This window comes from Corynebacterium sp. LK26 (assembly GCF_014335085.1).
Classification (GTDB): domain Bacteria; phylum Actinomycetota; class Actinomycetes; order Mycobacteriales; family Mycobacteriaceae; genus Corynebacterium; species Corynebacterium jeikeium_D.
In genome coordinates this window covers 56,677-114,347 of the sequence record NZ_PDHB01000016.1, presented here as the reverse complement: position 1 = coordinate 114,347, position 57,671 = coordinate 56,677, and the positions used below count along the sequence as shown (strand labels likewise).

The 57,671-nt window shown below is 58.0% G+C and carries 54 protein-coding genes, 1 tRNA gene and 1 other RNA gene (2 of these 56 only partly in view); 24 read left to right on the top strand and 32 right to left on the bottom strand.

Translation table 11 applies throughout. The features are described from left to right. From ppk2 to ftsE, 3 genes are all read right to left on the bottom strand, one after another. A protein-coding gene (ppk2, locus tag CRD13_RS08855) for a polyphosphate kinase 2 (protein ID WP_049172194.1) crosses the window boundary here: on the bottom strand, positions 1–812 show its 5' portion. It extends 94 nt beyond the left edge of the window; the window shows 812 of its 906 coding nt (coding positions 1–812); it begins with the start codon at positions 810–812; its stop codon lies off the left edge, out of view. An 83-nt stretch (positions 813–895) separates the two neighbouring features. Continuing rightward, positions 896–1,798, bottom strand: a complete 903-nt coding sequence (ftsX, locus tag CRD13_RS08850; RefSeq protein ID WP_016423232.1) for a permease-like cell division protein FtsX — start codon at positions 1,796–1,798, stop codon at positions 896–898. 48 nt (positions 1,799–1,846) lie between these two features. Further along, positions 1,847–2,536, bottom strand: a complete 690-nt coding sequence (gene ftsE / locus CRD13_RS08845) for a cell division ATP-binding protein FtsE (protein WP_016423233.1) — start codon at positions 2,534–2,536, stop codon at positions 1,847–1,849. Positions 2,537–2,957: 421 nt separating this feature from the next. On the opposite strand from ftsE, the gene CRD13_RS08840 reads away from it, so the two are divergent. Continuing rightward, entirely contained in the window at positions 2,958–4,340 is a 1,383-nt protein-coding gene (locus CRD13_RS08840; protein ID WP_224783740.1) for an HNH endonuclease signature motif containing protein, read from the top strand. On the opposite strand, the gene prfB is transcribed toward CRD13_RS08840, so the two are convergent. Then, complete coding sequence (prfB, locus tag CRD13_RS08835) at positions 4,337–5,455, bottom strand: peptide chain release factor 2 (RefSeq protein ID WP_049189559.1); 1,119 nt, start codon at positions 5,453–5,455, stop codon at positions 4,337–4,339. The genes CRD13_RS08840 and prfB overlap by 4 nt on opposite strands. Positions 5,456–5,502: 47 nt before the next feature. On the opposite strand from prfB, the gene CRD13_RS08830 reads away from it, so the two are divergent. Continuing rightward, complete coding sequence (locus tag CRD13_RS08830; RefSeq protein ID WP_187401530.1) at positions 5,503–6,363, top strand: inositol monophosphatase; 861 nt, start codon at positions 5,503–5,505, stop codon at positions 6,361–6,363. A 10-nt stretch (positions 6,364–6,373) separates the two neighbouring features. Then, positions 6,374–7,174 carry a histidinol-phosphatase gene (hisN, locus tag CRD13_RS08825; protein WP_187401529.1) on the top strand — a complete coding sequence of 267 codons (801 nt, stop codon included), beginning with the start codon at positions 6,374–6,376 and terminating at the stop codon, positions 7,172–7,174. 42 nt (positions 7,175–7,216) lie between these two features. Here the strand turns inward: hisN and CRD13_RS08820 are convergent, their stop codons facing one another. Beyond that, positions 7,217–7,555, bottom strand: a complete 339-nt coding sequence (locus CRD13_RS08820) for a helix-turn-helix transcriptional regulator (RefSeq protein ID WP_187401528.1) — start codon at positions 7,553–7,555, stop codon at positions 7,217–7,219. Between the two features lie 70 nt (positions 7,556–7,625). On the opposite strand from CRD13_RS08820, the gene arsB reads away from it, so the two are divergent. Both arsB and CRD13_RS08810 read left to right on the top strand, forming a co-directional pair. After that, the gene (gene arsB, locus CRD13_RS08815; protein WP_076773203.1) at positions 7,626–8,693 is read left to right on the top strand and encodes an ACR3 family arsenite efflux transporter; all 1,068 of its coding nucleotides are present in this window, start codon (positions 7,626–7,628) and stop codon (positions 8,691–8,693) included. 15 nt (positions 8,694–8,708) lie between these two features. Next, a complete protein-coding gene (locus CRD13_RS08810; RefSeq protein WP_187401527.1) occupies positions 8,709–9,137 on the top strand; it encodes a low molecular weight phosphatase family protein in 429 nt (142 codons plus the stop codon). On the opposite strand, the gene CRD13_RS08805 is transcribed toward CRD13_RS08810, so the two are convergent. Further along, entirely contained in the window at positions 9,134–9,640 is a 507-nt protein-coding gene (locus CRD13_RS08805; protein WP_049172180.1) for a hypothetical protein, read from the bottom strand. The two genes, CRD13_RS08810 and CRD13_RS08805, sit on opposite strands and share 4 nt — an antisense overlap. Positions 9,641–9,851: 211 nt before the next feature. On the opposite strand from CRD13_RS08805, the gene CRD13_RS08800 reads away from it, so the two are divergent. The 3 genes from CRD13_RS08800 (at position 9,852) to CRD13_RS08790 (ending at position 13,387) form a co-directional block, all read left to right on the top strand. Continuing rightward, on the top strand, positions 9,852–10,808 hold the full coding sequence (locus CRD13_RS08800) for a DUF418 domain-containing protein (protein ID WP_070652796.1): 957 nt from the start codon (positions 9,852–9,854) through the stop codon (positions 10,806–10,808). A 2-nt stretch (positions 10,809–10,810) separates the two neighbouring features. Then, a complete protein-coding gene (locus CRD13_RS08795) occupies positions 10,811–11,821 on the top strand; it encodes a trypsin-like serine protease (RefSeq protein WP_187401526.1) in 1,011 nt (336 codons plus the stop codon). A gap of 231 nt (positions 11,822–12,052) precedes the next feature. Further along, positions 12,053–13,387 (top strand): sodium/glutamate symporter, encoded by a 1,335-nt coding sequence (locus CRD13_RS08790; protein ID WP_053087273.1) that lies wholly within the window; start codon positions 12,053–12,055, stop codon positions 13,385–13,387. A 575-nt stretch (positions 13,388–13,962) separates the two neighbouring features. Here CRD13_RS08790 and CRD13_RS08785 read toward each other — a convergent pair. Continuing rightward, positions 13,963–14,493 carry a tyrosine-type recombinase/integrase gene (locus CRD13_RS08785; RefSeq protein WP_049156218.1) on the bottom strand — a complete coding sequence of 177 codons (531 nt, stop codon included), beginning with the start codon at positions 14,491–14,493 and terminating at the stop codon, positions 13,963–13,965. Positions 14,494–14,695: 202 nt separating this feature from the next. On the opposite strand from CRD13_RS08785, the gene mobC reads away from it, so the two are divergent. Genes mobC through CRD13_RS08770 form a run of 3 tightly spaced genes read left to right on the top strand, consistent with a single transcriptional unit; the run spans position 14,696 to position 17,163 of the window. Next, positions 14,696–15,058 (top strand): plasmid mobilization relaxosome protein MobC, encoded by a 363-nt coding sequence (mobC, locus tag CRD13_RS08780; protein ID WP_070549414.1) that lies wholly within the window; start codon positions 14,696–14,698, stop codon positions 15,056–15,058. Continuing rightward, the gene (locus CRD13_RS08775; RefSeq protein ID WP_070549416.1) at positions 15,039–16,649 is read left to right on the top strand and encodes a relaxase/mobilization nuclease domain-containing protein; all 1,611 of its coding nucleotides are present in this window, start codon (positions 15,039–15,041) and stop codon (positions 16,647–16,649) included. The genes mobC and CRD13_RS08775 overlap by 20 nt, the downstream gene beginning before the upstream one ends. Then, positions 16,627–17,163: a hypothetical protein gene (locus CRD13_RS08770; RefSeq protein ID WP_224783739.1), complete on the top strand. Its 537-nt coding sequence runs from the start codon at positions 16,627–16,629 to the stop codon at positions 17,161–17,163. The genes CRD13_RS08775 and CRD13_RS08770 overlap by 23 nt, the downstream gene beginning before the upstream one ends. A gap of 169 nt (positions 17,164–17,332) precedes the next feature. Here the strand turns inward: CRD13_RS08770 and CRD13_RS08765 are convergent, their stop codons facing one another. After that, positions 17,333–18,892 carry a SulP family inorganic anion transporter gene (locus CRD13_RS08765; RefSeq protein ID WP_187401525.1) on the bottom strand — a complete coding sequence of 520 codons (1,560 nt, stop codon included), beginning with the start codon at positions 18,890–18,892 and terminating at the stop codon, positions 17,333–17,335. Positions 18,893–19,061: 169 nt separating this feature from the next. On the opposite strand from CRD13_RS08765, the gene CRD13_RS08760 reads away from it, so the two are divergent. Further along, a complete protein-coding gene (locus CRD13_RS08760; RefSeq protein ID WP_034664654.1) occupies positions 19,062–19,466 on the top strand; it encodes a MerR family transcriptional regulator in 405 nt (134 codons plus the stop codon). A 335-nt stretch (positions 19,467–19,801) separates the two neighbouring features. Here CRD13_RS08760 and CRD13_RS08755 read toward each other — a convergent pair. Both CRD13_RS08755 and CRD13_RS08750 read right to left on the bottom strand, forming a co-directional pair. Next, positions 19,802–19,875, bottom strand: a tRNA-Met gene (locus CRD13_RS08755). A gap of 200 nt (positions 19,876–20,075) precedes the next feature. Next, positions 20,076–23,063 (bottom strand): UPF0182 family protein, encoded by a 2,988-nt coding sequence (locus CRD13_RS08750; RefSeq protein WP_049180921.1) that lies wholly within the window; start codon positions 23,061–23,063, stop codon positions 20,076–20,078. A gap of 151 nt (positions 23,064–23,214) precedes the next feature. On the opposite strand from CRD13_RS08750, the gene CRD13_RS08745 reads away from it, so the two are divergent. Both CRD13_RS08745 and CRD13_RS08740 read left to right on the top strand, forming a co-directional pair. Continuing rightward, complete coding sequence (locus tag CRD13_RS08745; protein ID WP_049180920.1) at positions 23,215–23,796, top strand: PPA1309 family protein; 582 nt, start codon at positions 23,215–23,217, stop codon at positions 23,794–23,796. A 267-nt stretch (positions 23,797–24,063) separates the two neighbouring features. Beyond that, positions 24,064–24,903, top strand: coding sequence for a GDSL-type esterase/lipase family protein (locus tag CRD13_RS08740; protein ID WP_038626297.1), 840 nt, complete (start codon positions 24,064–24,066; stop codon positions 24,901–24,903). A gap of 373 nt (positions 24,904–25,276) precedes the next feature. Here CRD13_RS08740 and ssrA read toward each other — a convergent pair. Further along, positions 25,277–25,661, bottom strand: a transfer-messenger RNA (tmRNA) gene (gene ssrA / locus CRD13_RS08735). A 359-nt stretch (positions 25,662–26,020) separates the two neighbouring features. Between ssrA and CRD13_RS08730 the strand changes: the two genes are divergently transcribed. Continuing rightward, entirely contained in the window at positions 26,021–26,416 is a 396-nt protein-coding gene (locus tag CRD13_RS08730; protein ID WP_160313711.1) for a DUF3887 domain-containing protein, read from the top strand. Positions 26,417–26,444: 28 nt separating this feature from the next. Here CRD13_RS08730 and smpB read toward each other — a convergent pair whose 3' ends face one another. Beyond that, positions 26,445–26,948, bottom strand: a complete 504-nt coding sequence (gene smpB / locus CRD13_RS08725) for an SsrA-binding protein SmpB (RefSeq protein ID WP_038626299.1) — start codon at positions 26,946–26,948, stop codon at positions 26,445–26,447. A 178-nt stretch (positions 26,949–27,126) separates the two neighbouring features. Here smpB and CRD13_RS08720 point away from each other — a divergent pair, with 178 nt between their 5' ends. From CRD13_RS08720 to CRD13_RS08710, 3 genes are all read left to right on the top strand, one after another. Beyond that, positions 27,127–28,770 (top strand): AbgT family transporter, encoded by a 1,644-nt coding sequence (locus tag CRD13_RS08720; RefSeq protein WP_080985600.1) that lies wholly within the window; start codon positions 27,127–27,129, stop codon positions 28,768–28,770. Between the two features lie 163 nt (positions 28,771–28,933). Next, positions 28,934–29,701 carry a S9 family peptidase gene (locus CRD13_RS08715; RefSeq protein ID WP_049193066.1) on the top strand — a complete coding sequence of 256 codons (768 nt, stop codon included), beginning with the start codon at positions 28,934–28,936 and terminating at the stop codon, positions 29,699–29,701. 20 nt (positions 29,702–29,721) lie between these two features. Continuing rightward, positions 29,722–30,702 (top strand): cation diffusion facilitator family transporter, encoded by a 981-nt coding sequence (locus CRD13_RS08710; protein ID WP_070429940.1) that lies wholly within the window; start codon positions 29,722–29,724, stop codon positions 30,700–30,702. 29 nt (positions 30,703–30,731) lie between these two features. Here the strand turns inward: CRD13_RS08710 and CRD13_RS08705 are convergent, their stop codons facing one another. From CRD13_RS08705 to metG, 6 genes are all read right to left on the bottom strand, one after another. Continuing rightward, positions 30,732–32,561 carry an ABC-F family ATP-binding cassette domain-containing protein gene (locus CRD13_RS08705; RefSeq protein WP_048759872.1) on the bottom strand — a complete coding sequence of 610 codons (1,830 nt, stop codon included), beginning with the start codon at positions 32,559–32,561 and terminating at the stop codon, positions 30,732–30,734. Further along, positions 32,545–33,060, bottom strand: coding sequence for an NUDIX hydrolase (locus CRD13_RS08700; protein ID WP_070429942.1), 516 nt, complete (start codon positions 33,058–33,060; stop codon positions 32,545–32,547). The genes CRD13_RS08705 and CRD13_RS08700 overlap by 17 nt, the downstream gene beginning before the upstream one ends. 33 nt (positions 33,061–33,093) lie before the next feature. Beyond that, positions 33,094–33,999 carry a 16S rRNA (adenine(1518)-N(6)/adenine(1519)-N(6))-dimethyltransferase RsmA gene (gene rsmA, locus CRD13_RS08695; RefSeq protein ID WP_070595362.1) on the bottom strand — a complete coding sequence of 302 codons (906 nt, stop codon included), beginning with the start codon at positions 33,997–33,999 and terminating at the stop codon, positions 33,094–33,096. A gap of 65 nt (positions 34,000–34,064) precedes the next feature. Continuing rightward, positions 34,065–35,204, bottom strand: a complete 1,140-nt coding sequence (locus tag CRD13_RS11100) for a resuscitation-promoting factor (protein WP_070595360.1) — start codon at positions 35,202–35,204, stop codon at positions 34,065–34,067. 177 nt (positions 35,205–35,381) lie between these two features. After that, positions 35,382–36,206, bottom strand: coding sequence for a TatD family hydrolase (locus CRD13_RS08685; RefSeq protein ID WP_070437545.1), 825 nt, complete (start codon positions 36,204–36,206; stop codon positions 35,382–35,384). Between the two features lie 15 nt (positions 36,207–36,221). Next, positions 36,222–38,048, bottom strand: coding sequence for a methionine--tRNA ligase (gene metG / locus CRD13_RS08680; RefSeq protein ID WP_187401524.1), 1,827 nt, complete (start codon positions 38,046–38,048; stop codon positions 36,222–36,224). Between the two features lie 126 nt (positions 38,049–38,174). Here metG and CRD13_RS08675 point away from each other — a divergent pair, with 126 nt between their 5' ends. Further along, entirely contained in the window at positions 38,175–39,440 is a 1,266-nt protein-coding gene (locus tag CRD13_RS08675) for an aminodeoxychorismate synthase component I (RefSeq protein ID WP_187401523.1), read from the top strand. Here CRD13_RS08675 and CRD13_RS08670 read toward each other — a convergent pair. Both CRD13_RS08670 and rsmI read right to left on the bottom strand, forming a co-directional pair. Next, a complete protein-coding gene (locus tag CRD13_RS08670; protein WP_083327241.1) occupies positions 39,437–41,113 on the bottom strand; it encodes a BCCT family transporter in 1,677 nt (558 codons plus the stop codon). The genes CRD13_RS08675 and CRD13_RS08670 overlap by 4 nt on opposite strands. Positions 41,114–41,273: 160 nt before the next feature. After that, the gene (rsmI, locus tag CRD13_RS08665) at positions 41,274–42,185 is read right to left on the bottom strand and encodes a 16S rRNA (cytidine(1402)-2'-O)-methyltransferase (RefSeq protein ID WP_255467827.1); all 912 of its coding nucleotides are present in this window, start codon (positions 42,183–42,185) and stop codon (positions 41,274–41,276) included. Between the two features lie 85 nt (positions 42,186–42,270). On the opposite strand from rsmI, the gene CRD13_RS08660 reads away from it, so the two are divergent. Then, on the top strand, positions 42,271–43,767 hold the full coding sequence (locus CRD13_RS08660) for a dolichyl-phosphate-mannose--protein mannosyltransferase (RefSeq protein WP_255467835.1): 1,497 nt from the start codon (positions 42,271–42,273) through the stop codon (positions 43,765–43,767). Here CRD13_RS08660 and CRD13_RS08655 read toward each other — a convergent pair. The 6 genes from CRD13_RS08655 to CRD13_RS08630 all read right to left on the bottom strand — a co-directional run bounded on the left by CRD13_RS08655 (position 43,764) and on the right by CRD13_RS08630 (position 49,686). Then, positions 43,764–44,546, bottom strand: coding sequence for a zf-HC2 domain-containing protein (locus CRD13_RS08655; RefSeq protein WP_016423261.1), 783 nt, complete (start codon positions 44,544–44,546; stop codon positions 43,764–43,766). The two genes, CRD13_RS08660 and CRD13_RS08655, sit on opposite strands and share 4 nt — an antisense overlap. A 66-nt stretch (positions 44,547–44,612) precedes the next feature. Continuing rightward, on the bottom strand, positions 44,613–45,017 hold the full coding sequence (locus tag CRD13_RS08650; protein ID WP_038629133.1) for a DoxX family protein: 405 nt from the start codon (positions 45,015–45,017) through the stop codon (positions 44,613–44,615). Positions 45,018–45,253: 236 nt separating this feature from the next. Further along, positions 45,254–46,525 (bottom strand): gephyrin-like molybdotransferase receptor GlpR, encoded by a 1,272-nt coding sequence (glpR, locus tag CRD13_RS08645; protein WP_016423263.1) that lies wholly within the window; start codon positions 46,523–46,525, stop codon positions 45,254–45,256. Positions 46,526–46,698: 173 nt separating this feature from the next. Then, on the bottom strand, positions 46,699–47,331 hold the full coding sequence (locus CRD13_RS08640; RefSeq protein ID WP_048733595.1) for a GNAT family N-acetyltransferase: 633 nt from the start codon (positions 47,329–47,331) through the stop codon (positions 46,699–46,701). Positions 47,332–47,361: 30 nt separating this feature from the next. Further along, positions 47,362–48,633 (bottom strand): gephyrin-like molybdotransferase Glp, encoded by a 1,272-nt coding sequence (gene glp / locus CRD13_RS08635; protein WP_005511382.1) that lies wholly within the window; start codon positions 48,631–48,633, stop codon positions 47,362–47,364. A gap of 78 nt (positions 48,634–48,711) precedes the next feature. After that, positions 48,712–49,686 carry a UTP--glucose-1-phosphate uridylyltransferase gene (locus tag CRD13_RS08630; RefSeq protein WP_016423265.1) on the bottom strand — a complete coding sequence of 325 codons (975 nt, stop codon included), beginning with the start codon at positions 49,684–49,686 and terminating at the stop codon, positions 48,712–48,714. 132 nt (positions 49,687–49,818) lie between these two features. On the opposite strand from CRD13_RS08630, the gene CRD13_RS08625 reads away from it, so the two are divergent. From CRD13_RS08625 to mscL, 3 genes are all read left to right on the top strand, one after another. Next, on the top strand, positions 49,819–50,493 hold the full coding sequence (locus CRD13_RS08625) for a 5-formyltetrahydrofolate cyclo-ligase (RefSeq protein ID WP_049171297.1): 675 nt from the start codon (positions 49,819–49,821) through the stop codon (positions 50,491–50,493). Between the two features lie 105 nt (positions 50,494–50,598). Beyond that, positions 50,599–51,144 carry an SAF domain-containing protein gene (locus CRD13_RS08620; protein WP_224433571.1) on the top strand — a complete coding sequence of 182 codons (546 nt, stop codon included), beginning with the start codon at positions 50,599–50,601 and terminating at the stop codon, positions 51,142–51,144. Between the two features lie 252 nt (positions 51,145–51,396). Continuing rightward, positions 51,397–51,813, top strand: coding sequence for a large-conductance mechanosensitive channel protein MscL (gene mscL / locus CRD13_RS08615; RefSeq protein ID WP_048733605.1), 417 nt, complete (start codon positions 51,397–51,399; stop codon positions 51,811–51,813). A 293-nt stretch (positions 51,814–52,106) separates the two neighbouring features. Here mscL and CRD13_RS08610 read toward each other — a convergent pair whose 3' ends face one another. The 6 genes from CRD13_RS08610 to CRD13_RS08585 all read right to left on the bottom strand — a co-directional run bounded on the left by CRD13_RS08610 (position 52,107) and on the right by CRD13_RS08585 (position 57,179). Further along, positions 52,107–52,676, bottom strand: coding sequence for a molybdenum cofactor biosynthesis protein B (locus tag CRD13_RS08610; RefSeq protein ID WP_126108175.1), 570 nt, complete (start codon positions 52,674–52,676; stop codon positions 52,107–52,109). Positions 52,677–52,748: 72 nt separating this feature from the next. After that, on the bottom strand, positions 52,749–54,068 hold the full coding sequence (locus CRD13_RS08605; RefSeq protein ID WP_016423271.1) for a S1C family serine protease: 1,320 nt from the start codon (positions 54,066–54,068) through the stop codon (positions 52,749–52,751). Between the two features lie 158 nt (positions 54,069–54,226). Further along, a complete protein-coding gene (locus CRD13_RS08600; protein WP_016423272.1) occupies positions 54,227–55,783 on the bottom strand; it encodes a HAMP domain-containing sensor histidine kinase in 1,557 nt (518 codons plus the stop codon). Continuing rightward, entirely contained in the window at positions 55,783–56,475 is a 693-nt protein-coding gene (locus tag CRD13_RS08595; protein ID WP_005511429.1) for a response regulator transcription factor, read from the bottom strand. Before CRD13_RS08595 ends, CRD13_RS08600 begins: the two co-directional genes overlap by 1 nt. A 242-nt stretch (positions 56,476–56,717) precedes the next feature. Further along, entirely contained in the window at positions 56,718–56,891 is a 174-nt protein-coding gene (gene rpmF, locus CRD13_RS08590) for a 50S ribosomal protein L32 (protein ID WP_005511439.1), read from the bottom strand. Positions 56,892–56,912: 21 nt separating this feature from the next. Continuing rightward, a complete protein-coding gene (locus CRD13_RS08585; protein ID WP_005511390.1) occupies positions 56,913–57,179 on the bottom strand; it encodes a type B 50S ribosomal protein L31 in 267 nt (88 codons plus the stop codon). Positions 57,180–57,635: 456 nt separating this feature from the next. Between CRD13_RS08585 and rpmB the strand changes: the two genes are divergently transcribed. Further along, positions 57,636–57,671, top strand: partial view of a 50S ribosomal protein L28 gene (gene rpmB, locus CRD13_RS08580; RefSeq protein WP_016423274.1) — the 5' portion only. Its footprint extends 201 nt past the window's final position; only the first 36 of its 237 coding nucleotides appear in the window; its start codon is at positions 57,636–57,638; its stop codon lies off the right edge, out of view.

Genomic DNA, 57,671 nt, shown 5'->3' with positions numbered 1-57,671 from the left:
AGATTGGCGGCAACGTCCGGCACATAGCGGAACTCCGTGCGCGGCGGACGCTCGTAGCTTCCCTCCGACTCCGGACGCTCCGGGATTTCCGGAACATCGCGGTGAATGCGCTCGTACGGAATGGTCGTCAACAGGTGGTTGATGACATTGATACGCGAACGCTTCTTATCCTCAGACTCAACCGTGAACCACGGTGCGGACGGGATATCGGTGTGGATGAACATCTCATCCTTTGCACGGGAGTAATCCTCCCAGCGGGTGATGGACTCCAAATCCATCGGCGAGAGCTTCCAGCGGCGCAGCGGATCCTCACGGCGGGACTTGAAGCGGGCAACCTGCTCCTCGTCCGACACAGAGAACCAGTACTTACGCAGGATAATGCCGTCTTCGACCAGCAGACGCTCAAAAATCGGCGCCTGATGCAAGAAGCGACGGTACTCCTGGGAGGTGCAGAAGCCCATGACCCGCTCAACGCCGGCACGGTTGTACCAGGAGCGGTCGAAAATCACGATTTCACCAGCAGTCGGCAGCTTTTCGACGTACCGCTGGAAGTACCACTGACCCTGCTCACGGCTAGTTGGGGCCGGCAGAGCCTCAACACGGCAGGTACGGGGGTTCAGGTACTGCGTGATGCGCTTAATGGCCGACCCCTTGCCGGCAGCGTCACGCCCCTCCATCACGATGACAATTCGGGCACCGGTTTCTACTACCCACTGCTGCATTTCGACGAGCTCTGCCTGGAGCTTTTTAAGCTCGGCCTCATAAGCCTTCTTGTCGAGCTTCGGTGGGCGCTGGACGTCGTCATTATTCATAGTCCACAGTTTACCCGGCAGGGCGCGACGACCCTATTCGCCGGGTTTAACCGCGGGGCCTAATAGCTAACCTTTTTGCAACCCTAGTCGCGTGAGTAAAGACGCAGCGTGACCTGCGCAACAAGCCCAGCGAAGACCATGCCAATAACGACCACGATCGGCGCCACCACACCGATATCGCCGTTGGTCAGCGGCGCCAGGAGCTGTGCCTTGTACAGGTTACTCAGCGCCGGATCGATGACCGTCGCCTTGCCCAGGAACAGCGCACCAATGGCCAGCACACCACCAATCAGCGACGCAATCACAGCCTCGAGGACGAACGGCGCCTGCGTGAACCAACGGCTGGCACCGACCATGCGCATAATCTCAACTTCCTTACGACGCGAGAACGCCGCAATCTGCACCATGTTCGCAATCAGGAACACAGCGGCAACGGCCTGCACCGCAGCCAGCAGGAAGGTCGCATTTCGCACCGAATCCAAGTTCTGAGCTGCAGTACCGATCTCTTCATGCTGGTCAGTAACGTGGTCGACCTGTGGCAGCTCCCGAATCGGATCGAGCGGGCTGACATCGGTCGGATCGCTCAAACGCACCATCACGACAGCCGGCAGCGACTCCGGCGTCGCATTTTCCACGAGCACGGGGTCACTGTCCTTGAACATCTCCACGAAGTGGTCAAAGTTTTGCTGACGATTTCGGAAGGTCACCGAATCAATGCCGTCAGCCTCTTCAAGCTTGCCGACGACGTCAGCGCACTCCGGCGAGGAGCAAGTTTGGTCTTCGGCGGAGATTTGTTCATTCAGCTCAATCTGCACTTCTACTCGATCGAGATAGAGATCCTTCGTGCGGCTGGTCTGCTCAGTAACCAGGATGCCCGTCGCAAGCAGCGCCAACGACACCGCAGTCGTAATAATCATCGCGATGGTCATCGTGATGTTTCGGCCCAAGGAGGAGAAAGCCTCACCGAGGACAAAGCGAGTCTTCATAGGTCAGTAATACCTTTCGAATGAGTTCTTCTACCGATGGACTGTCTGCTAGTTGTTCAGGCCGTAAACACCCGTGGCGTCGTCACGCACGAGACGCCCCAGCTCCAGCTCCAGCACGCGGCGACGCATGGAGTCCACGGCATCGTTGTCGTGAGTCGACACAATAACGGTCGTGCCCATGCGATTGATGCGGTCAAGCAGGAGCATGATGTCACCGGAGGTGCTTGGGTCGAGGTTGCCGGTGGGCTCGTCGGCAAGCAAGATGAGCGGGCGGTTGACGAAGGCGCGAGCAATGGCGACGCGCTGCTGCTCACCACCAGACAACTCGTGCGGGTAGCGGTTTTCCTTGCCCGAGAGCCCGACCATTTCGAGCGTTTCCGGAACTGCCTTGTCGATTTTCGCCTTCGGCTTGCCAATTACCTGCAACGCGAACGCGACATTTTCGTACACCGTCTTCTTTGGCAGCAGGCGGAAGTCCTGGAAGACATACCCCACTTTTTGACGCAATTTAGGGATGTTGCGACGAGAAATCTTGGTTAGATCCTGGTCTGCAACCGTCAGTTTTCCTGAATCCACTTTCTCTTCACGCACCATAAGGCGCAGGAAGGTCGACTTACCAGAGCCCGACGGTCCAATGAGAAAGACAAACTCACCTTTATCTATGTGGACTGAAACGTCGTCGAGAGCTGGTCGGCTAGAAGTCGAGTAGGACTTGGTAACCCCGTCGAAAGTGATCATAAGTAGACACTCTAATCACTTAAGCCACTCAAGTCACTCTGGAATGCGTGGAATTGGTCGCCGTGACGGGATTGCGGGAACAGGCGGCGTCGAACGCTACCCCAGAGCGCGCGACTGCACGAAAGCTCACGCCATAGCGGCATTCGAAATTATTTTCCCCAAAAATCTTTAAATACCCCTTTAATTCGCTTGCCTGTTCGATTACAATGAGCCATGAAAGATTAAACACGAGGATTAAAAACACCGAATAGCATCGCCGAGCTGCTTGAAGCTCGGAAAGTTAACACTCAGAGCTAGTCGAAAATACTTTCCCTACCTCTTCCCTATTCCAACATTTCAACGTCCAGGCCTTATCTTTCAGGGGGATTCAACAATGGCCAGCGGGGAAAATATACCACGCAAACGCACTTACACTGCGGCGATGGAAGCAACAGCGCCACGCTTTCACCATGAGATTTCTCAAACAGCACCAGCACGTCTTGGAATTGACCGCAATCGAGCTGACTTGAAGCTTGCCCTTGCTTGTGTTCCCTGTTCTTCAACAAAAGATGTCGAAGATTACATCGCCAAAATCGCTCCAGCTCTTGGCATGTCACGTGGGAGAACACTCCAGTACATCGATGTCGGAATGCAACTAGAGCGACTCCCGCGGTTAAAAGAGCTTCTGCTCAAACGCGCACAGCTACCGCTTCCCCACATGCGGGTCATTGCCACGGCCATCCTCCCATTGGATGACCCCTCGGCTGTGAGATATTTCGAAGACCATCTCCTTGAGCTGATCACGCCGAGAGTCAATGGTGAAGTTCTTCGCGGAGTTCGGAGCCTTCAACAGAATATTCAGCGACTTATTGATGAAGTCAGCCCGCTATTGCGCCCGAAGAATGAGTACGACCCGCCGATCACTTCGTTTCAAAAAGGCATCGAACAAAAAGCTGGCGAATCTATAAAGTTCGAGTTAAAGGACACCCTCACTGAAGTCACCATGGAACTGATGCCTGAGCGGGCAATTGAGTTTCAGAAGGTCTTGGAAGAAATCACCGCTGATCAAGACTGCGACTTCGTCGAGGCTTTTTCACACCTTCTGCACGGGACTGCTCAGGTCACCGCCACACTGAATCTGTACTGCCCGCTTACCCAAGACAAGCCCCAAGAAGCCTGGATTGGCGGCCTAGGGTGGATCAACAAAATCGCCGCTGAATCCTGGCTCGATCGGGTCACTAGCATCCGGCTACTAGCGGACGAGAAAACGGAAAAGTACTCGCCAACAGAGCGACAGCGTACTTACATCCAAGGTAGAGACGGCACCTGTCGCTTTCCCGGATGTGATGTCGATGCGACGAAGTGCGACATCGACCACATTCAGCCGTATAACCACGAGAATCCCGACGAAGGTGGCCAAACCGAGACGCCCAACCTCCATTGCCTATGCCGTCGCCACCACAATCTAAAAACGGCCGGTCTTTGGAATGTCGTGCGCGATATCGACGGCGTGGAGTACTGGACCTCCGCCACTGATCAGAGCGCTGAAAAAGCTGCCCTAATCAGCACAGAATCAGGGCCGCTCTCCGGCCACGGTCGCTACTCCTTCGACCTGCGCAAGACAAAGAAAGCACAGACACTCAAGGAGTACAACGAGCAGAGGTTGGAAAACCTCCGCGAATCACAGGAGCTGACAAATCAGGCTCGCGAAGAACTGGGAATGAACAAAAACAAGAGAAAATCAGAAGCCGACGAGCCCACCACACCGGAAGCACCGGAAACTCCCGAGACACCGGAAGCGCCCGAAGACGAACCGCCGTTCTAGCGCTGCTCCCCTTCGGACTGCTGAGCCATGCGCCAGCGAATACCGGCCTCAATGAAACCGTCGAGGTCACCGTCGAGGACCGACTGCGGGTTGTTGACTTCGTATTCGGTACGCAGATCCTTCACCATCTGGTACGGGTGCAGCACATAGGAGCGCATCTGGTTACCCCACGAGGCATTGCCGCCTGCGCCGAGAGCGTCCAGCTCCGCGCGCTCTTCCTGGCGCTTCTTCTCCAGCAACTTCGCCTGCAGAACACGCATGGCAGATGCCTTGTTCTGGTGCTGCGACTTCTCGTTCTGACAGGTCACCACGATGCCGGTTGGGACGTGCGTAAGTCGGACCGCGGAGTCCGTGGTGTTCACCGACTGCCCACCTGGGCCGGAGGAGCGGTAGACGTCGATACGCAAATCTGACTCGGGGATGTCGATGTGATCCGTTTCCTCCACAACCGGCAGCACCTCAACCTCAGCGAAGGAAGTCTGGCGGCGCCCCTGGTTGTCGAAAGGACTAATACGAACCAGACGGTGCGCACCCTGCTCGACCGAGAGGGTGCCGTACATGTACTCGCCATGGACGACGAAAGTAGCGGACTTAATACCGGCCTCTTCAGCGTAGGACGTGTCGTAAACCTCGACCTTATGCCCGTGCTTGTCGGCCCAGCGCAGGTACATGCGCATGAGCATCTCGGCCCAGTCAGCGGCATCCACGCCACCGGCACCGGAGCGGATGTTGATGACCGCCTCGCGCTCGTCGTAAGGCCCCGAAAGCATCGTCGTGACCTCGAGGGATTCGATGTCGGCACGCAGCTCAGCGCGTTCGGCATCGGCCATCTCGACGGCGTCGGGGTCGCCCTCCTCTTCCGCGAGTTCATACATCACGGAGAGATCGTCGAGGCGCCCGCGCAGCGAGTCGATCTTTTTCTTCTTCGCCTGCGCCTGCGACAGTGCACTGGTGACCTGCTGCGCGTGGTCGGGGTCATCCCACAGCGACGGATCGGCGGCCTGGGCTTCCAACTCCCTGATCCGGTCGGAAAGCTCGTCGACATCGACCACCTTCTCAATGGTGGTCAGCGTCGCGTCGAGTTCTTTGAGGTCAGCATTCAGATCCGGGTTCACGGGTACTACCTTAGCTATACCGCCTGTTTCGGTGCACAATAGGACGTATGTCTGAATCCACCGCCAGCCAAGATTCCAGCCAAGACCTAGAACTCTTTCTCTCCCAAGTATCCGAGTCGATTGTGGCATCGGATACCAGCGTTGCGGTTGCCATCGTGAAGCGTGCCGCTGCCATTGCTGCTCGCATGCGCGACGAAGGCCTGGTCACGGAGTACAAGACATCGATTTCCGACGTCGTCACCGCGGCCGACCGCGCAGCGGAGAAGTTCGTCGTCGAGGCTTTGGCCGCGCTCCGCCCGGAGGACGGCATCCTTGGCGAGGAAGGGTCGGCGAAGGAGTCCCAGTCTGGTCGCACGTGGGTGATTGACCCTGTCGATGGCACCTACAACTTCACCACTGGTTCGGACTACTGGTGCAGCGCATTGGCGCTGGTTATGGGAGATGCGAACAATCCGGACGAGGTCATCCTCGGCGCGGTGCACCGTCCGGCCACGGGCGAAAGCTGGATTGGTGGCCCCAGTCTCCCGACCACTCGTATCAACATTGACGGCACTGTTGACGATCTCCGGGTCACTGACCACCCGCTTTCGGAAGTCTGCGCAGCGACATACCTCCACACCACAGTGGTGAGCTCGAGCGAGGAATCCGAGGTCACAGCCACAAAGTCCTGGCTGGATGCAGTGTCCCGCAGCGCTACCTGGCGCATGCTGGGCTCAGCGTCAGTGGATATGGCAGGCGTGGCCGACGGCCGCATCGGCGTATGGTTCCAGCGCGACGTCGCGGCCTGGGACTGGCTGCCTGGATATGCGCTTATTACGGGCGCAGGCGGCGAAGGCACGTCGGTGCGGCGCTGGAAGCTCGCGGGCTCAAGCGGCCAGGTCGCAGAGCTGCGTGAGGTTCTGCGCTAGAATTTCGGCCATGACCACCTCTTACTCCGAAGATCTCGCCCTTGCACTGTCGCTTGCCGACGCAGCCGATGACCTCACGATGTCCCGCTTCGAGGCGGCCAATCTAGTCGTCGAGTCCAAGCCCGACCTCACGCCGGTCTCCGATGCCGATATCGCGTGCGAAAAGCTGCTCCGCGAGATTCTGTCGGACAAGCGCCCGAGCGATGAGGTCCTCGGCGAAGAATTCGGTGGCGAAGCTGTGTTTGAGGGCCGTCAGTGGGTCATCGACCCCATCGATGGCACGAAGAACTTTGTGCGCAATGTCCCGGTCTGGGCCACCTTGATTGCCCTGTTGGAAGACGGCAAGCCGGTTGTCGGCGTAATCTCCGCACCTGCGCTGGGACGTCGCTGGTGGGCGTCCAAGGGCGACGGCGCATTCAAGCGCGTGCAGGTCGGCGGCCGGGAAGCCGCTGAGCGCCTCATTGAAGTCTCGAAGGTGGCGAACATCGCGGACTGCTCAATTTCTAACTCTTCGCTCACAGGTTGGGCCGAGCGCGACCTGCGCGACAACTTCATCGGTCTCACCGATGACGCCTGGCGCCTTCGTGGCTATGGCGACTTCTTTTCCTACTGCCTGGTAGCGGAGGGTGCGGTCGATGTCGCCGCCGAGCCAGAAGTTTCCCTGTGGGACCTGGCAGCTCTTGCGATTCTGGTGGAGGAAGCTGGCGGCCGCTTCACTTCCCTAGCGGGAGTCGACGGGCCGCACGGCGGGGACGCGGTTGCGACGAATGGGTTGCTTCACGACGCCGTCGTCAAGCGCCTGAACTGGTAAACAGGGTTTTCCAACCTATCGCAATTTGCGACGAGCGCCCCACTAGCTCCCGTTCGCGTGACCGATATCCAGGATACGTCGCAGCTCAGCAAATACTTCAGGGCGTACCTCATGGGTTACTACCCGTCCACTCTTAGACCTAGTAAGCAGCCCGGCATCCGCCATGGTCTTTAAATGATGCGACACCGTCGGCTGACTAAGCCCAGAAACAGCGGCCAGCTCACCCACGGTCATCGGACTACAGCCAGCGGCAGCGAGCTGAGACAAAATTTGCAGGCGCGTCGGTTGCGCCAGCGCTTTGAAGAGCGTTGCCGCAGCTTGCGCTTCCGCCGTGTCGAGAGGCCGACCGCCAAGTGCACAGCATTCTGAGATTTCGTCCATACCTGTTGAGGCTACACGCCCCCCAAAAAATATATTGACAATCATCGATATATTGATTACACCGGAAACTATGACACAGACTACAAAGTCACTCAGCTTCCTAGATCGCTTCTTGCCGCTATGGATTGCAGCTGCAATGGCAATTGGCCTCATTCTCGGAAAAATTGCACCGTCATTTGTGAACTGGCTGGCAGAGGCAAAAATTGCGACAATTTCCGTACCAATCGCCATCGGCTTGCTGGTCATGATGTACCCACCGCTCGCAAAGGTTCGATACGACAAAACGGGCGAAATTTTGACATCAAGGAAGCTGATGGGCATCACAGTCTTCCTCAATTGGATTCTCGGCCCCGCACTGATGTTCATCCTTGCCTGGATATTCCTCAGCGATAGTCCAGAACTGCGCACTGGCGTGATTATCGTCGGTCTCGCCCGCTGCATTGCAATGGTTTTGGTCTGGAACGACCTATCTTGCGGCGATACTGAAGTCGCTGCCGTATTGGTGGCCGTAAACTCGCTATTTCAAATTCTCATGTTCGGCGCTCTAGGGTGGTTCTACCTGCAGATTCTGCCCTCCTGGTTGGGACTGGAAACCACTTCCGCCACCTTTTCTTTTTGGGCAATCGCACTATCCGTAGTGGTATTCCTCGGTATTCCGCTTCTAGCTGGCGCAGCATCACGCATAGTTGGTGAACGCGCCCGTGGTCGCGACTGGTATGAAAATGACTACTTGCCCAAAATCTCACCATTGGCGCTTGCCGGCCTTCTATACACAATCGTGTTGCTCTTTGCACTTCAGTCACAGCAGATTCTTGAGAATCCCTGGACCGTTGCGAAAGTGGCGCTACCACTAGTGATCTACTTCCTCGCCATGTTCGCGATCGCTCTCACTTCGGCCAAGGCCGCGGGCATGAACTACGCAACCTCCGCATCGATTGCCTTTACGGCCGCCGGAAATAACTTCGAGTTGGCAATTGCGGTTGCGATTGGCACCTTCGGCCCATTGTCCCAGCAAGCACTTGCGGGAACGATTGGACCACTTATTGAAGTACCCGTACTCGTTGCACTTGTCTACGTCACCCGCTGGCTCGGGCCGCGCCTTTTCCCCAATGACCTTTCCGTACCGGACAAACTATAGAAAAAGGGTTCTGAAGTGAAGGAAATCCCGAAGGTACTTTTCATCTGCGTTGCAAATGCCGGTAAATCCCAGATGGCCGAGGCCATTGCGCGTGCAAAATATGCCACGCAGTTCATCGCCCTTTCAGCAGGAACAAACCCCAAAACTACTACCAATGCGCTTGCAGCCAAATCAGTTGCAGAAATCGGCGCCTCTATGGACGGTGCATCACCAAAGCCCATTGACCCCACGCTCCTCCAGACTGCAGATCGTGTTGTCATCATCGGCGATGTCGCTCATGTAGAGCTCCCCTCGGACGCTGAAGGCTCACTCGAGCGTTGGCTTACTGACGAGCCTTCAAAACGAGGCATCGACGGAGAAGAACGCATGGATCTGATTCGCGATGACCTCGAGCGCCGTATCGACGAGTTAGCTGTCGAACTCTGTTCCACTAAGAATCCCTAAGCGGCAGAATCCAACAAAAGCCTCCTTATCGCCAGCGTAAGCCACACGACTGCGCCAACGCCTGCGATGAGGCCGAGGAGCAGGAATATCAGACCGACTCCCCAAAGCCCGGTGGTGTCGTCAGTGCCGGCGATGATGCTCCAGCACAGGGCATAGCCGGCGACCGCTGCCCACCACGTGGGCAGAAGGTTCAGAGTTGGGGCGGGCACGCGCATCATGGCAGAGGCAGTAAGGATGACCATCGCGAAGCCACTGCAGAAAACCTGCCATGGCGAGTAGTCGTATTCGCCCTCGAGCGTCCACGCGAGCGTACAAAAACAGATTAGGAATGCTGCGACAAAGACGAAAATCGTGTGCCCAAACGCGATACGCTCGCCGGACTTTTTGGCCAGCCACGCGGCACCCATCCAAGCGAGAGCGGTGGGGATGGCAATAATCAACAGGTACGCGAGGAAGACTCCTGGCACCTCAGCCCAGGTGAAACTCGTCAGCATTGATCTCATGCCACTAGGTTACGCGTGCCCCTGGGCTTTTTGAACGCGCTAGTTTCCCAGTAAAAACACAGACGAAACACCGTGTTTTACACATGCTCACTTAATGTATTGTCAGATTCGGCTGCTACAACTAGAAAGTCGTTTTCAATACGCCATTTGTAGAGAGTGCTTTTTACCAAAGAGCACCTCCCTATAAGTTGTAGTAAAGGAGAAATCCGGGGTGAATAAACCTACCCGAATTGTGGGGCTCGATATAGCGCGCTCACTCGCCATCATCGGCATGATCATTGTCCATATGGCCTCACTACTTTGGAGCACAAAGGTTGTGCTCTCTGGCCTACCCTCATCACTGTTCGCCATTATCGCCGGCGCCACAATGATGATCATCGGCCGCAATTACAGCAGCACTACCTTCTTGCGCTTGATCACTCGCGGCGCCCTAATCATTCTCATCGGCCTGGCACTATTGCCGGTGGGTGGAGAAATTCAGGTGGTCCTCGTCATCATGGGCCTGGTAATGATGCTGGTTTCCTGGATGCCAGCGCTCGGAACCTGGTGGCGAGTCGGCTTCTTCATCGCCGCCACCATCGCCGCCACAATTAAGTACGCGCCTATGACGCTGCCGCAGATCTATCCGCTACTCGCGTGGATCGCATATTTCATCGGCGGCATGCTGCTTTACGACGTCTACCTACGCCGTCGCCTGCAAGACACTTCCACCTCTGAGAACAGCGCCAATGCTCGGTTGAGCTGGATTGTCACCGCTGTCAGCGTTGTCGTCACTGCCGTCGGCATGTACTTCCGATTTGATCCAGAGATTGCTGGCTGGCTCCGCTTTACCGGACACACTGGCGTCTTCGGCGAAATCATTCTCTCCGTCGCTGTTGCCGCTATTGTGTTGCACTTGTGCCTGTTCGTAGGCGATCGTTTCCCAGCTGTGGTTTACCCATTCGCGGCTATGGGAACAATGTCACTGACTATCTACATCCTGCACGTTCTCACCGCGTTTTATTGGCAGCAGAATGTTGTATTGCATTCCACGTTGTCCGCAGCCGGTTTCATCGTATTCTTCCTCGTCATTGCTAGCCTCTGGAAGAAATTTGTCGGACAGGGCCCTGCCGAAAAACTCGTTGCCACCGCAATCAAGGCCATTGTTCCTTCTGGGAAAGGGAAATAACCGTGAAGAAAACATCTTTTTCCATCGCAGCAATTGTTAGCAGCACCCTGCTTCTATCTGCAGCCCCAGCTCTTGCATTGGAAAACGGCGAACCCGCACCTGCGAATGCTGAAAGCAGTTCTGTGGCCGCGCTGAAGATTGGCAAAATCGGCAATTTCGGTGACTGTACCGGGACGCTGGTTGCCGACCAGTGGGTGCTCACTGCACGCCACTGCCTGGAGTCTGTGAACAACGAAGGGACCCAGGCCCGCATCGGCGGGAAGGTCTACGATGCCGATTCTTGGGCGCTGTCTCCAATGTCTGATGCGGGGTTGCTCCACCTGACCCAAAAGGTCACTGACGCAACACCCGCGAATGTTTCCCGCGATATCCCAACACCTGGACAGACGGGAACTCTCTATGGCTGGAGTAGCAGTTCGTCCATGGCACGATCCGGGCAGCTTCCGATGACCAAGATGGTCGTCAATGAGTTGCTAGGCGGAGGACCGGCTGATGGAACTCCAGGTGAGGCTGCTCCAGATGGGGCCGCTCCTGGTGAGGCTGTTCCGGGCGGTGCCATGCCGGATGCAGTAAAGCCAGATGACTCCAAAACCGAGTCGATCCCCGCAGGAACGGAAAGCATCCCAGCCGACGCTGCCATGATGCCAATGATTCAAAGCGCCATCCTCGACGCACATTCCGTCTCTGGCGCGGGTATGCAGGGCGGTGACTCCGGCGGCCCGTTCTTCGTCGACGGTAAGCTCGCGGGCCTGGCTACTGCCGGAACCTCCAATGGCGACCCTGACCTCCCCTCCCCCAGCGCAGCTATCACCACCCTCGCCGGCACGGCTGACTGGATCGATGACATCACCTCTGGCCGAGACGCAGAAAGCGTGCTGACCGCGGAGAACACTCCTGCTCCGCCAAAGACCATTCAGACCAGCGCCGATCACATGTGGGGTTACCTCGCCATCGCGTGCGTTGGCCTGGTTGTCGCAGCAGCCTGGTCGCGCATTAGGAATGGCCGACAGTAGAACCGTCTAACCACAACCACAAGCCGCCTCCCCGGAAAGTACTGGGTAGGCGGCTTTTATCGTGCATGCGAGGAACTTAATCGTGACTGAAGCCACAAAATCTCTCGGTAACTGACGTACAATCGTGAGGTATTCCTATGGTTTTATTCTAATTTTTCTATGAATTGACGATGCGATTCACATAATTGCTCATTGGTGAAACCCCACCAACGAGAAAAGTAATCAATTCCCGTGGATGGTTACACGCCCTTCGACGTCTTGATGGATATCGGTTGGATTTCGTTGCTGCTCATCATCGGTAATTTGATGCGGCGATTCATCCCCTGGTTCCAGAAGCTCCTCATTCCTGCACCGATTACTGCAGGCCTACTCGGCTTGCTACTAGGCCCCAACGCTTTGGGGATCATCCAGTTCAGCGAGCACTTCGGCGACTATGCGACGATTCTAATCGCCGCAGTCTTCGGTGCCCTGCCGTTCACAATGGACTTCGATGCCAAGGTTCGCCAGCGCGCGCGAACAATGTGGTCCTATTCCGTGGGCATGTACCTGGCACAGTGGGGCTTCTTCGCACTGCTTGGCGTGATTCTTTTCGCCCCGCTGTTCAATACTCCGGACTGGTTCGGCATCATGCTGCCCGTCGGCTTCGTCGGCGGTTTCGGTGTGGCAGCAGCAGTTGGTGGCGCACTGGACTCGGCCGGGACTGAGGCCACGAGTTTGGGCTTTACAGCCGCCGCGGTGGGCATGTTTTCCGCAATTGTCGGTGGCGTTATCTTTGCCCGCTGGGGTTCAAAGAAGGGGCACACCAACGAGTTGCCCGCCTTGGATAAACTGCCGGAGGACATGCGTACCGGCATTATCTCTCTTCCCGGCCAGCGTCCAAGCGTGGGACGTGCGACCACGAGCCCGTCCTCAATTGAGCCGATTGCGCTGCATGTCGCGGCACTGGCGGGGACGCTCTTCCTGGCGAATATCCTGACTAACTTGGTCAATGACGCTTTCCCGGCCTTGAGCTTCCCGCTGTTCGCGATGGCCTTCCTCGTCGGCCTGGCGGGTGTTGGAGTACTGCACCTGATTAAGGCACCGCACTACCTGGATACGAAGTTGATGGGTTCGGTCTCCGGCGCGTCGACGGACTTCCTGGTTGCAGTGGGCATCGCGTCGATTGTGCCGGCAGTAGTGGCCACCTACATCGTCCCGCTGATTATTCTGTTCGTCGTGGGTCTGGCCTTCTGCCTGGTGTTGTTCTTCTACGTCGCACCACGAGTCTTCGAACATGGTTGGTTCGAGCGCGCCGTATTCAGCTGGGGCTGGGCAACCGCTTCCGTAGCCACGGGTATCGCCGTCCTGAAGATTGTGGACCCGGAGCAGAAATCCGGCACTCTCGAGGAGTTCGGCATGGCCTACGTGGGCTTCGCACCATTCGAAATCGCGGCGGCCATCCTCGCCCCCATCGCCATCATCGCCGGACTGGTGTGGCTATTCGGTGGGGTCGCACTTATCGGTGGCCTGGCTCTGTTGATTCCGCCGATGATCTGGTTAAAGAAATCGAAAGCCAGGGCTTTGTAGAAGTTCCCACACCGCCCACATTTGCGAGCCCAGCGTGGGCTGTCCGGGCCTGTCTGGCAGCTGTCTTCCCACCGTTTTGCCAGTATTGCGCTCACTTATCGATGCATGATTCACCCATCGATGCGCTCCAGCGTATCCATAAGTGAATAACTCATCGATATGTGAAACCGAAAGCTAGCAGCGCGTACATGAGCTGAGGCAAGTCGACCAGAATCAACCCAGCAATCCCCTCAAGCTAAGTACCTTCAGCCCGACTAATCGAGCAGCGCCTCACGCTGCATTTCTGATGACCGTCCTTCAATGCCCGGTTGTGAAGTGCGCGAGTTCGTCAGACCCAACGACTACCTAACGGCTTAACCCCCAAACGGTGATTTGACCCCCAAATAAAGAAAACCCCTACCAGCGTTTGCACCGGTAGGGGTCTCTTCTTAGTGGCGGGGGCTGGATTCGAACCAACGACCTCTGGGTTCTCACCCTCAAGTTCGAGCCACCTGCAGTTATTACCCTTTTACCTGCTGATTAGAGAGGTATAAGCATACTGGGCCTTACTGCGCCTTACCGCGGATTACCGACTCTTAAGTCCCGTTTTGAGTCCCACTTTCTTCACCGAGATTCAAGGCTCCCCGCATAGCGTCGACATCAGTCCAATCCGTGTAGTTGCGCGCGTTCACGTCGACGTCATGCCCGAAGTAGGCTGCACGCACCTGGGCGGGCACCCCTCGCGCGATGGCCCGGTTATTGAGCACCGTGCGCCAGTCATGGGATCTCATTAAAGCGATGTGGTCGTCCTGGACCTGCGCGCCGACATCTTTAAACAGAGCCGCTGACGCTTTCACGGCGTTGTCGGTGCGCCAGTGCGCCTGCTTGTCTCCTGGCGAAGGGATCAGTGGGTCGGTCGTTCCTAGTCCGTCGAGCCGGTTTAACCAAAACTTTTCGACACGCTTGTCCAGGAACGGGATAGAACGGCCTCTGTGCGTTTTGGATTGATCAGATGTAATGCTGATCGCGATTTGCCCATTAGCGACTTTTACAGATTGTCTCGTCGCCGCCAGCGCCTCTGAGATGCGAAGTCCCGTCCCCGCTTGTAGTAGTGCCAGCGCAACCACGTTGCCATGTTTTGCGATGGAGCTTGCTCGCCGCCTGTTTGTGAGGGCCGTCTTTGACGGTGGCGAGTACGCCTGAATCTGCGCAGCAGATTCAGGGGGCCGACACCGGAGAAGCGTGACCCTCACAAACAGACTGTGGCCCTGGCTGCATCAGCAGTCGGGGCCACCCTGCCACAGTAAGCACGACATGTAGGAGGTGGATATGCGAGACAAGTTCTCGGCATATTCGCGTACAACCGTGCGCCTCGATAAGGATTTAGACCGATTTGTCGAGGAGGTTGCACGGGTTTCAGGGGTGCAAAAAGCCGTCGTGTTCCGGGAAGCTCTCTACGTCCTCGCAGAGGAGGGGAGCGTACTAACGCAGAAGCGTTTGGCCCCGGACACTCTGCGCCGCCTAGACGAGATGAATGACCAACTGCGTCGGATTGGTGTCAATCTGAACCAGGTGGCGCGGCGCGCGAATATCGACGGCGTTGCACCTGTGTCTGAGGCTGTAGAAGCGATTGCTTCCGAGGTTTCTTCTCTTCGTAAAGAGGTGAAGGGCTTTGTCCACAATCAAGATTAACTACAGCCAGAATATCCGCGCGGCGACGGTCTATGCCGTCTATGGAACGGCAGACAATGCCCGCAAGGGCAAGGTGCGAGCTGATGCCTTATGCACGGTTCAGCCCAACGCTGAATCGTTTTCTCCGGAGGCTACGGCTGGCCGTTGGTCGGGTGTGGACTTCATGGAAGCCAGTGTGGAAGAAATGGAGCGATATGCTCCGGCTCAGCGCACTGACGAAGCAATTATTTATATCCAATCGTGGGCTAAAGACGAGCTGGATAAGGATAACCCGGCCGATGTAGCTCGGGCTAATGCGGCTGGCTCAGAGCTGGCGATGCGGCTGACGCAGGGCACGGGAGTTCCGTTTACCGTGGCTACGCACACCGACAGTAAAAGCGGCTGTGTCCACAACCATATCGTCTTTGCCAACCACGATACGCAGACAAAGAAGGCTGCACCTCGGGATATGCGCAACTGGTACAAGCTGCGCAATATCAACGACGAGCTGATGCGCGATTTGGGGATGCGTGTCCTGGAGCGAGAGCCGGAAATATCGCTGCTTCCTGCTGAGCGCAGGGCACGCAAGGAGGGCAAGTCCACAGACTCGACGGGCCTGGGCGTGGATGAGCTGACCGCAGCCACGTGGGCTGATTTTGCCCGCAAGCGCATGGATGAGCTGTGCGCGGATAAACAGGTGGCAGATGCTGACGACCCACTGGCGAAGGCAGTAGAGATTGCTGGCAAATACAACCTGTCTCTAAAAGTGCAGCCCAACTCAAAAACCGAGGGTGAGTCGCTAACCGTGGCCCTGGTCGACGACGACGGCGAGGATGCCTACTTCACGAACACCACGAAGGCCGGACGTACTCGAAAGCGTAAAGCAGCTAAAGCTGGCTCAAAATTGGGCCGCAGCTACTCGCTAGAGGGTGTGACCGAACGCGTTAACGAGGCCCAATCAGCCCTTCTTGCGCGGCAGCTTGCAGCACTTCAAGCCAATTCAACCGATGACGACCTGGAGGCGAAATACGGCTCCAGCCTTCTCGATGACGAGGAGGAAGAAAACTATAACAACCAGGAGGTATTCAATCATGGTGTCAGTGACCGAGATGACGAAGCTAGCCCAAGCAGCGGCGAAAGGCAAGATGGACAGCGTCTTGAAGGTTCTCAGCCCACGCCTGGACAAGGCGGAGAAGGCTATCAAGACGCTGCAGGAGAAACTGAAGAGTCTGCCGGAGAATACAGGGGACATTCTCAGTTCTCTGCCCAGCGACTTCTCGACGAGGTTGACGCAAGCGGAAAGCGAATTAAGGAACGTAAAAAGCAATCTCGCCGCAAACAAGAACTACGTGAGCAGCAGTCACTTCCAAGTAACGATGATGGAAGTGCAGCAGATGATCACCGGGCTGATAAGGAACATCGAGGATCTGCCCAACGGCCTGGAGGGGGTAAAAGGGTACCTAATCGAGATAAGCGAGCAGATGTCGCGTCTGACAAGGATGCAACAGCTGGTACTCAAAGCAGCCGAAAGCCCCATCCATCTCGACAAGGATTCCAGCCAAGCAGTAGCCCAGAGCCTGAACGCTCAGATGACTTCGAGCCTGACTTCTAGCCTGGAACCGCTGGTAGAAGTAGCTGTATCTGAGGCAATGTCGAAAGAGTCCGAAAGCCTGCACAAGGCAGCAGAAGCATCTAAGAAGGCTCGCAGCGCCCTGCTCCAGGAGAAGGAGTCCAACGAAAAGCTGCTGGAGAAGATACGTGCAGAGCGCAAAAAGTACAACGACGACATGGAAAAGTCGAACACGAACTTTATTAAGGCCTGCATGTCTGCCTCGTGGATTGCAGCCAGTGTTCTCTTCGTTGCTATCGCACTCGTTGCTGTCGGAGCCTTGGGGAACGGGCTGCTAAGTATGCTCGGCATACCCGACGGCGTGTCTGCCTTGTGGGGTCACGTCCAGGAGGCCAACGGCATCGGCCCAACACTGGGCTGGTTGGCGTTAACACTTATCGTCATAGGGGTTCTTATAGCGCTTATGACCTGGATGTTGTCCCAGGCTGCGCCGGGTATTGCTCACTTAGTCGAGGAATACCGTCGCAATCACCCGAGGAAAGAAACGAACCACTAACTAGAACACGTGCACCGTAAAAAGTAAAAATCCCCACAACACAGCGTAGCGGTTAACCGCTACGCTTCTTTTATGCTCTTCCTATGCCCCAACTTTGCAACAGCACCAATAAACTGGCGCCCCGGTTATAAGTTGGGGCGCCAAGTCGATGTGCTCGAGTCGGGGGATGTTAGTGGCCGGTGCCAAGCCGGCCAGACAGGCGGTTCAGCCGGTCCTGACTGGGACCGTCGAGCCCGATAATGGACACGGTTTTGCCTCTGTCCTGGAACTTCTGCGTAATCGCGTCAAAGGTCGCGACCGTGGAGGCATCCCAGATCTCCGCCTCAGTGAGATCAATAGTGATATGACGGGCAGAATCGGTGTAATCAAAGCGATAAACCAGGTCATTGCTTGATGCCCAAAACAACTGGCCATGCACCCGGTAGGTACGAGTATCAATCTCGCCATCGCCGTCGCCGTCGATCTCGGAGACCTTTTCAATGGAAGCGATATGTGCCATCCGACGGGCGAACATGATCATCGCGGTGACCACACCCAACACCACACCAATGGCCAGGTTGCTGGTGGCTAGGGTGGCAATAATCGTCACGGCCATAACAATGGTCTCAGAGACCGGCATGAGTTTAAGGGTGCGTGGATGCACCGAGTGCCAGTCGATGGTGCCGACCGAGACCATGATCATGATTGCCACCAGCGCAGCCATCGGGATCATGCCAACGATGTCGCCCAGTGCCAGGACCAGGACCAGCAGGAACACACCGGCTAACAGGGTGGATAGGCGGGTACGTGCCCCGGATTCGCGGACGTTGATCATGGTTTGACCGATCATCGCGCAGCCACCCATGCCGCCGAAGAAACCGGAGGCAATATTAGCCACCCCCTGTCCCCAGGATTCACGAGTTTTATCGGAATGAGTGTCGGTGATGTCATCGACGAGCTTGGCGGTCATCAACGATTCCATGAGACCGACCACGGCCATGGCCAGGGCATAAGGCGCGATGATCTGCAGGGTCTCCAACGTCCACGGCACGTTCGGAATAAACAGGGACGGTAAGGTCTCCGGCATCTTGCCCATGTCCGAGACCGTCGGGACAGTCAAACCGGCGGCAATGACCAAACCGGTGAGCACGATAATCGTGACCAGCGGGGCGGGGATCACACTGGTGAGCTTGGGGAAGAAAATCATGATCACCACACCCAAGCCGACGAGTGGGTAGACTATCCAAGGCACATCAATGAGGTGTTCGAGTTGGGCGGTGAAAATCATAATGCCCAGTGCATTGACGAAACTCAGCATCACCGATCGGGGGATAAAACGCTGAAGTTTCGCCACACCGAGGGCGCCGAGCACGATTTGTAGGACACCGCCCAACAGGACGGTGGCGATGAAATAATCCATCCCGTAACCACGCGCCACAGGAGCAATGACTAGGGCAATAGCCCCGGTGGCGCCGGTGATCATTGCCGGGCGGCCACCGGTAAAGGCGATCGCAATGGCCATGACTACCGAGGAAAACAGACCCATGGCTGGGTCAACACCGGCAAGGATGGAAAAGGCAATGGCCTCAGGGATCAGCGCCAGGGATACCGCCAGTCCGGCCAGAATCTCTATACGGATACGGGCGGGGGAAGAAAATGCGTAACGGAAGGATGCGATGATCCCGGTAGGGGCATCAGCGCCGTCTGGACTCAGGAGGGGGCGGGGGGCCGCCGTGCTAGTTTCAGTCATAGATGTCCAATCTTTGAGGGGATAGGTAACTGGGCGAACGCCCGAAAGGAATCCAACCCTCTAGTAACTTTAGGTTTGGTGATGGTGGTCATGGTAGCGGGAGTTTTACTCAACCGCCAACCCAGGCACAGGAACCCGTGGGCAACATCACCGTGAAGGAGAACAGGCAATGCAAAACAGTAATTTCAAGATCGGCGAGGTCGTTGACCAGACGGGGTTGTCGATTCCCACCTTGCGTTATTATGACAACGTCGGCCTGATTACCCCATCGGGGCGTAGCCCTGGTGGGTTCAGGCTTTATAGTGAGGCTGATGTACGTCGTGTTTTGCTGGTGCGACGGATGAAACCGCTGGGGTTTACTCTGGATCAGATGCGGGAATTCCTGGAAGCTGCGGAGATTCTTCATAGTTCAGATGGCGGGCAGGAAAGTGATACCGCACAGCAGGCACGGAGTAATGCCAAGGCCACCCTTGCCGACATTCGTGAGGAGACGCGCACCCGCTACGAAAAGCTACGCAAGCAAATTGCCTACGCTGAGGAATTCCTCGATCTGGTCAACACCCTGGCACCCTAAACTGCCCCCATCCTTCGCAGGGAGAAAAAGACCATCGTATTGAATGCGCTCTGTCGAATCGCGTTCCAGATGAAGTGGACGAACGCCCGCGGCCTCTCCGGAGTGGATGGCGATAGTACAGAGGACTTCTGAAATCCGTGCAGACGACTCCTCAAAACGACACAGTCATCCAAGGTCACAAAATCGAAAATTGTCACTTAACCCCATCACTTCCAAACCGGCTTAAGTGACAAAATGCCATCGCTAAAGTCCCGATTTGAGTCCCAGGACGTGCGCCTTAAGAGAAATAACTAAAGCCCCTACCAGTGTTTACACCGGTAGGGGTCTCTTCTTAGTGGCGGGGGCTGGATTCGAACCAACGACCTCTGGGTTATGAGCCCAGCGAGCTACCGAACTGCTCCACCCCGCGTCAACTGTCCTGGCTTTTACAAGCACTCACAGCGGGTGCTGACCTCTCTGGCCAACGAGAAGTAACTGTAGCACGGAGGTCCCAACAAAGACCAATCCCCAGGTCATAGCGGGTTTCGCTACAACCTGGGGATCCTATAGACCATAAGAACCTATGATTCTCGGCTAATCTCCCGTTGCAAGCCTTACTCTCTGTAAACCTTACTGGCCGTTGGCCTTCTGGTAGTCAGCGGCAGCGCGGTCGAGCTCGGCAAGTGCCTGGCCCTGGGCTGCGTAGTCACCGTTCTTCTGGGCGTCGTTAAGCTTCTTTAGCGCGTCGGAGATACGGCGAGCGGCGTCGTCACGCGCGGCGACATCAACCTTGCGCTCTTCCTTCGGTGCCTCGTCGTCGGACTCAGCGTCGGCGGCGTCCTTGTCCTTATCCGACGGCTGCTCCTCAGCCTCTTCCTCACCGCGGACCTTGGTCACGGCGGAAGCATCGATACCAACCTGGCTCAGAGCCTCAGTGACCGTAGCGCCGTAGCCCACCTGACCGCGGTAAGCGACGAGAATACGCAACAGCTTCGGGAATGCGGTCTCCTGCCCCTTGCGTTGGGTGTAGACCGGTTCGACATAGAGAATCTCGCCATCGCCGACCGGCAGCGTCAGCAGGTTACCGTTGGTGACCACGTTCGTACCCTCGAGCAGGGTACGGTCCTGGGCGACCTCATCTGCGGACATCATCGTGTCCTGCGCCTGACGCGGACCCATGGTCTGGGTGTTGGTCGGCAGAGCACGAATAGTGATTTGGCCGTAGGTCTCCGGCTCGGAGGAAGCACTCATCTGAGCGGAGAGGAACTCACGCTCCAGTCCACGGAATGCAGAGATCAGCTGGAAGCTCGGCTTGCCGCTCTCCGGATCGGAAGCGACAACATAGTACGGCGGCTGAGAGAGGTTCTTGTCTTCCGGTGCGGTCGGGTCGGACGGGACAGACCAGAAGGAGTCATTGGCGAAGAACACGCCCGGATCGCTGACGTGGTACTTGGCCATCAGCTCGCGCTGAACCTTAAACAAGTCCTCCGGGTAACGCAGGTGCTCCTGCAGTTCCTCGGAAATCTCCGACTTCGGCTTCACCACACCCGGGAAGACACCTTCCCAAGCTTTGAGCACCGGATCCTTCTCATCGAACTCGTAGAGCTCAACGGTGCCATCGTAGGCGTCAACGGTTGCCTTGACCGAGTTGCGGATGTAGCTGACCTCGCTGTTCGGCAGCGGGCGTGGAGTGCCATCCGGGTTAATGGAGTCCTGCGTGGTTTCCTGGAGGCTCATGCGCTGGGAGTACGGCATCTTGGCCAGCGTGGTGTAGCCGTCGACGATCCACTTCATACGGCCATCGACTACAGCCGGGTACGTCTTGGTGTCGGTAGTCAGCCATGGGGCGACCTTCTGAACACGGTCACGCGGATCGCGGTTGTAGATAATCTTGGAGTCCGACCCAATGCGGTCGGACAGCAGGATGTTGAGTTCCTGGTAACGGGTGGCGAAAATCATGCGGCTGGCAAGTCCGCCAACGCCAACACCGCCCTCACCGTCGTAGGTGAAGTTTCGGCCGTCAGCATCGTACTCGTAGTCCTTGCCGTCACCATTGCCACCGACAATCGCGTAGTCGGCATCGCTGTTGGCGATAACCGGACCGTAGTAGATACGCGGCTGCTTCAGGTTCAGGTTCATGCCGTTCGGGTCCTCGGACTCGAACAGGTCAGCCACGGTGTACAGCGGGTAACCACCGCGGGCGGAACCGGACTCGGAGGCAACCTCGTCAACCTTATTAGCCGGCGCAGCAACGAAACCATTGCCGTGAGTGTAGACCGTGTGACGGTTAATCCAGTCAGTCTGGTTGCCCTGCAGAGTCTGCGGGTTCAGCTCACGAGCAGCGACAATGAAGTCACGGGACTCCCCATCAATCTGGTAGCGGTCAATGGCAAGCGGATCGGAGAAACCGTAGAAGTTCTTCAGCTGACGTTGCTGAGTGAAAGTACGCGGCAGGACCTCCGGATCCAGGATTCGGATATTGGCCAATGTCGCGGCATCGCGCGAAATCGAATCCGCACCTTCCTTTGCCGCCTCCTTATCGCCTTCCTTTTCAGCCGGAACGCCCCAGTCGCGCTCGACCTTCACCTTGTCGTCGGTAAGCCCGTAGTGGTAGCGCGTCGATTCAATGTTGCGCGCAATGTATTCACGTTCCTTGGAAGCGCGGTTCGGGTTAACCGAGAACTGCTCAACTGCCATCGGCCAGGCCACGCCGATCAGCCCCGCGGAGACCAGCATCAGCACTGTGGCAAACGCCGGAATGGAGAGGTTGCGCAGGAAGATAGAAGCGAAGAATGCAGCGGCCACGACAATTGCGATGACCAGCAGCGTAATCTTTGCCGGCAGCAGCGCATTGATATCGGTGTAGGAACCACCGGTGAAGGTTTTCTGCTTGTTATTCAGCAGCTCATAGCGGTCCAGCCAGTAAGACACAGCCTTGAGCAGCATGAAAACACCGGCCCAGCACGCCAACTGCGCACGAGCCGCATTGGAAACGCGGGTCTTCTCCCCTGTAGTCGGGTTACCTGGGCGGATGCCACCAAGGAAGTAATGTGTCACCAGCGACAGCAGGAACGCAATAACTACCAGGACAACCAGCGTCGAAACGATGTACGACCACAGCGGCAACTGGAATGCATAGAAGCCCAAGTCCTTGCCGTACTGCGGGTCAGTCTCACCGAAGGACTGCCGGTTTAAGAACAGCTGCACCGTCTGCCAATTGCCCTGCCCCACAAGGCCACCGAGTACGCCGAATACAACGGGCAGCGTGGTGAACATCGACTTCGAACCAGATTCAGCCATCCGTCGGTACACTGCCTGCGGGCTGCGTGGATCCGTCAGCCCGAGGTCGACGGGACGCGAGCGCCACGCCAACCACATAGATAGAAATGTCAGTGCACCCGTTATTAGGCCTACGGTGATAAACAGGACAATACGAGTGAGCCACGTGGTGGCGAATACCCCTCGATAGCCCACTTCACCGAACCACTGAAAGTCCGTATAAAAATTGACGGCGATGGGAATAACAAAGGTCAGCGCGGCAATCACCAACACGGTAATTGCCAGCCACCCCGGGCGGCCACCCGCCGATCGTCTCGGTCGAGTCTGGTTTAGAGACAACGTCTCTCCTGTTCAAGTTGAGCTTGACTTACCAGCGAGCTGGCAAGTCGAACGTACGCTTATCTGTCATCTACTCTAAATAAAGTTCCTAACAATTGACTAAGGATGCTGTTTAAACAGCGTTGCCAGGAAAGGGGCGTCGTCAAGCGTCATGAGCGAAAACAACGGCACACAGACTCATCTCAGCCAGCAGGCACTCAATCGCGCCGTGCGCGAGGCTGTCGAATACGTCCACGCCGAAGGTTGGGACCGTGCTCCGAGTCTCTTCGCCCTCGTCCCCACCGCCGCGCTTGCCGACGTGCTTGCCGACGAGCTGATTGACAGCGCCCCGCTGACTGTCGTTGCGCAGGAGCCTCTCCCCGAGGGAATTGAAGGTGGTAGCCCTGAGTTGGCGGACTTTATCGCTCGAACATCGTGGCCGGCAGGTGTCGTCGGTGCCGTGTTAGCGCAGGAAATTATAGTCCTTTCCCCGGAGCAGGCGGACAGTTTTGAGGGAGCATCCGTAGACGAGGTGCGGGCACAGGCGGATGGCGAGGCGGCTCGTCAGGCACGTCTTTTCAGTGGCGTTATCAGTGAGGGGCCACACCTAACGCTGATTCAGCCACGCCCCACGGAAGCGGAGCTGGATGAGCGTGGTCCCTTCGCTGAAGATGAGATTGAACTAAAGGATGGTTCTGGGGTAGCCGATGGTGTCATCGCTGCGCTGTATTCCACGTTCGGAAGTAACTCATAAATCCACCTACCAGCGATAAGAGACAGACAAGAGACATTAAGAGCGCCGAATATCCTTATAACTAGCTGATTCCGGTTGACATCAGGACTAGAACCTAGTTGTATAACAAAGTGATAAAGGCGCGTCTCTAAGTATCCGCTCAGGGTTCTGTCGGACTGGGTTCTGTTGGACTCGGATTCTTCCAGGGACGGGCGAATGTGGCGAAGAAATCGCGAGTGTAGCGCGAGTTTTTCCTTCTATTGGTTTTCAACTAAGAGGTTTTTAATTATGAAGAACAACGTTGTTCGCCGTGCAGCAGCCTCGGCAGCTGCAGCTTCTGCGCTGGCAGCCTCCCTCCTGACTGGTGGTGTTGCCAACGCTCTTCCTACTGGTAACTACGTTGCCTTCGGCGATTCCTTCGCTGCTAACCCGGGCCAGTCCGATCCGGCCGTGCCGGGCCGTGGTGGCTGCCCAATTTCGGTTTCGAACATCGGCTCTCACGTTGCTCGCGAGACTGGCCTTGAACTGCACGACTACTCCTGCAACGGCACTACCGCTTTCATGCCGACTCAGCCGCAGAAGTCCCTGATGGGCCAGGTTGACAACGCTATCGCTCAGGGCTCCCTCGGCCCGGCTACCCAGCTGGTGACCATCTACGTTGGCGCCAATGACGCAATGCAGGGCGCTGTGCTGCCAATGCCGGTTCAGGATGACCTGTACACCACCAACGTTGTTGCCGCGGTGCAGAAAATCAAGGCCGCTAACCCAACTGCTCGCGTCATGCTGATTGGCTACCCAGCTTTCACCTCGAATGACCCGACTCACTACGCCTGCCCGGTCAACGCCGCAGGTTTTGCACCGCACATTCCGGCTGCCGGCATGCACCAGTTTGAGATGGCTCTGCAGAACCGTCAGGAGCGCGCTGCAAATGAGTCCGGCATCGGTTTCGTCAACATGAAGAACATTGCCAACATCGATGTCGCAATGTGCGGCCCGGACGGTGAGCGTCAAGTCTCGGCAATTCTGGATACTGACGTTGCTTCCTACAACATGACCAACCACCCGACCTTCCACGGTTCGGCAGTTACTGGCACCACCATCGCCAACGTCTACAAGAGCACCTTCTAAGGTTGCCCGACGCCGCTCAGGCGTTTTGGAATGTAAAAACCCTCGGTCCCGCTTTGAAAAGTGTGGTCGAGGGTTTTGCTATCCCTTGCGCTGCGGGCTCCAGTTTTTACACTTTCGCTTCCGCCACGTCCGCTTCTGCAGTGACCTTAACGCGTTCTCTTCCCTTCAGCGCGCGGAGGGCGTAGAGAATTGTTGCTAGGTCGATAACCTCCTGCAGTAGTGCAATAATCTTCTGGTACTGCGAATCTGCCGCCGACTTGGAGGCTTGGATCCGAATTGTCTGCGTTCCATTGACGGATGATGGGAAAAGCGACTACACGATATAAAAAATATAAAAGCAAAATCCCCGGCCGTAATGACCGGGGATTTTAATCTGTGGAGCTGCCGAGAATTGAACTCGGGTCCACCGCCAACTCGCCAGGGCTTCTCCGTGCGCAGTTCGCACGATCGCCTCTACTCGACCCTTCGGCTCAGGCAAACATGTCCGAATGACGGGCCCAGCCGCAAGTAAGAAGATCCCCGATGAGCCTTACGGCGCACCCATCGGGCGAGCCCTTTTAAGTCGATGCCAGGGTCCGGACCAAAGGGCAAGCCCGGTCTGACAGACACGCTAGTCGCTTAATTAGGCAGCGAGAGCGTAGTCGCGCTGAGTGTTCTCGGCGCTTAATCAGTTGCTACGACGCTTAAACGGTGGTCTCTAGCCTGCACCGGCACGCTTCCCCTGGCTCACTGTACGGTGTCGAAACCATGTCAGCCCCATACAATGCCTTCGAGCACGGGAAAGTGCGTTGCGCTCAAAGGATGTTCAAGAATAACGCTTTACGACGGGAAAAGTCAACAAGCTTCGCCGCAAGGCTCCGCCCCCCCCCCACCCGAATGTCAACCCCGGATTGACACTGGCGTCAACCAATGGTTGACTGCAGTCATGGATCCATTGACGACAATCCGTCACCGACTGCAAGCAACGAACATTGCCGAACAAGAACTTGAAGATGCCGTGGCGCAGGCTCGCGCAGCGGGCCATTCATGGGCAGAGATTGGAAATGCACTCAATATCTCCCGGCAAGCGGCATTCAAGCGGTTCGGAAGTGTCCAAAACCCCGTTTCAGGAGAATTGATGACTGCCACAAAAACTACACATATCGCCGAGCTCGGCGAAAAATTCCTTCGCCACATCATCAACGGCGAAGAAGCAGAAACCGTAAGCATGATTTCCCCAAAGCTCCGGAAGGATCTCCCCTGGTCCACTATCTACTCTGTCTGGGAAGATGTTCTCGCCGAGACTGGGGCGTTCGAATCTTTCGACGACACCCAAGTCACCAGCCTCGGGGGAACCAGGACTAAGGAACCGACCTCGCAGAAACTCCTGTCGAAGATTCTCGGCACAAGTCTCGTCATCACCACCCTCAAACATGAGGCTGGCGAATGGATGGCTCGAGTTGCCTTTGACCGTCACGAAAACGTCATTGGCCTACTCATCCTCCCAGTCGATGCGACTGAGTTCCCCTTCTAAAAAGGGTTTCTTCTAATGAAGACCTCTTCTACCCCTTGATGCCCTTCACACGACGGCCCAGCGCACGAGTAGCTTCGCGCTCCTCCGTGCGGCGCTTGATGTCCTGGCGCTTGTCATAATCCTGCTTACCGCGGGCGAGTGCGAGCTCGACCTTCAAGCGGCCGTCGGTGAAATACAGCTTCAGGGGTACAAGCGTGTTGTTGCCATCGCGGACCTTGCCCCACAGGGTGTCAATCTCCTTGCGGTGCAACAACAGCTTGCGCGAGCGACGCGGTGAGTGATTAGTCCACGAACCGTAGGAGTACTCCGGGATATGCAGCCCGCGGAGCCACACTTCGCCGTCGTCGATGGTCGCGAAGGCGTCGTTAAGCGATGCTTTGCCCTCGCGCAGCGCCTTGACCTCAGTGCCCACGAGAACGACACCGCATTCGTAGGTGTCCAGAATGTTGTAGTCATGGCGGGCACGACGATTGGTGGCCACCACCGCGTTGTTGGCGCTGACCTTTTCTTTCTTCGACTTCTTCTTGCCCATAACCTGATTAACTCTAGTCGAAGAAGGTGCACTACAGCTATTCCCTAGCTATTCCCTTAACTTTCCCTTATGCGCCTGCTCGCACCCGACATACATATGCCTCTGGCCTTTTACGTTGTGACGCAACTTACTTTCCCCTAACCTTTTACCAACGTCTAACACAGAGGGATTTATATATATGGGACAGTCAAAAACGTTGGAACCGGACAAAGCGCCACCGAAGCCAAAGGGGTTCCTAGCAACACTGGAACGTATCGGCAACGCACTGCCAAATCCATTTTGGCTATTCGTGATTCTTGCCGGTGTAGTCATCGTTTCTTCGTGGCTCGGTGAGGCTGCGGGTATGCAGGCCAAGGATCCCGCGTCGGGTGACATCATCGAGGTGGAAAGCCTTGCTACCGCAGAGTACCTGCAAAAGATGGTTTCTGAGGCGGTAACGAACTTCACGGACTTCGCACCAGTTGGCCTGATTCTGGTGTGCATGCTCGGTGTCGCAATTGCGGAGTACTCCGGTTACATCGGCTCGGCAATCCGCGCGGCAATTTCCAAGGTGCACTCCCCTGTCCTGCTGACATTCATTGTTGCACTGGCCGGCGTAACTGGTTCGATCGCTTCTGATGCCGTCTACGTGATTCTCATTCCGCTGGGTGCCGCCTCATTCGCCGCAGTTGGTCGTAACCCCATTGTCGGTGCGATGGTCGCCTTTGCCGCCTCGTCAGCCGGGTTCAATTCGTCGCTGGTGCTCAACATCACCGATGTACTGCTGGCGGGTATCTCCACGCATGCGGCGCACTTCGTGGATCCGGAATACGTGGTTTCACCTCTGGCCAACTACTTCTTCACCATGGCTTCGTCCATTGTGCTGGCTCTGATTATTACCGCCGTTACTGAACTGTTTATTACCAAGCACGTGGAGAAGACCGTCCACGACGACCACATTGACCACGATGCCGCGGAATTCACCAAACCGGGCGCTTCGGAGGAAGCTGCCGAGGAAAACGCCAAGAAGGAGGAGCGGAACACCGCATCTAGCAGCTCCAGCAATGGCCGCGACAAGCTAATCCTCAACGATGCCGAACGACGTGGCCTCCGCTACGGCAACATCGCCGCTGTCATCTTCCTGGCGCTTTGGTTCGCTGCCCTGTTCATCCCGGGTTCGCCTCTGCGCGGCGAAGGCGACGGCATCTTGAATTCCGTGCTGCTTACCGACGTCGTGGTGTCCATTGCCGTCTTCTTCGCAGTGGTCGGCATTGCGTACGGCATCGGTGCCAAAACCATCACCTCCTCTGCAGACGTGCCCGCCTTCATGGAACGTGGCCTGGGTACACTGACCACAATGATGGTGCTCTTCTTCGCCGTCTCGCAGTTCACGGCCTACTTCAAGTGGTCCAATATCGGTCAGTGGACCGCTATCAAGGGCTCCGAATTCCTGACCAAGGCGGATCTGCCGCCGCTGTTGCTCTTTGCTGCCTTCGTCCTGATGGTGGCTGTTCTCAACCTGCTGATTACCTCGGGCTCCGCACAGTGGGCTCTGATGGCGCCGGTCGTTGTGCCGATGCTGATGTACGTCAACGTCTCCCCAGAGGTCTCCCAGCAGCTATTCCGTATTGGTGACTCCCCGACCAACATCATTACACCGATGTCTCCGTACTTCGCGCTGGCGCTGACTTTCCTGCAGAAGTACTACAAGCCTGCGGGTGTCGGCACGCTGATGTCGCTGGCCATCCCGTACTCGCTGTGCATGATGGTGGGCTGGTTCCTATTCTTTGTCGTGTGGTACCTCGCGGGCATTCCGCTGGGGCCAGGGGTTCCGGTGCGTTAACTCACAGCCACTAGGAGATTGAGGGATTGGTCGAATTTTTCGCCCAATCCCTCACTTATTTGTGGCACCCGGGCTTAATATTGCGTACGGTCGCCACCACAATGGGCGTCGTAAAGCGAAAACGTACACACATTGAGCACACACTGAGACGCGGATATAACCTATGCCAACAAAGCACCTAAAATTTACGGGATCGACCGGCGAGACTCTGGCTGCATCAATTGATTTGCCGGACGGTCAGCCACGCGCGTGGGCGCTATTTGGTCATTGCTTCACGTGTAATCGGATGGTGCCCGGCGCGTCACGCACCTGTAAGGCGCTGGCGAAGAAGGGCATTGCGGCATTCCGGTTCGACTTCACTGGCCTCGGGCAGTCCACTGGTGATTTCGGTGAGACGACGTTCCAGACCAACATCGATGATCTTAAGGCCGCCTACGAGTTCATGGAGGCAGAATTTGAGGCCCCCGCGCTACTGATTGGGCACTCGCTCGGTGGTGCAGCGGCGCTGAACGCCGGCCACGATATGCCGAAGGTCAAGGCGGTTGCGACAATCGGTGCACCCTTCGATCCGGCACACTCGATTGTGCGCATCGCCGGTGACATTTCGACGGTCGATGAGCACGGCACGCAGGTTCTGCAGATTGAAGGTCGTGGCATTCCCATCTCCCGTGAGTTCTTGGAAGTGTTGGCGGACTACAACCCGGAGGTTTATCTCAGCCAGCTGCGCAAGCCGCTGCTTATTCTGCATTCCCCGACCGACCAGACTGTTGGTATCGATAGCGCCCAGAAGATTTTCCAGGTATCTCGCTATCCAAAATCTCTGATGAGCTTGGATCGCGCGGACCACTTGCTCACTCGCGCTAAGTCCGCCGCGCGCGCTGCTGACCTGATTTATGCGTGGGCGGATAGCTATCTTCCGGAGGCTGAATAACCCTGTTACCATTAGGGGTTATGGACACGACTGAACACTCTGGCCACTCGCACGGCCACGGTCACTCACACGGTCATTCACACGGTCACGGTCATGACCACGCTCATTTTGACCCCGCGAATACTCCTGCCCGTCGCCTGCTCGTGGCTGCGGGTCTGACTCTTGTCGTATTTCTCGCCGAGCTCATCGGTGGCTTGGTTTCGGGTTCGCTGGCGTTGCTGGCAGATGCCGGCCATATGGTGACGGACTCCGCGGGCCTGCTTATGGCAGTTGCCGGTTTGGCTATCGCCCAGCGCGGTGCGAATCACCGCGCGACGTACGGGTACCGTCGTGTTGAGGTTCTGACTGCTCTTATCAACGGTCTGACAGTTTTCATCATTGCCGCTGTGATTCTCTGGGGCGCAATCCGGCGTTTTGGCTCCCCAGAACAATCGGAAATTCAGACCACGTCGATGCTCATCATCGCGGTCATCGGCCTGCTCACCAATGTTATTGCGGCCTTTCTGCTCGCGGGGGCTGCCAAGGAAAGCGTCAACGTCCGCGGTGCGTATCTGCATGTGCTTGTCGACGCCGCTGGTTCGGTTGCCGTCATTATCTCCGCTATCGCTATCGCATACACCGGCTGGACTGCCATCGACTCTGTGGTCTCCATCGTGATTGCGCTCTTCATCGTCCCCCGAGCCGCCGTTCTGGTGCGCGACTGTCTCCACGTGTTGCTGGAGTACACCCCGAAGGGCGTCGACACTGAGAAAATCACTGCTGACCTGTCCGGCCTAGAGGGAGTGGTCGATGTCCACGATCTCCACGTCTGGTCCCTCAACGGCAGCGACCTGCTGGCATCTGTTCACCTCGTGCGCTGTGACACGCTCCCCAACGGCGACGAGCACGCATTGCTCGACCGTGCGCAGGCACTGCTTCACGACGTCCACGGGATTGAACACGCCACGGTGCAAATTGAAAGAACCGGGCACGCTGACCACGAGTACCCGGCTCATACCTAGGGTGCTCGGCTAGTAGCTGAAGTGAGGTGCTAGCCCTCGAGCTGCTCCCCCAGCTCCAGCCACTCCATCTCCAGCTCTGACTTCTGCTCAGCCACCTCACCTGCCTGGCGATCCAGATCCGCAAGTTTCTGGGTATCCAGATTGGCTACGTCAGCGCTTGCCTCCGCCATCTGCGCGTGCAGTTCACTTTCCTGCTGACTCAGCTTCGCCATCTTCCGCTCCAGGGCACTCATCTTCTTTTGCAGAGCATGAGCCTGTGCGGCCGAGAGCTTAGGTTCCTCCGCCGCTGAATCCTCACCACGAGCCTGTGTGCGACCGGCACTTGATTGAGAGGTACCGCCGCTAGCGGCCGAGTCAGCCAGCTGCGCGCGGCGCTCCAGGTACTGACCAATCCCGCCAGGCAGGTTCGTCAGCTCGCCGTCGCCGAAGAGGGCCCAAGTCGAATCGGCGATACGCTCAATTAAATAGCGGTCGTGCGAGATGACCACCAACGTGCCCGGCCAATTGTCCAGCAGGTCTTCCAGCTCCTGCAACGTGTCAATGTCCAGGTCATTCGTCGGCTCGTCGAGCAGTAGGAAGTTCGGCTCGCTCATCAACACACGTGTCAGTTGTAGGCGACGGCGCTCACCACCGGAAAGGTCTGCGATTGGGGTGCGCTGCCGCTTCGGGGAAAAACCCAATCGCTCGGCCAACTGCGAGGCGCTAATCTGCTTTTTGCCCAGGTCAATGTAGGTCGCTACATCCTCCACGGCATCGAGCACGCGCATATCCAGCGGCAGATCATCGAGCTCCTGTCGCAGCCAGCCCAGGCGCACCGTCTTGCCCTCAATCCGCTTGCCATCGCTTAAGGGGTAGTCTCCCGCCAAAGCACGCAACAAAGTGGTCTTACCCGAACCGTTGACACCGACCAGGCCAATGCGCTCGCCGGGGGCCAGACGCCACGTGACGTCGTTAAGCAATTCCCTACCGTCGGGCGTTTCCAGGGACGCATGCTCTAGCTCCACGACCACCTTGCCCTGTCGACGCTGCGAAAACGCCATCAACTCCACGGAATCACGCGGCGCCGGGACATCGGCGATGAGAGCCTCAGCTGCTTCGATGCGGTAGCGAGGCTTTGAGGTGCGGGCCGGCGCACCCCGGCGCAACCACGCGAGTTCCTTACGCGCAAGGTTCTGGCGACGCTGCTCGGCGGCATCGGCTTGGCGCGCACGCTCGGCACGCGCGAACGTCCAGTCGTTGTAACCGCCATCGTAAAAATCGACGGTGCCGTCGTGGACTTCCCACGTCTTCGTGGCAACGGTATCCAGGAACCAACGATCGTGCGTGACGACGACCAGGGCTGCCCGGCGCGAAAGGACATGATCGGCCAACCACTGCACACCCTCAATATCGAGGTGGTTCGTTGGCTCATCGAGAATGAGCAGATCCAGATCTCGGACCAGCGCGGCCGCCAGGTTAACGCGACGGCGCTCACCACCGGAGAGATTGGCGACCTTGGTATCCATACCGAGGTCATTGATACCGATGCCATCGAGGACCTCGCGGATGGAAGCGTTACCCGCCCACTCGTGTTCAGCGAGTCCCAGCGGTGCAATGACGCACTCAAACACGGTGGAATTCGGGTCGAGCTCGGCGCCCTGGGTGACATGCGCCATGGCCATGTCGTTGGCTCGCGAAATACGTCCGGAGTCCGCTGGCTCCACGCCTGCCAGAATCTTCAGCAGTGTGGACTTGCCGCCACCGTTCAAACCGACAACACCGATGCGGTCGCCCTCTTGAACACCGAGGCTGACGCCGTCGAGCAGAGTCTTGAGCCCGAAGGACTTAGAAATATTCTCGCAATTAATCAGATTCGCCATGATGAGTATTTATTGTGCCCCATTCGACGTTGCCAAGCACACGCCGAACATACCAAGCCACCGGCAGCTCCTCGAACTGCTCTCGGGTTACCCATTTAAATTCCGGATGCTCGCCGCTGAGCTGGACATTCTGCGTGTCGTCGGCCTCGCGTACTAGAAAGGTCACCGTGTGGAAGCGGAAATTCTCCCCGCCCAAGTCCGGATTGGAATAGTGGGCAAATTCGCTGACCTCCGCTGCGCGCAAGCCGGCCTCTTCACGCAGTTCGCGCACAGCGGCCTCCACGGGCTCCTCCCCCGCGTCTAGCTTGCCACCAGGCAAATCCCACTGGCCCCCGAGGAAGCCCTCGTATTCACGCAGCAGAAGCAGCAAACGGTCACCGCGGAAAACTATGCAGTTGCACACCCAGCCGTCGTCGTCAGGCCAGAACTTAGTCCAAGCCAGGCTGCGCGGTTCGCGCCGGCCGATCTCGGCCCTACTGGGGGTGTCATCACGGTGCATGGGGGAAAGATCGCCTGTCCTTTATTAAAAGCGCTAGTCTCGTGAGACCTCAGCGAGGCGAACGAAATCGGCAATTTCGAGCTTCTCTCCTCGCTGCTTGGGGTCAATCCCCGCTGCCATAAGCGCTTCTTCGGCTGCGGCACCAGATCCGTAAATCCCCGATAGGGCCGCACGGAGGGTCTTGCGGCGTTGCGCAAAAGCAGCGTCGATAAGCGGGAAAAGGCGCGCGCGAAATTGCGGCGAAATCTCCCACGGAGCCTCGGGGGCATCGGCGGCATTGGGGTTCTCAGGAGCGTCGGAGCGGGCGTAGCAGTCAATGCGCACAAGCCCGGAATCAACCTTCGGGACCGGCCAAAAGACGTGCGGACCAATGGCACCGGCGCGACGCACTGTGCCGTAGTAGGCGGCCTTGACGCTGGGGACGCCGTAAATCTTGGAGCCCGGCTGAGCCGCCAGCCGGTCAGCGACCTCAGACTGCACCATCACGAGCACGCGGCGGATGGTGGGGAGCTCGGCAAGCATGTGCAGCAGCACCGGTACAGAAACGTTGTATGGCAGATTGGCCACCAGCGCATCTGGGGCGGTCCGAAAGTCCTCGCGACTGACTTTCAACGCATCTTTCTCAATGAGCTCTAGCGCGCAGCCGTCAGCGCGCTCAGCGACTGTCTGGGGCAAACGCTCCGCCAACCGAGAATCGATTTCAACAGCCGCGGCGCGGCCGCAGTGTTCGAGCAGCCCGAGGGTCAGCGAGCCCAAGCCGGGGCCGACCTCAACAGGGTAGGAATCCTCCGGCAAGTCCGCCGCAGCGACAATTCGACGCACGGTGTTGGCGTCGTGGACGAAGTTCTGCCCCAATTTCTTCGTCGGGACAATATCCAACTGCGCCGCCAAGTCGCGCACTTCGACCGGCCCCAGGAAAGAAACTTCTGCTTTAGTCACAGTTAGATACTACGGGGTCAAAAGACAAAATAGGTTTAGCTCGTTTTGGCTAGTCTGAACTAGCTTTAACGAAGCCCCATGGAAGCGGTGCAAGCGGGCCATGCACCCCAACCCTGACCAGCCTGGACGCGCTCGGCGACAGCGATCTGCTGCTCGCGGGAAGCCTGCGATGCACGCGGTGCATACTCAGTACCGCCGTAAGCTGCCCAGGTGGAATCGGTGAACTGTAGACCACCGGAGAAACCGTTACCGGTATCGATAGCCCAGTCGCCGCCGGACTCACACTGAGCCAGCTGATCCCACACACCGTAGCCAGCGGCCGGAGCTGCAATGCGAGACTTAGTGCCCTGGCGGATAGTGGAGATACCCGGAGCCTTTAGCTCCTTTTCTTCCAGGACCTCGCGTCCAAGCTCTTCGCCGTCGCGAGAGGTGACCTTGACCTGACGCTCTACCTGGCCCGGCTCACCCTCCTGCTCAACGATGCGCTCGTCTTCGAACATCGAATCATCTTCAATGATGTTCTCGTGAGCTGGAATTTCCTCAGTCTCGGTGATGGTCTTATCAATCAGACGAGACAGCGCGATGCGCATGCCTTCAGTGACCGGCGCATCCAGACCCGGCTCAACGGTGTCGTCTTCACGCAGCTCAATGCCACGCTGTGCCAGTACATCACCGACGGTCAAAGCCGGGACGGTCAGGTCGATGTCCTTGGCATCGTCGTGAAGCACAATATTCTTGGCACGAACGACGTCGAGTTCGACCCCCTTAGCGGAAATCTCGCCCTTTTCGACCTCGACCTTGTCCTTATCGGAGATGAGCCCCTGCTTCTTCAGACCTTCAATCAGCTCATCGGTAGTGATGGCATTGGTCTTGTGCTCCTGCGGCTTGCCATCGACAATCATCGTGACCGGCTTGGCAGAGCGGTAGACCAGCTTGCCGCCGTCCGTGAGGTCGCCCTGACGCTGAACCAGGTCTCCGCCGGTGGTTTCGACACCAGCCTTCTCTAGAATGGCCTTGTCATCCTTGGACCAGGTTGCAATTTGCTCGACCTTGCCGTCAATTTCGACGGTGATGGTGTCGTAGTTGGATGCTGCGACAGTGCCACCCAGAGCAACAGCAGCGACCAGACCGCCAGCAGCGATCTTGGACGAAGTGGAGACTCCGTCGTTAGCACGATTGAGATGACGCTTCTTCGCAGCACTCACGGGGTTCGTCACAGCCTTTCGGAGGATGGGCAGCTATCAGATGAAAGAAATACAGTTTGTAACAGTACGGTAAAGATTCAGTGTTGTCTAAAATATATCGATAAAAGTGACGGGAAATACAACAAACCGCCCCGGCTGCATTTCCACAGCTCAGGGCGGCAATACGTCGGCACGTGCTTAAATGCCGTACACCCGACGTGCGTTATCCGTCAAAATCTGCGCCATCTCCTCCGCCCCGATTTCTCGGGCCGCAGCCATCGCACGCGCCTGATGACCGATAAAAGTTGACTCATTGCGCGCACCTCGGAACGGCTCCGCGGTCATGTACGGAGCATCGGTTTCCACCAGCAGCTGCTCCGCCGGCGCCTCAGCCACAGCCTGCCGCAGGTAATCATTGCGTTTGAAGGTCACGTTTCCGGTAAAGCTCAGCAGGTAACCGCGCGCAATGGCCTCGCGGGCAACCTCAATGGGCGAGGAGAAGCAGTGCAAAATGACCGTATTGTCATAGCCGTCCAACGCCGCCATCAGATCTTCATCGGCGTCGCGGTTATGAATCATCAACGGCTTGCCGACGGTTGCTGCGAGCTCCATATGCCACTGCAACGCAGCCAGCTGTTCGCTCTTCGACGCGCAGCCGTCGAGAGAATCCAACCAGTACCAATCCAATCCCGTCTCCCCCACGGCCACAACCCTGGGGTCGGCAGCCATGTCGGTCAGACGGGTCTTGGCGTCGTCGTCAAGCTCGTGTGCGCGCGTCGGATGGATGGCGGCGGCGGCCCAGACGTTGGGGTGCGCGTGTGCGGCGGTAAAGGCCAGTTCGGTTTCCGGCATGCCATCGCCGACCGTGCAAACTCCGACGACGCCCGCTGCGGCGGCACGGTCCATGAGAGCCGCAATCTCCTCCGGAGTTTGCGCCCCGCAGGACGCGAGATGCGTGTGGGCGTCAAACAGCGGAGTGAGATACTCCGCGGGTTCTGCAATTTTGCGTTTGCGCTTTCCCATTCTTCTACTGCGCCCCTACTTCACCTGTGCCCACTCAGGGCCGTGCTCAGCCAACTCAGAGTCGAGCTTGGAGAAAATCGGCTTCGGCTTGGCAAGCTGCGTACCCGGCTCAATGTCGAAGCGATGCCAGGCGGCCTTCTGATTGACGTAGTCACCAGTGATGATTGGGTAGCTCCTGCCCTCTGCCGGCAGGTCTGCGCCGACCGGTTCGACCGGCATGTCGTCCTCGACTTCCTGGACTTCCGGCATTGCGGCCCAGATGCCCTCGCCGCCCAGGGTCTCGAAGACCTTCTGCGCGCTTTCCGGCAGGTACGGGGTCAGCAGGACATTGGCGTCGCTGACTACCTGCAGCGCTGTCCACAACACAGTGGCGAGACGCTCACGCTGGGACTCGTCCTTCGCCAGCTTCCACGGCTCCTGCGCAGCAATGTAGGCGTTCGCCTCCCCGACCAGGTGCATTGCGGCAGTAATACCGGCGCGGAAACGGGACAGTGCGAGTGCGTCGCCGACCTCGGCGAAAGAGCGCTCAGCCAGGTCGAGCAGTTCACGGTCAGCGTCGGTGAGCTCGCCCGGAGTTGGCACCTCACCGAAGTTCTTGAAAGCCATGGACACGGTGCGGTTGACCAGGTTGCCCCAGGAGTTGGCCAGCTCGTTATTCACGCGGCGGACAAACTCATCCCAGGTGAAGTCGGTGTCCTGGTTTTCCGGACCAGCCATGGCGATGAAGTAGCGCAGCGGATCCGGACCGAACTCCGCCAGGAAGTCCTTCACATAGATGACAACGCCCTTGGAAGAGGAGAACTTCGAGCCCGACATGGTCAGGTACTCCGAGGAGACGACCTCCGTCGGCAGGTTCAACTCACCGAGCTCCCCGACTTTACCTCCGCGGGAGCCTTCGCCACGGTAGCCCAGCAGCTCAGCCGGCCAAATCTGGGAGTGGAAGGTGATGTTGTCCTTGCCCATGAAGTAGTAGGACAGCGCCTCCGGGTCATTCCACCACTTGCGCCACGCTTCCGGGTCACCGATGCGCCAGGCCCACTCGATGGAAGCGGATAGGTAACCGACGACAGCGTCGAACCAAACGTAGAGTTTCTTGGTTCCGTTTTCCGACCAGCCCTCCAGCGGAATCGGAACACCCCAGTCAATGTCACGGCTCATTGCGCGTGGACGGATGTCCTTCAGGATGTTCAGGGAGAATTTCAGTACATTTGGGCGCCAGTCCTTGCGCTCTTGAAGCCACTCGGTCAAGGCCTCTGCCAGCGCTGGCAGGTCTAGCAGGAAGTGCTCAGTTTCAACGAACTTCGGGGTCTCGCCGTTGATTTTCGACACCGGATCGATCAGATCGGCCGGGTCAAGCTGGTTACCGCAGTTGTCACACTGATCACCGCGGGCACCGGACGCACCACAGATTGGGCAGGTACCTTCGATGTAACGATCCGGCAGCGTCCGACCTGTCGACGGGGAAATCGCACCCATCGTGGTCTGCTTGACCATGTAGCCGTTTTCGTAGAGCCCGCGGAAGAGCTCCTGGACAATCGCGTAGTGGTTGCGCGTGGTAGTGCGCGTAAACAGGTCGTAGGAAAGCCCCAGACCCGCGAGGTCCTGCACAATCTGGCGGTTGTAACGGTCGGCCAATTCCTGGACAGAAACGCCTTCCTTCTCCGCTTGCACAAGCAGCGGCGTGCCATGCTCATCAGTACCGGAGACCATCAGCACGTCATTGCCAATCATTCGCTGGTAGCGAGCGAAAACGTCCGAGGGGACTCCGAAACCTGCAACATGGCCGATATGTCGCGGACCGTTAGCGTACGGCCACGCAACTGCTGTGAAAATGCGAGACATATCTAACAGGGTAATAGATGACCTGCCATCGCGATGAACTGTGTCCCTTACGGAGTCCTCATGAAGTCCACATGAACTGTCCCCTACCATCATCGCACGCATGCGCAGTCACTACGCTTATGTCCTATGTCCACTCGGTCTACCTCCTCCGGCTCGGCTGCTGACTTCACTTCGCGTGCGACCACTGCGCTGGCGCGTCTTATCGCTGCCGGTCATCGTCCCGCCGCACTCATCGGCTCCTGGTTCGGTTATCGCGCGGTTCTCGCCGCCAACGTCGAGCTCGCTGCCTGCGATCCGGCAGAGCTTTTCTCCAGCCCCGACCCCGATGCGTGGATCTTTGGGTTCCGCCCCTACTCCGGCACCAGCGCGCACGGGGTCGCTACCTGCGTCGCGTTGCTTGCCGACGACGGCACGTGGCATTTCGACGGCCCTGGCACCGGTGACCCCTTCAATCCGGATTTCCAAGCCCTTCAGGAGGCCATCAACTACTCGCACGAAGACACGCGTGCCGACGCGCTCCCCGCGGCCACACCACTGGAGTGGGATCAGGGTGACCGAGAACACCACCAGCTTGCGGTGGAGAACTGTAAGGAGGCAATTGCCGCAGGCGAGGTGTACCAAACCTGCATTTCCACACGCTTTCACGCGGAGCTGAATGCGGAGTTGGCCCCGGACGTCGAAGTGGACAACGCTGCACTAGCCCACGCCGGCGCGTGGTTTTCCTCCCGCGTGGCGCGGTATCAACCGGCTCGAGCAGCATTCTTGCCCGGCAACCTCGATGTTGGAATTCCAATCCTGGCCTCGCTGAGTCCTGAGGAGTTCCTCATCCGCGCAGGCACAAGCGTGACTGAAACTCCCATCAAAGGCACGATTCCCGCTGACCACTCCCCGGATGAGCTATTGCGCAGCGACAAGGACATCGCCGAGAACATCATGATTGTCGACCTGGTGCGCCATGACCTCGGTCAAGTTGCCAAGACCGGCACCGTGAAGGTCACAGACCTGCTCAGTGTGCGTCCGGCACCGGGCGTGTGGCACCTCTTTTCCACAGTCTCCGCGGAGCTTCCCGATCAGCTCAGCCACGCTGAACTAATCGAAGCCTGCTTCCCACCGGCCTCAGTCACCGGTACACCGAAGCTGCGAGCAATTGAGCTTCTGCGCGAGTGGGAACCCGAACCCCGTGGCGCTCACTGCGGCGCGATTGGTGCGGCCCACGGGGATGCACTTGAGCTCAATGTCGGTATTCGTACCGCTGAGTACACAAAAGACCCGAACTCGGGGAGAGTTCGGGTCGAAGCTGGCATCGGCGGTGGCATCACCATCGGGTCTACACCCGAGGGCGAATGGGCCGAGATTGAGGCCAAGGCCGCACCGCTGCTGTTGGAAAGCTAGTTGCGCAATTTACGAGCACGGCGGCGCTCGCGCTGTTCGGCCGCTTCCGCCAGGCGGCGCTCACGAGCCATGCGCAGGGCAAACTGACGCTGTTCCTTGTCATCGAGGTACATCGGATCGTCGGAAAGCCCCTTAACCAGCGACACCATCAGCGCCAAGATAACAATGACGAACGGGCTTGCCGCCAAAATGGTGATGTTCTGCAGGTTCGACAGGGCATCGCTGCCACCGGTGACCAATAGGACGATGGCAATCAGAGCGGTGAAAATACCCCACATAGCAGTGACCGTGCGCGACGCTGTGAGTCGACCGAACTGGCTCATGGTCCCCATCACCGTGGAGGCGGAGTCTGCCGAGGTAATGAAGAAGGTAGCCAGCAGAATCATTGCGATAGCGGAGGTAATCGCGCCACCCGGCAAGGATTCCAGCAGATTGAACAGCTGACTCTCGGCCGAACCGTCACCGTAGATGGACGCACCCTGCTGCTCGCGGGTAATGGCGGTGCCACCAAAGATGGAGAACCACACTGCAGAGACAATCGACGGAACGGCGACGACGGTGAAGACGAACTCACGGATAGTACGGCCGCGAGAAATACGTGCGATGAACATACCGACAAACGGCGACCATGAGATCCACCAGGCCCAGTAGAAAATTGTCCAGGAAGAGAGCCATTCACCGGCGGTGCCGTCAGCGGAAGCACTGGAGCGGGAGGCCATCTCAAAGAAGGAATCCAGGTAGCTGCCAATAGAGGTCGGAATCAGGTTCAGAATCACCACGGTAGGGCCGAGGACCAACACCAGCAGAGCCAGCAGACCTGCGGCAACCATGTTGAAGTTCGAGATGTACTGGATGCCCTTGCCCACGCCCGACAGTGCAGAGACCAAGAAGGCACAGCCCAGAACGAGAATAAGACCAATCCACAAAGGTGCGCCCTTGATGGCGTTGAACCCGTTGATTTCCAAACCGGCGGAAATCTGAAGTACGCCAACACCGAGAGAGGCTGCCGTACCGAAGACGGTGGCAAAAATCGCAAGCGCGTCGATAAGCTTGCCCAACCGCCCCTCAGCGCGACGCGCGCCGATGAGCGGGATGAACGCCGCCGAAATCAGCTGCTTTCGGCCGAGGCGGTAGGTCGAGTAAGCAATTGCGAGACCGACGATGGCGTAGAGCGACCACGGGTGCAGAGTCCAGTGGAACATCGTCGAAGCCATGGCGGTACCGACTTCCTTCGGCTGGTGGCCCGGCACGCCATCGCGATAGAAGGTCAGCGGCTCAGCGACACCGTAGAACATCAGACCGATGCCCATACCGGCGGCGAACATCATCGCAATCCAGCTAGGCGTGGAAAACTCTGGTTTCTCGTTGTCCTTGCCCAAGCGGATGTGACCGAACTTGGAAATCGCGATGGACACAATGAAGAAGACAAAGACGGTACTGGCCAAGATAAACAGCCAGCCGATGTTCTCCACGACCCAGTTCAGAGAGCTAGATGCAAACGTCGAGAAACTATCCGGCCACGCCAGGCCCCAGACGATGATTGCCAGAATTGCGACAACGGCGGGGATGGTAACCCCGAGGTTCACGGGAGCGTGAGAATCGTCGGCCCTGACTTCGCCGACGACTGACTCCCCTACTTCTTGTTGTATTTCATGCTCTGGTGGATTCGTCATTCCTCCACCATGTCCACCATTGACCTGGGATTTCAACTCAGGATGTGGATTCTCTCAGGTTTTCCTCATTTCCCGTCTGAATTACAAAACTCCCAATAACGACGTTTCCCCTGTTCACCGTCGGGTGCCGAGGAATTTTCCGCCACAAAGTAACAATCAGTTAACGATTTTCGTCCCGAGCTGCTAAAACGGCCTGGTAGAGATCTCGATGCTTCGTCATTCCCGCCTCTGCTGCAACCTGCTTCGCGGCATCCTTCAGTCGCATGCCATCAGCCACGAGCTCCTCCACGCGGTCAACCAAGCCCTCCGTGGATACCTCCGTTGCCTGCTGCCCCGCGCCTTCAATCACCACCGTAATTTCGCCGCGGACACCTTCCTCCGCCCACGCAGCCAGCTCCCCCAGCGTCGCACGGCGAGTCTCTTCAAAACGCTTGGTCAGCTCACGGCTTACCGACGCGCGCCGCTCCTCACCCAAAATCTCCGCGGCATCGGCCAACGTAACAGCCAACCGATGCGGCGACTCAAAGAAACAACAGGCTCGCTTCTCTGTCTTCAGTGATTCCAACCAGGCCCGGCGCGCCCCCTGCTTACGAGGTGCAAAGCCATCGAAGCAGAAGTGGCCGACACCCAAGCCGCTGAGAGCCAATGCGGTAGTCACCGCGCTCGGTCCCGGTACGCAGGACACCGGCACACCCGCGTCGTGAGCAGCCGCCACCACAGCCAGGCCGGGGTCTGACACCACCGGCATCCCCGCATCGGTCACCACAATGACTTTCTGTCCCGCCTTCGCCGCCTGAATCAGCGACTCAGTGCGGCTCTCTTCGTTGTGATCGAAGTTCGAAACAAACTTCCCCTTGGGGGAAATGCCCAGCGCTGTGGCTAGGTTGCGCGCCCGCCTGGTGTCTTCCGCGGCGATGATATCGGCGTCGATAAGCGCACCGCGCAAGCGGTCGGAGGCATCGGCGATATTGCCCAGCGGCGTTGCCACCAGAGTGATGCCGGGAGCCAGCGTCGTAGCCTCGCTGAGGGGCTCGTTCTCGTGCGGTTGGAAGTTCGATGCCGAATGCGTCATGATTCCATAGCTTAAACTGACATTCGTGACCGATGCCGCTTTAACCCCACCACCGGAAACCGAGCGCCGCGCGAAAAAGCGTTTCCTGCGCCCGATTCCCCCGGTTCCCCCGCTGCCGCCACTGCGGCTGTGGGACAAATGGGATACCGCCACTTTTGTGGTTCTCGGAATCGTCGCAGCGCTAACGCGTTTCATCGGGCTTGCTGCCAAGACCGACAATGGCACCCCGCTCTTCGATGAGAAGCACTATGTGCCGCAGGCATGGCAGATTCTGGAGTCCACGCGCGACCCCATCTCGTCTGGCATTGAGGACAATCCCGGCTACGGTCTGATTGTGCATCCGCCAGTGGCCAAGCAGGTCATCGCCTTGGGCGAGTGGATCTTCGGTTATTCACCAATGGGCTGGCGATTTATGTCGGCGGTGTGTGGCACGCTGGTTATCCTGCTGCTCATGGACATCGTCCGACGCATCTCTCGCGGCTCGCGGTTGGCGGTGGGTATTGCTGGTCTCTACGCGCTTGCCGACGGAGTGCTGTTTGTCTCCTCCAGGGTCGGCATGCTGGACATGATTCAGACCTTCTTCATCATCGCGGCCGCGTGGGCACTTCTCATTGACCAGGCCGATGCCCGCAAGCGCCTGGAATCCGCCACGGAGCTAGGTAGTTTCGGCCCCTATCTCAGTTATCGCTGGTGGCGACTGCTCGCCGGCATCATGCTGGGGCTTGCCACCGGGGTGAAGTGGTCCGGTCTGTACTACATGGCCGCATTCGGCCTGTGGTCCGTTTTCACGGATCTGGTGTCACGCAAGAATGCCGGTGCGGACAAGCCCGTGCTCGGCGCACTCGCCCGCGATACCGCCCCGGCATTGCGTGATCTGGTGGTGGTCCCGCTGGGCGTTTACTTCTTAAGTTGGCGTTCTTGGTTCGCCGAAGAAACGTCGGTCTATCGCCATGTCTCGCCCGAAGAGCGCGATATGGGACTCCCCGGCACCGGCTGGCTTCCCGAGGCCGTGCAGAACTACCTGCACTACCAGAACAGCGTGCTGAAGTTCCACGCCGAGCTGACCACCTCTAATGGCCACAAACACCCTTGGGAGTCCAAGCCCTGGGAGTGGCTGGTCAGCTGGCGGCCAATGCTCTACTACTCCACCGAAACCAACTGCAGTGGTGGCCAGGAGTGCAAGGGCTGGATGATGCTCTTTGGCACCCCGCCCATCTGGTGGTTGCTGGTCCCCGTGGTCCTGTGGGCCACATGGCGCTGGCTCGGCCGCCGCGACGGCCGCTACGCGCTGCCAGTCATCGGGTTCCTCGCCTCGTGGCTGCCGTGGGTCATCGGCTACGACCGTCAGATGTACTTCTTCTACGCCACCGCGCTGATTCCATTCGTACTCATCGCCTTTGCTCTGCTTGCCGACGATCTCTCACACTGGCGGCCCCGCGATAAGCCGGTGGGGTTGGTAATCGTTGACACGCACGCCGCACTAGTGGTGGCCGCGTTTGTGTTCTGGCTGCCGATTTTGACCGGCTACCCGCTGCCTCTCAACCACTTTGAATGGCGGTTCTGGTTGCCGTCCTGGAGCTAGTCCCGCTGTGGCGGCACGCCTGTGACCGGCAACCCGGAGGCAGCCCGCCATGCCTGTGCGATTGCCGTCGGCGTATAACCGCCCAGCCACACAACGGCCAGCGTCAAAGCGGAGACAAACATCAAGGCCAGGCCAGCGATCTCTGATGCTCCCTGAGCACCGATGAGAATGTCACGAATACCAAAACCGATGCTGAACGTGGCGACGGCACCGTAGACCGGCGCCATGCCCATGGCAGCGCGTGGCCGCCAGGCAGCCCAGAACAATCCCACTGCCAACGCAAGCCGAATTGCCGCGAGTTGGATGGCAAGGCGTGCTCCGAGCTCCATTGGGTCAACAGTGGCAGTGGAACCGTCGATAGGCGCTTCCGTGCTTGTCGCGATTCCTGCACCGCCCTGCGGCTGCGTCGAGGAAAGTCCGAGCGTCATCATGCCGGAGGCGTCGACCAGCGTCGCAATCCCCCAGACCGCCCAGCAAAGGCCCAGTGCAATGAGCACCCCGCGGGCGGTGCCGGCCATGAGCAGCCATGCGCGCTCACGCCGCCGGCGCTCCGGTTCGATGGAGACCAAAATGCGCTCCGAGAGATCATCCGTGGAAATCTCCGGCATGCCATCGGCAGGCCCAACCGTAAGGGCGCGGTTCAGCCGCACCGCTCGCTCGTACCAAGCTCGGCACTCCTCGCAGGCCCCAAGATGGGCATCGATGACTTCATCGGCAATGCTTGCCTGCTCGCCATCGAGGCGAGCTGACAATGCTGCGCGAATTTCCTCGCACTCCACGGGGGATCTCCACCGCCTTTAACTCTTAAGGGGGTTGTACCTAATGAGGTCTTATCTGATGAGGTCTTACCTGATGAACTGCCTGTCCAAACTGAAACGGCCGGCCCCGAATACGAAAATCATCACCAGCCCACCGATGAGTGACATCACAAGCTCTGCACCGTTGTCGCGGATAAACAGGCCATTGCCCAAGTGCATCGACCACCAGGCACCAATCATCTCAATGATGAAGACCATCGCCACCGTCGGTGCCAAGAGTCCCAGAATCAGCAACGCGCCACCGACCAGTTCGACTAGAGCGACAACCCAGACCGTCAAGTGCGCCTGCGGGATATTCGCGGCGACAAAGTAACCGGTCGTCTTGTCGATACCGGTGATGAAAATCTTGTCCCAGCCATGGCAGATGAAGATAATTCCGAGTATCAGGCGGAGAATCACGAGCGCGATATCGCGCATTACCGGTCGATCCATGAGGGACATGCTACCCGACGGCACGGTCAAAACACGGTAGCACTGCGGCTGCGAGAGGCCAGCGACTTAAACATGCAAAAAGGCTTCTCCCAACCCCTCGGGAGAAGCCTTCCGCCAAACACACCCGGTGTGTCATGTCTTAGGTAGTGACATCGTAACAGGCCGAGTTTCTAACAAAAAATCGCGCTGACGTGCTCAGACAACTTTAAGGTTGTTCTACGGCTCAGCTCACAGGACTAGCTCACACGAGCCTGTGGCATTTCGTCATAATCGTCGTCATCAAAGCGGTAGTCAGTGTAGGCCAAATCTGCGAAATCCGGGTCCTCATCATCAAGCTCGACCACTACCGCGCCCGGACGGCGCAGACGCTGTGGAATTCCCAGCTCATCATCCTCGCGGTTACGCACGCCGAGGCGGGCCATCTTCATACGGCGAATTCGGCGAGCCCGCAGTTCCTGCTCTGCACGCACGGTGCGGCGCAGGTTGACCAGATACAGGGTCATCAAGCCGACACCGACCAGTGGAATCCACCAGGTCCAACCACCAGCGAAAGCAGCGATGATAACCGTGACTGCGATGAACGCCGCCAGCCCAGCAACCGAACGGCGGCGGCGGGCAAAGCGAGTCTCAGCGTACTGGGCATCCGAAATCGGATCGAACCCACCACGACCACGGCGCTTCTCAGCGAACGCGTAATCATCTTCGGTCAAGGTGTCATCGACAGCGACTGCGTCATCGTTGGACTCGACACTGTGGTCGCTGTCGTCCTCGACAGTCTCGTCGGGTTCCGCCTGCTCGTCTACGGTGTCTGCTGCCTCTTCAGTCTCAGAGAGAGCCTCAGCGTCCGCGTGCTCAGCGTCAGCCGCGGCACCGGAATCAGCGTCAGATTCAACGGCATCTTCGAACATCAAGTCATCGGCGTCGACAAACTGACGGCGAACGTCAACGCTCACATCGGAAGAGGACTCATCTGCACGAACCACGTCACCTTCGGCGGAGGCAACGGCGGAGTCAGATTCAGCATCCTCGTCATTAACGACAGCCTGCAGCGACTGGTCTGCAGACTCATCATCGGACACGTCCATGTCAGAGCGGTCAGAAGACTCAGCAGTGGCTTCCTCGGTAGCGGAATCATCCGCCTGCGGGGTCTCCTCCTCTGCATCTGCCGCTTCCAGCTCGTAGACGATATCGCCGTCAACGACGGCCGGGTCGGCCGCCTCGTCCACGGTGTCGTCGATAAGCACGTCGCTGACATCGAAGTCATCGTCGACCTGCGCGTCAACGGTTTCGAGAGAATCGTCGACTTCTTCGGCCACGCGCACGTCCGACTCCTTAAAAGACGGACGGCGGCGCGTCGTGGCCAACTCCTCGCCACCACGATGCAGCACGCGGGTCTTACCTAGCGCATCGGAGGTACGACGAATCGGCTTGCGCGTATTGACCACCAGCGGGGCCAGCACAAACAGCCACAGTACAACGATGAGTATCAGCAACAGTGAAGTTGACATATTTTGTGTCTCCTTGCGATTTCGCCCGGGGTTTCGCCGTCTCTCCCCGGCCCAAATACGCCACCCACATGCCCTTCCACAGAGGCATTTGCGAAGGCAGTCAGCGTATCTAGAGCGAATTCGCCCAATAGTAGAGTTGTCATCACCCTATCGGCGTGTGTTACTCAGACTACTCAGGCGCGCCGTTGCGGTGGGTATTTCTCCGCCTCTTCATATTGCGCGCGACCACTCGCCACGATGAGGTCCACTGCACTGTCCTCCCCCACCCGCGCATAGGTCAGATGATCGCGCCACGCGCCATCCATATGGAAGGCTTCCCGCGCCACGCCTTCGTACTCGAACCCACAGTTTTCCAGCACGCGTATCGACGGGACATTGCTGTCCAACACAGTCGCTTCAATTCGGTGGACGCCAACTCTCTTGGCATAATCCGACGCCAACGCCACTGCCGCAGTGGCGACCCCTCCACATGTAAAGCCGCTGCCGACCCAGTAGCCAATCCATGCGTGAGCGACGGGGAAAGGCGTAATACCGCCGAGTGTGAGCATGCCGGCGAACTGGCCGTCTACCTCAATGGTGGAGACAATCATGTCTCCCGCAGCCTCTGAACGACGCCAACTGCGCAGGTTACGGCGGAAAACAGAAGCCCTGTGGGCGTTATCCCAGTCGTCCTCGAGGGTTGGCTCCACGGGGCGCAAAATGGGCTCGTCGCGCAGCCGCAGTGCCCGCCATGCAGAGGCATCAGAGCGCTCTGGCACACGCAGGCGGACTCGGCCGCCACTGGTTACTAGACGAGAAGTACGCACAGCAACAATACTCGCGGTAGTGGAGTGAGGTTAGGCCTGGCGCGCCATGAACAGCACGTCAACTACATCTCCCGGACGCACGTGCAGCACGTCTTCCGGAATCACGATGAGGCTGTTGGCTTCCGACATACCGGCCAAAAGATGGGCTTGCGCACCGCCGGAACCTCCCAGCGGCTGCACCATGTACTCGCCGGTCTCGCGGTCACGCATGAGCTGGCCACGGATGTAGCCACGGCGCTTCTCCGCCGACTCAATCGGGCCGACAGCACGAGCGGTGACAGCGCGGCGGCGGGGATTGCGCTTACCCAACGCCAGCCGAATGAGGGGACGAACCATGACCTCAAAAACGACCAATGCGCCGACCGGATTCGACGGCAGGAGGAACGTTGGAATCTTGTCATCTCCCAGCAGACCAAAGCCCTGGACCGAACCAGGATGCATAGCGATGCGGGAAACATCAACCTCGCCCAATTCAGCCAGCACACGGCGAATCTGCTCACCCGCGGCACCGCCGACAGCCCCCGTGATGACCAAGAGCTCACTGCGAATGAGCTGGCCTTCGATGATTTCTCGGATGCGACGGGGCTCACCGGTGGCAATACCCACTCGGTGTACCTCGGCCCCGGCATCGCGGCCGGCTGCTGCCAACGCGTAGGAGTTGACGTCGTAGACCTGACCGAGCCCCGGCGTGCGGTCAACATCGACCAACTCATTACCAATGGAAATCACGGACATACGCGGCTTGGGGTGCACCAAAACCTTCGAACGCCCCACCGCTGCCAGCAATCCAACCTGTGACGGCGAAATCACCGAGTCCAAGGACACCGCCACGTCACCCGGCTGCACGTCGTCACCGACCTTGCGCACAAAGTCACCGGAGTAGACCGGATGGAGAACATTAACTCGACGGCCACCGCGGTCGGTCCAGTTTAGGGGCACGACGGCGTCGGCAAGCGATGGCAGCGGCGCACCAGTTTGTACGCGCACGGCCTGCTTCGGCTGTAGCCGCATCGGGTGATGCGAACCCGCTGTCACCTCACCGACAACAGGTAGCTCAACCTCGCGAAAATCAACATCACTCTGACGCGCATCCGGAGGTAAAGAACCAGATTCGCCGACGATATCGACAGCGCGCACCGCATAACCATCGATTGCTGACTGCACGAATCCCGGTAACGGCTGCTCTGCGATGACATCTTCAGCGCACAGCATGCCGAGGGATTCCGAAATAGCAACGCGCACAGGATCAGGCATCACAGCGTGTGCGGTGATTGCCGCCAACTGTTCTTCCACAGAACGCATGTTTTACCTTCCTCGGCACCAACCCGCGGTGCGCTTTATGCTATTCAGCTTCTCAGTACAAGCCTCTATAAAAAGGCTTTAAGCCTGTTCATCCTGCGCCAGACGCTGCTGCATGTAGTCGCGCAGCCCCTCGCCGTAGTCCGGATGCCTGAGTCCAAAGTCTACGCAAGCACGAATGAAGCCACCAGGATTTCCCAGGTCATGGCGGAACCCCTTGTGAACGACCACATGAACCGGATGCCCCTCTTGAATCAGCAGCTCAATTGCATCGGTGAGCTGGTATTCGCCGCCCTTACCGCGCGGGATGCGGCGCAGCGCATCGAAGATGGCGCGATCGAGCAAGTAACGTCCGACTGCAACGAAGTTGGATGGAGCATCCGCAGGGTCCGGCTTTTCCACCATGCCCTTGACTCGCTTCACATCGTCCCAGGCATCAGCGTCGGCCGCGTCAGCACCGAGCTCACCAGACTCCGCCGGGGTGGCGTCCTCAATATCGAAGACACCGTAGTTGTAGACCTCTTCATGAGGAATTTCCAGCGCACACAGCACCGAACCACCAAAGCGCTCGCGCACTTCCGTCATCCGATCCATCACGCCCACTGGGAGCACGAGATCGTCGGGAAGCATGACAGCAACGCTGTCCTCATCGTCTTCGAGCAGCGGCTCTGCGACCAACACCGCATGCCCCAGGCCCAGCGGTCGATCTTGAACAACGGATTCCACGCGAATGACCTCGGTGGCGCGGCGTACCTTCGCTGCAATCTTGTCCTTGCCACGCTCGGCGAGAGTCTGCTCAAGGTCCGGGCGCGGGTCGAAGTGCCCAAGCACGCCATCCTTACTCGGCGCTGTGACAATAGCCAGGCGTTGCGCACCAGTGGCGGCGGCCTCTTCAGCAATCATCTCGATGCCCGGCGTATCAACTACGGGCAGCAATTCTTTCGGCACTGTCTTGGTGGCAGGCAAGAATCGCGTACCCATGCCCGCGGCAGGAACGATGACAGTTCGAACCGGAGTAGTCATGTCCGAACCAGACTCTTTAGACGATGAGACCATAATGGCAACGATACCTATATAACTTCCATTTGCTCGGAGGCTGACCCCGCTTTTTCAACGCATTAATCAGAAATTTTCTCCTGCGCTGACGACAGAGGTCGCTCCCCTACCTGACAGAGTAGGTTTGCAGGTATGGCTCCGCTTCCCGAAACCACGTCTGATTTCAAAGCCCGCACACGGCACGAGGTACTCGCCGCACGCGCCGCCAAGGGGCAGCGTGAGCGCATGCTTGACGACGAAGCACTGGTACAGCGGTTGCAAGAATGGTTATCCAACACCGTCGGCGACCTCGCAAAACCTGTCATTGCCGCTTATGTCCCCGCTGGTGACGAACCCGGCGCAAGCGTTTCTAGTTCGACTGGCGGTAAGCCCGGCCAGGGCTTTGTGGAGGCTCTGGCAAACGCGGTTTCCGGAGCACGAATTCTGCTTCCCGTCTGCCCGCCCGGTCCACCACAACCGCTGCACTGGGGTTACTACAACGGCAGCTTCCACAAGGGCCGATTTGGACTCTTGGAACCTGTTTCGGTGGAAGACTCTGCTGGCCCAGCTGAGCTGGGTGTTGCCGACGCCATTATCCTGCCGGCAGTTGCGGCCGACCCCGCAACCGGGATGCGGTTAGGGCGTGGCGCTGGTTACTACGATCGCAGCTTGGTTTTCGCTCGACGCGACAGTGATACGGATGGGGTGAGAGCTGCGGCCATCGCTGTTGCAGTTTTCAACACCGAATTGCGCACGGAGCTTGCCTACGATGAGCACGACATTCCTGCCGATTATGTGATCACGCCAGCGGGGATTTCACAGATTTAATGGAACCGATTCCGGGATTTTCGCGCCTAACTTAATATGAGCCCAAAATATTCGTCCCGGTTTCCGCGTCCATTCCGAAAGCTCCGCCCCACAACTATTCGGCGGATGGTTGCCCTCACTGTTTTCCTATGCGCAGTCGGCCTGGCGGCGGTGGAGTCATTGACACCCCGCAGCGGCCATATTCGGGTAGTGGTTAGCGCCAAATCCATTGCCGCTGGCGCATCGGTGGCAGAACAAGATGTGGCTTTCAAGGACATTCCCCGGGAGCTCGTTCCCGGTGGAGCCGTAACGGACATCGCCTCTGTGCGGGGACGCACCCTGGCCACCGGCATGTCACCGAGAGAGATAATTACAGAGCAGCGAATGGTCGGCCCGTCACTTGCCAAGTCGCTGACGGGGACGTCGGAAAGCAAAATTATTGCCATCACGTTGACTGATGCGGGCATTGTGTCCGCTCTTCGCACTGGTGACAGCGTGGATATTGTGTCGACAGCGGATGAGCGCGGGGTGGCGGCGCCGCTTGCACACGGGGCAAGGGTGGTCAACATCGTCGACGATGAGGTGGTCTTGGTCGCTCTGCCCACCGGCGCCGCGGAGGTGGTGGCTGCGACATCGCTAGCATCTCCGCTCACACTGTTACTCGCGGGTTAGTGACCAAAATCTCACTGGTTCAAAGATTTTATGGTCCTGAACAGTGTTTTTCGCAGAAAGTTGACTTGTCCCACAACTTAGTGCGGGGATACAATGGCCAGGCAATTCAAAACTACGATTAGAGCGAAGAAGAGTGGCACTGCCTGATATCGCACTGCCCCGTTTCTCAAAATCGTATGGGCCTGCCATGAGCAACACGATGACTCACAGGTCTCGTTTGGTTTGTTCCGTTTCTACAGAAGGAAATTTCCTATGCTTAAGGGCTTTAAAGAGTTCATCATGCGCGGCAACGTCATCGACCTGGCGGTCGGTGTTGTCATCGGTGCTGCGTTCACCGCAATCGTCACTGCTTTCACCGACAGCCTGCTCGAGCCGCTGCTGAACACCATCGGTGGCGCAGAGGTCACTGGCCTTGGCTTCGAAATCATCAGCGGCAACCCGTCGACCTACCTTGACTTCGCAGCTGTCATCACCGCAGTCATCAACTTCCTGCTGGTCGCAGCGGTTGTCTACTTCGTCATCGTTGCTCCGATGAACAAGTTCAACGAGATGCGTGAGGCTCGTCTGGAGACCTCCGCTGAACCGGAGGTCACCGAGGCTGACCTGCTGACTGAGATTCGTGACCTGCTGGCAGAGCAGAACGGCAAGCCGAAGACGGAGCTGAACTAGCCTCTAGCTGCTAGTTGCGAGCTTCCGATAAGAAGCTAACTAACGCTTTTTACACAGCGCTCATCCCCAATGGGGTGGGCGCTGTTTTGTCCAGTAGTCCGCATCAAAATCACGAGCATCCTCCGGGGATTCATCGTGATAGTGCACTGTGCGCGCAGTTTTCGCACTGCGTGACTGGGCAAAGTTTTTCGCCGGTACACCTGCGCGACGACGTTGCCTACGGCTGCCACTGCGCGGCGCGGCTTGCTCTTGCTCTTGCTCGGGCTGATTGGGATGTTTGGCGTCGCCCATTCCTAGACGCTCCAGCGGCAGAGGTCATCAAGCACATGTGAGACCAGCGGGAGAATTGTCGCCATGCCATCGCGCACTGCAGCGCGAGACTCCGCGAGATTGACAATCACTGTCTGACCGGACACACCGGCCAAACCGCGGGACAGCCCCGCATCCAAGGCGCCAGCTCCCATACCGGAGTTACGAATAGCCTGCTCGATGCCCTGCAGCCGCACATCAAGAACCTTGCGAGTGGCATCCGGAGTCTTCGCACGAGGACCAACTCCAACACCGCCCACCGTGACGACCAAATCTGCGCCACCGACAACAGCGGTATCTAGAGCCTTCCGGATCTCACGCTTGACTGCACCAGTGCTGACCACGGCATCGACCGAGTAGCCGTCTTCTTCCAACAGCTCAACCATGAGCGAAGCCGCACCATCCGGGTTCTCGAAATGGTCCCCCACGAGGACAACGAACGCATTTCGGACCTGGCCGTCGTCGTTGATAAGACGCTCCATCTCAGCGAGGTTGACGTCACTTGGCTCAGTACTCACGGTTTCGCTCATCTGCTCTATCTCGCTTTCTCCCACAGCTTTTCACTCGAAGTTTCACTCGAAAACTCTTCTACAGATGGTGAGGTACTCACTCCACCACGCTGCCTATCAATCCTGGGCTTCTGCCAAGGTGACATCGACCGTTCGCTCGTTGCCGCCTCGCTCATCTGTAACTGTAAGTGTGACAGAATCCCCGATCCGATGCGACCGAATAGCCGCAATTAGTGCAACGCCGTTGTCAAGTGTGCGGTCATCAACCTTGGTAATCAGGTCACCATCTTTCAGACCCGCCTTATCAGCTGGGCCACCTGGCGTTACTTCTCGCACCAGTGCACCACGTGCAATCGGACGCGAATCGATCTGGGCACCAATGACAGGCATCCGCGCCTTGCCGGAATCGATCAGGTCTTCCGCTATGCGACGAGCCTGATTAACCGGAATTGCGAAACCAAGGCCAATGCTGCCCGCCTGTTCCGATGCCTCACTGTTAGAGGCAATCACGCTGGGCACACCGATGAGGTTGCCTTCCATGTCCACTAGCGCTCCGCCGGAGTTACCCGGATTAATCGCCGCATCGGTCTGGATTGCATCAATGACCGAGGACTGACCGTCTTCACCAGCGGCGGTCACCGGACGGTTCTTAGCGGAGACAATGCCCTGCGTAACAGTGGAGGTCAGTCCCAGCGGCGAACCAACGGCCACCACTTCCTGGCCAACCTGAACCTGCGAGGAGTTGCCCAGCGAGATTGGGCGCAGCCCGTTAACACCTTCAATTCGAATAACGGCAATATCCGTAGCCGCATCCCCTGCAACCAGAGTTGCCGGGTGCGTGGTGCCGTCGGAAAGCAGGACTTCCATATGTGCGTCCGGACCCGCGCCTGCGACGACGTGATTATTCGTCAGCACCAGACCGTCGGACGACAGAATGGAACCTGACCCCGACGCCGTGCCCCGCTCCGAGGCAGTGGTGATGGACACGACACTGGGAAGGACCTTCTGCGCGACCTTCTCCACGGACCCCTCAGCTGCTGCTACCTGACGGGTTTCCGCAGGCTTATCCAGCGCGTTATCCGCGGGGGCCGACGACTGCGAGTTGTGAACTACCCATGCGCCGACACCGCCACCGATACCGGCCGAGCACAGCATCAGGGCAGCGACTGCCAGCGCCCCCATGCCCTTAGCCCCCTGGGCACCCTTGGTCTTCTGCTGATTGGCCGCAACGTCCCACTCTGAACCGCCTCCGTAAGCGCCGTTCGGCTGAGACGGGATGGTGTTGTAGTGGGAATTCTCCCAGCCGCGCTCATTGACAGAAAACTGGTTTGTCTCACCAGCATCCCCCATGGCACGGTTCTCGCTGAAGTTGTGAGATTGCGAGGAGTAGTGTCCCCGCTCATCTCCCCGCGAGGAATCGTTGAAAGAGTTGCTCATACGTAATACCTTGCACTGTCTGTCTAACAATTGGCTGAGAGCAGTCTGCGGTCTCGCCGATAATTCCCCGAATGAAACACCGAATCCCCGCCACACGCTTCCTTAAAAGGCCGCGCGCAGCGGGGATTACATCAGCTTTGACGTGGGGTTATGCGTTTCTAGCTAGGCTCTTGAGCTGAATCGGAGTCGTCACCTTTTCCGCTGTGCGGACTGCCCGGCAGCGTTACTCGCATCAAGGCACCGCCATCATCGGACTCATCGGCAGTAATCGTACCCCCGTGGCGGACGATGACCGACTTCACAATGGCCAAGCCCAGGCCGGATCCAGGCATCGACCGCGACTGAATGGAACGGTAGAAACGCTCGAAGACCTTGTCTCGATCTTCCTTCGGGATACCTGGCCCCGAGTCCGCCACCGTGAATTCAGCAACAACCTCGCTGAGCGGCGTCAGACGAACCCGCACGGTGCCATTTTCTGGCGACCACTTTGCAGCATTGTCCATCAAGTTCAAAACTGCGCGACCAAGACCCGCCGAATCCCCGTAGACATACCACGGAGCTGTCTGCACATCGAAGGTAATATCCGGACGACGACGCTCAACACGCGCCAGCGACGTGGAAATGATTTCGTCGACATCGACATGCTCAATAACCTGTTGCGGGCCATCTTCGCGTGCCAGATCAACCAAGTCACCGACCAACGTCGACAACTCTTCCAGCTGTGCGATGACGTCAGCTTCCAGATCCGCGCGATCCTCATCCGAGATTGCCGCTCCCGAACGGGAGGCCATCATCAGCAGTTCAATATTTGTGCGTAACGACGTCAGCGGAGTCTTCAACTCATGACCAGCATCTGCAACCAGCTCCGCCTGCTTAATGCGCGACGCTTGAAGTGCAGCCAACATCTCATTGAAGCTGCGGGTAAAGCGCGCAAGCTCATCATCGCCCTCCACAGGGATTGGGCGCAGCTCGTCGGTTTCCGTCACTCGCTCCGCAGCAATGCGCAGCCGAGTGACCGGGCGCAGACCCGTTGTTGCCACCGTAATACCTGATCCGATTGCGAAGAGGATTCCGATAGCAGAGATACTCAGCAGCACTGCACTGAGCGCTTTCAAGACCGACTGCGTCGAGCTCAGATCCTGAGAAAGGATCAGCGTCGCACCGTCTTCGGAGCGGACGGCGTATACACGACGGCCGTTGTACTCATCGGTGCGAATCGATTCCTGTCGATTCCCCCGCAACACCGCAAGTTCGGGGCCACCAATAGAGATTGAGCCACCGCCTTTGCCCGCCACACTGCCGTGGGCAAAGTACACCGCGTCCAGATCGGGGTTCAGAATCCTGTTCGAGTCCGCTTCAAAGGAGGGGCCAATGGCAAACTCCGAAGCGTACGGTGACATCAGCAGCTTTTCCGCCTGGTTACGGAGGTTACTGTCCACCTCGCGGTATAGCGCTGCCTGCACAGTAAAAAAAGCAGCCAGCGTCATCAGCCCCACCGACATCGCCACAATGAGCGCTGTCAGAATAGTCAGCCGCCAACGCAGCGAAGGGATACGCGAGCTCCGCGGCAGGCCGGGAAGCGATTCCCCTGCCATCGTCTCAGTATTCGCGGACTTCTCTTGCTTACCGACGGTACCTTGCCCCGGATTGGCCTCCGTGGCAGAACGCTGATTTGATTGCACGCCACCGCCGGTCGAACGACGACGGCGCAACATCACGGTGCGGTCTCCCGCATCACATAACCGACACCACGAACGGTGTGAATCAGACGCGGCTCTCCCTCTGCCTCCGTCTTGCGCCGCAGGTAGCCAATGTAGACCTCCAGCGCATTGCCGGACGTCGGGAAGTCATAGCCCCAGACATCCTCCAAGATGGCGGTACGGGAGAGTACACGCCGCGGGTTGCTCATCAGCAATTCCAGCAGCGCAAATTCTGTACGAGTGAGGCTAATGCGGCGTTCACCGCGGAAGACCTCACGAGTTTCCGGGTCCAGGGAGAGATCCTCAAACTGCAGAGTTGCGGCATCCTCCATCGCAGGCACTTCCAAAGCAGAACGACGAAGTAGCGAACGGACACGAGCGAGCAGCTCTTCCAATGCGAACGGCTTGGGCAGGTAGTCATCTGCGCCGGCATCAAGACCAGCTACGCGTTCGGAGACCGAATCACGTGCAGTCAACATCATGACCGGCAGATCATCGCCTTCGCTGCGCAGCCGACGGCAAACATCCAGGCCGTCCAGCTTCGGCATCATGACATCCAAAATAGCCAAATCCGGACGATCCTTGGCAATCTTTTCCAAGGCCTCTGCGCCATCCTCGGCGAGCTCGACCGTGTAGCCATTAAAAGTCAACGATCGCCGCAACGCTTCGCGTACCGCTTGATCGTCATCAACTACCAAAATCTTCATACTGCCCATTGTGCCTTGAAAATATAAGGTGAGTGTAAATGTGACACAGATTCTTCGTGAGAGTGCTCCCATAAAACCTGGCCATAGAACTGAAAAACCTCACCCCATCGCCGAGTACAAGCGATGGGGTGAGGTTTAAAAAGCTCTTTATCAACTGTTCCTTACGCACTGAACGCACTCTGGGCGCGCGAAGCGCTTCGCGGTTCAGCGAGGAACGTTGTCAGCATCCTAAAAGATGCGCGTTAGAACTTCTCGACGTCAACCAGGCCGAGCTGAACAGCCTTGGCGATGCGACGAGGAACGTTGTAGACGCGGCCGTTTACCTTGACTTCCTGGAGAGCGACGTTGTTGCTCTTCCACTGGGAACGGCGAGCGCGGGTGTTAGCACGCGACATGCGACGCTTTGGTACTGCCATTTTCTTATTCCCCTCCTATTCTTAGTTCTTCTTCGCGCGGCGAATGCGGTTACCGTAACGGCGCTGGAACTTCTCGACGCGACCAGCGGTGTCCATGACACGCTGAGCACCGGTCCAGAACGGGTGCGACTCGCTGGTGACGTCAACGACGATCAGCGGGTACTCGTTACCGTCTTCCCACTCGACAGTGCGGTCGGAGGTGGCGGTGGAACGGGTAAGGAAAGAGTGACCCGTGCCTGCGTCCTTGAAAACCACCGGGTGGTAATCAGGATGGATGTCCTTCTTCATTAATTCTCGTTTCCCTCAGGATTGAACTTCAGGTCGCTTTCCCCCAGCTAAGAGTGAGAGAATCGTGCCTGAGTTGGGTACGAACACGACTTACAATGACACGTACCGGGTCAATATTTCTATAAACCGGCATGTGACACTCGATGGAATATTACAGGCTCGAGCCCGAAAATTAAAAAAGGGCCCTGCACTAACGCCCGTCGACAAGCACGAACTCTATGACGACCCGCGAGAGTCGCGCCGAGAAAACCACAGTGGAACAGCGATTAGGTTATCCCGCAACTCGTGTGTAAACTGTTCTCTCGCTGTTGTCTAGTTATTCGTTTACGCGCTCAGCGTCGAGTGTCAGTGGGCAGCGCCCCGGAAAAGGCCAGGTGGATTCCTCGGTTATTCAATAGTCCGGCGTGGCGCACCAGTGATGTCGGCATTGGGCGGCAAGGAAGCAAAGGAATCCCTATGTCGGCGATTTGCCAGGTTACGGGACGCAAGCCG

Bases quoted from the DNA above. Each gene is read 5' to 3' on its own strand.
- mobC (WP_070549414.1), top strand. From the start codon at position 14,696: ATGCGAGACAAGTTCTCGGCATATTCGCGTACAACCGTGCGCCTCGAT.
- CRD13_RS08830 (WP_187401530.1), top strand. From the start codon at position 5,503: ATGTCTGAATCCACCGCCAGCCAAGATTCCAGCCAAGACCTAGAACTC.
- CRD13_RS08740 (WP_038626297.1), top strand. From the start codon at position 24,064: ATGAAGAACAACGTTGTTCGCCGTGCAGCAGCCTCGGCAGCTGCAGCT.
- CRD13_RS08745 (WP_049180920.1), top strand. From the start codon at position 23,215: ATGAGCGAAAACAACGGCACACAGACTCATCTCAGCCAGCAGGCACTC.
- CRD13_RS08720 (WP_080985600.1), top strand. From the start codon at position 27,127: ATGGGACAGTCAAAAACGTTGGAACCGGACAAAGCGCCACCGAAGCCA.
- CRD13_RS08620 (WP_224433571.1), top strand. From the start codon at position 50,599: ATGGTTGCCCTCACTGTTTTCCTATGCGCAGTCGGCCTGGCGGCGGTG.
- CRD13_RS08770 (WP_224783739.1), top strand. From the start codon at position 16,627: ATGACTTCGAGCCTGACTTCTAGCCTGGAACCGCTGGTAGAAGTAGCT.
- CRD13_RS08700 (WP_070429942.1), bottom strand. From the start codon at position 33,060: ATGCACCGTGATGACACCCCCAGTAGGGCCGAGATCGGCCGGCGCGAA.
- ftsE (WP_016423233.1), bottom strand. From the start codon at position 2,536: ATGATCACTTTCGACGGGGTTACCAAGTCCTACTCGACTTCTAGCCGA.
- CRD13_RS08705 (WP_048759872.1), bottom strand. From the start codon at position 32,561: ATGGCGAATCTGATTAATTGCGAGAATATTTCTAAGTCCTTCGGGCTC.
- CRD13_RS08605 (WP_016423271.1), bottom strand. From the start codon at position 54,068: ATGAGCAACTCTTTCAACGATTCCTCGCGGGGAGATGAGCGGGGACAC.
- rpmF (WP_005511439.1), bottom strand. From the start codon at position 56,891: ATGGCAGTACCAAAGCGTCGCATGTCGCGTGCTAACACCCGCGCTCGC.
- CRD13_RS08600 (WP_016423272.1), bottom strand. From the start codon at position 55,783: ATGTTGCGCCGTCGTCGTTCGACCGGCGGTGGCGTGCAATCAAATCAG.
- CRD13_RS08765 (WP_187401525.1), bottom strand. From the start codon at position 18,892: ATGACTGAAACTAGCACGGCGGCCCCCCGCCCCCTCCTGAGTCCAGAC.
- ftsX (WP_016423232.1), bottom strand. From the start codon at position 1,798: ATGAAGACTCGCTTTGTCCTCGGTGAGGCTTTCTCCTCCTTGGGCCGA.
- CRD13_RS08675 (WP_187401523.1), top strand. From the start codon at position 38,175: ATGTCCACTCGGTCTACCTCCTCCGGCTCGGCTGCTGACTTCACTTCG.
- CRD13_RS08820 (WP_187401528.1), bottom strand. From the start codon at position 7,555: ATGGACGAAATCTCAGAATGCTGTGCACTTGGCGGTCGGCCTCTCGAC.
- hisN (WP_187401529.1), top strand. From the start codon at position 6,374: ATGACCACCTCTTACTCCGAAGATCTCGCCCTTGCACTGTCGCTTGCC.
- CRD13_RS08715 (WP_049193066.1), top strand. From the start codon at position 28,934: ATGCCAACAAAGCACCTAAAATTTACGGGATCGACCGGCGAGACTCTG.
- CRD13_RS08685 (WP_070437545.1), bottom strand. From the start codon at position 36,206: ATGGGAAAGCGCAAACGCAAAATTGCAGAACCCGCGGAGTATCTCACT.
- mscL (WP_048733605.1), top strand. From the start codon at position 51,397: ATGCTTAAGGGCTTTAAAGAGTTCATCATGCGCGGCAACGTCATCGAC.
- CRD13_RS08595 (WP_005511429.1), bottom strand. From the start codon at position 56,475: ATGAAGATTTTGGTAGTTGATGACGATCAAGCGGTACGCGAAGCGTTG.
- CRD13_RS08625 (WP_049171297.1), top strand. From the start codon at position 49,819: ATGGCTCCGCTTCCCGAAACCACGTCTGATTTCAAAGCCCGCACACGG.
- CRD13_RS08805 (WP_049172180.1), bottom strand. From the start codon at position 9,640: ATGAGATCAATGCTGACGAGTTTCACCTGGGCTGAGGTGCCAGGAGTC.
- metG (WP_187401524.1), bottom strand. From the start codon at position 38,048: ATGTCTCGCATTTTCACAGCAGTTGCGTGGCCGTACGCTAACGGTCCG.
- CRD13_RS08760 (WP_034664654.1), top strand. From the start codon at position 19,062: ATGCAAAACAGTAATTTCAAGATCGGCGAGGTCGTTGACCAGACGGGG.
- CRD13_RS08840 (WP_224783740.1), top strand. From the start codon at position 2,958: ATGGAAGCAACAGCGCCACGCTTTCACCATGAGATTTCTCAAACAGCA.
- CRD13_RS08650 (WP_038629133.1), bottom strand. From the start codon at position 45,017: ATGGATCGACCGGTAATGCGCGATATCGCGCTCGTGATTCTCCGCCTG.
- CRD13_RS08585 (WP_005511390.1), bottom strand. From the start codon at position 57,179: ATGAAGAAGGACATCCATCCTGATTACCACCCGGTGGTTTTCAAGGAC.
- glp (WP_005511382.1), bottom strand. From the start codon at position 48,633: ATGCGTTCTGTGGAAGAACAGTTGGCGGCAATCACCGCACACGCTGTG.
- glpR (WP_016423263.1), bottom strand. From the start codon at position 46,525: ATGTCAACTTCACTGTTGCTGATACTCATCGTTGTACTGTGGCTGTTT.
- rsmI (WP_255467827.1), bottom strand. From the start codon at position 42,185: ATGACGCATTCGGCATCGAACTTCCAACCGCACGAGAACGAGCCCCTC.
- smpB (WP_038626299.1), bottom strand. From the start codon at position 26,948: ATGGGCAAGAAGAAGTCGAAGAAAGAAAAGGTCAGCGCCAACAACGCG.
- arsB (WP_076773203.1), top strand. From the start codon at position 7,626: ATGACACAGACTACAAAGTCACTCAGCTTCCTAGATCGCTTCTTGCCG.
- CRD13_RS08710 (WP_070429940.1), top strand. From the start codon at position 29,722: ATGGACACGACTGAACACTCTGGCCACTCGCACGGCCACGGTCACTCA.
- CRD13_RS08730 (WP_160313711.1), top strand. From the start codon at position 26,021: ATGACTGCCACAAAAACTACACATATCGCCGAGCTCGGCGAAAAATTC.
- CRD13_RS08670 (WP_083327241.1), bottom strand. From the start codon at position 41,113: ATGACGAATCCACCAGAGCATGAAATACAACAAGAAGTAGGGGAGTCA.
- CRD13_RS08630 (WP_016423265.1), bottom strand. From the start codon at position 49,686: ATGGTCTCATCGTCTAAAGAGTCTGGTTCGGACATGACTACTCCGGTT.